Source organism: Sinorhizobium sp. CB7, from assembly GCF_041357635.1.
Taxonomy (GTDB): domain Bacteria; phylum Pseudomonadota; class Alphaproteobacteria; order Rhizobiales; family Rhizobiaceae; genus Rhizobium.
Genome location: NZ_JAULLL010000010.1, coordinates 112,635 through 165,132, shown reverse-complemented (window position 1 = coordinate 165,132; position 52,498 = coordinate 112,635). Strand labels below are relative to the sequence as shown.

73 protein-coding genes (2 of these 73 only partly in view) are annotated in these 52,498 nt (G+C 57.0%); 66 read left to right on the top strand and 7 right to left on the bottom strand.

Going from position 1 to position 52,498, the window contains the following annotated elements; translation table 11 throughout:
- From AAE029_RS20040 to AAE029_RS19945, 20 genes are all read left to right on the top strand, one after another.
- A protein-coding gene (locus AAE029_RS20040) for an HNH endonuclease (protein ID WP_371074638.1) crosses the window boundary here: on the top strand, positions 1-328 show its 3' portion. 32 nt of this gene lie to the left of the window's left edge; 328 of the gene's 360 nt are visible here — the last part of the coding sequence; its start codon lies off the left edge, out of view; its stop codon occupies positions 326-328.
- Positions 329-566: 238 nt separating this feature from the next.
- Positions 567-785, top strand: coding sequence for a hypothetical protein (locus tag AAE029_RS20035; protein ID WP_371074637.1), 219 nt, complete (start codon positions 567-569; stop codon positions 783-785).
- Positions 785-2,473 (top strand): terminase large subunit, encoded by a 1,689-nt coding sequence (locus AAE029_RS20030; protein ID WP_371074636.1) that lies wholly within the window; start codon positions 785-787, stop codon positions 2,471-2,473. Before AAE029_RS20035 ends, AAE029_RS20030 begins: the two co-directional genes overlap by 1 nt.
- Before the next feature lie 10 nt (positions 2,474-2,483).
- Positions 2,484-3,743 (top strand): phage portal protein, encoded by a 1,260-nt coding sequence (locus AAE029_RS20025; protein ID WP_371074635.1) that lies wholly within the window; start codon positions 2,484-2,486, stop codon positions 3,741-3,743.
- Between the two features lie 9 nt (positions 3,744-3,752).
- Entirely contained in the window at positions 3,753-4,868 is a 1,116-nt protein-coding gene (locus tag AAE029_RS20020) for a S49 family peptidase (protein ID WP_371074634.1), read from the top strand.
- Positions 4,869-4,895: 27 nt separating this feature from the next.
- Positions 4,896-6,110 carry a phage major capsid protein gene (locus AAE029_RS20015; RefSeq protein WP_371074633.1) on the top strand — a complete coding sequence of 405 codons (1,215 nt, stop codon included), beginning with the start codon at positions 4,896-4,898 and terminating at the stop codon, positions 6,108-6,110.
- Between the two features lie 46 nt (positions 6,111-6,156).
- On the top strand, positions 6,157-6,336 hold the full coding sequence (locus tag AAE029_RS20010) for a hypothetical protein (protein ID WP_371074632.1): 180 nt from the start codon (positions 6,157-6,159) through the stop codon (positions 6,334-6,336).
- Positions 6,329-6,670: a hypothetical protein gene (locus AAE029_RS20005; protein ID WP_371074631.1), complete on the top strand. Its 342-nt coding sequence runs from the start codon at positions 6,329-6,331 to the stop codon at positions 6,668-6,670. The genes AAE029_RS20010 and AAE029_RS20005 overlap by 8 nt, the downstream gene beginning before the upstream one ends.
- Before the next feature lies 1 nt (position 6,671).
- Positions 6,672-7,022, top strand: a complete 351-nt coding sequence (locus AAE029_RS20000; protein ID WP_371074630.1) for a head-tail connector protein — start codon at positions 6,672-6,674, stop codon at positions 7,020-7,022.
- Between the two features lie 51 nt (positions 7,023-7,073).
- On the top strand, positions 7,074-7,484 hold the full coding sequence (locus AAE029_RS19995; protein ID WP_371074629.1) for a hypothetical protein: 411 nt from the start codon (positions 7,074-7,076) through the stop codon (positions 7,482-7,484).
- A gap of 153 nt (positions 7,485-7,637) precedes the next feature.
- Positions 7,638-7,988, top strand: a complete 351-nt coding sequence (locus tag AAE029_RS19990; protein ID WP_371074628.1) for a head-tail adaptor protein — start codon at positions 7,638-7,640, stop codon at positions 7,986-7,988.
- Positions 7,988-8,455 (top strand): HK97-gp10 family putative phage morphogenesis protein, encoded by a 468-nt coding sequence (locus AAE029_RS19985; protein WP_371074627.1) that lies wholly within the window; start codon positions 7,988-7,990, stop codon positions 8,453-8,455. The genes AAE029_RS19990 and AAE029_RS19985 overlap by 1 nt, the downstream gene beginning before the upstream one ends.
- Positions 8,455-8,871 carry a DUF3168 domain-containing protein gene (locus tag AAE029_RS19980; protein ID WP_371074626.1) on the top strand — a complete coding sequence of 139 codons (417 nt, stop codon included), beginning with the start codon at positions 8,455-8,457 and terminating at the stop codon, positions 8,869-8,871. The genes AAE029_RS19985 and AAE029_RS19980 overlap by 1 nt, the downstream gene beginning before the upstream one ends.
- Positions 8,872-8,926: 55 nt before the next feature.
- Positions 8,927-9,364: a phage tail tube protein gene (locus AAE029_RS19975; protein ID WP_371074625.1), complete on the top strand. Its 438-nt coding sequence runs from the start codon at positions 8,927-8,929 to the stop codon at positions 9,362-9,364.
- Positions 9,364-9,564 (top strand): hypothetical protein, encoded by a 201-nt coding sequence (locus AAE029_RS19970; protein WP_371074624.1) that lies wholly within the window; start codon positions 9,364-9,366, stop codon positions 9,562-9,564. The genes AAE029_RS19975 and AAE029_RS19970 overlap by 1 nt, the downstream gene beginning before the upstream one ends.
- A complete protein-coding gene (locus AAE029_RS19965) occupies positions 9,561-9,917 on the top strand; it encodes a gene transfer agent family protein (protein ID WP_371074623.1) in 357 nt (118 codons plus the stop codon). Before AAE029_RS19970 ends, AAE029_RS19965 begins: the two co-directional genes overlap by 4 nt.
- A gap of 56 nt (positions 9,918-9,973) precedes the next feature.
- The gene (locus tag AAE029_RS19960) at positions 9,974-10,123 is read left to right on the top strand and encodes a hypothetical protein (protein WP_371074622.1); all 150 of its coding nucleotides are present in this window, start codon (positions 9,974-9,976) and stop codon (positions 10,121-10,123) included.
- A gap of 263 nt (positions 10,124-10,386) precedes the next feature.
- Positions 10,387-12,537: a tape measure protein gene (locus tag AAE029_RS19955; protein ID WP_371074621.1), complete on the top strand. Its 2,151-nt coding sequence runs from the start codon at positions 10,387-10,389 to the stop codon at positions 12,535-12,537.
- 9 nt (positions 12,538-12,546) lie between these two features.
- Positions 12,547-13,269, top strand: coding sequence for a hypothetical protein (locus AAE029_RS19950; protein WP_371074620.1), 723 nt, complete (start codon positions 12,547-12,549; stop codon positions 13,267-13,269).
- Between the two features lie 41 nt (positions 13,270-13,310).
- The gene (locus tag AAE029_RS19945) at positions 13,311-13,877 is read left to right on the top strand and encodes a hypothetical protein (protein WP_371074619.1); all 567 of its coding nucleotides are present in this window, start codon (positions 13,311-13,313) and stop codon (positions 13,875-13,877) included.
- A 30-nt stretch (positions 13,878-13,907) separates the two neighbouring features.
- On the opposite strand, the gene AAE029_RS19940 is transcribed toward AAE029_RS19945, so the two are convergent.
- Positions 13,908-14,162 carry a hypothetical protein gene (locus tag AAE029_RS19940; protein ID WP_371074618.1) on the bottom strand — a complete coding sequence of 85 codons (255 nt, stop codon included), beginning with the start codon at positions 14,160-14,162 and terminating at the stop codon, positions 13,908-13,910.
- Here AAE029_RS19940 and AAE029_RS19935 point away from each other — a divergent pair.
- The 14 genes from AAE029_RS19935 to AAE029_RS19870 all read left to right on the top strand — a co-directional run bounded on the left by AAE029_RS19935 (position 14,161) and on the right by AAE029_RS19870 (position 25,359).
- Complete coding sequence (locus AAE029_RS19935) at positions 14,161-14,613, top strand: hypothetical protein (protein WP_371074617.1); 453 nt, start codon at positions 14,161-14,163, stop codon at positions 14,611-14,613. The genes AAE029_RS19940 and AAE029_RS19935 overlap by 2 nt on opposite strands.
- A gap of 4 nt (positions 14,614-14,617) precedes the next feature.
- Positions 14,618-16,669 carry a hypothetical protein gene (locus tag AAE029_RS19930; protein ID WP_371074616.1) on the top strand — a complete coding sequence of 684 codons (2,052 nt, stop codon included), beginning with the start codon at positions 14,618-14,620 and terminating at the stop codon, positions 16,667-16,669.
- Positions 16,670-16,748: 79 nt separating this feature from the next.
- Positions 16,749-18,248: a hypothetical protein gene (locus AAE029_RS19925; protein ID WP_371074615.1), complete on the top strand. Its 1,500-nt coding sequence runs from the start codon at positions 16,749-16,751 to the stop codon at positions 18,246-18,248.
- 2 nt (positions 18,249-18,250) lie between these two features.
- A complete protein-coding gene (locus AAE029_RS19920) occupies positions 18,251-19,048 on the top strand; it encodes a hypothetical protein (RefSeq protein WP_371074614.1) in 798 nt (265 codons plus the stop codon).
- Positions 19,048-19,641, top strand: a complete 594-nt coding sequence (locus AAE029_RS19915; protein ID WP_371074613.1) for an SGNH/GDSL hydrolase family protein — start codon at positions 19,048-19,050, stop codon at positions 19,639-19,641. The genes AAE029_RS19920 and AAE029_RS19915 overlap by 1 nt, the downstream gene beginning before the upstream one ends.
- 30 nt (positions 19,642-19,671) lie before the next feature.
- A complete protein-coding gene (locus tag AAE029_RS19910; protein WP_371074612.1) occupies positions 19,672-20,772 on the top strand; it encodes an SGNH/GDSL hydrolase family protein in 1,101 nt (366 codons plus the stop codon).
- A 66-nt stretch (positions 20,773-20,838) separates the two neighbouring features.
- Complete coding sequence (locus AAE029_RS19905; protein ID WP_371074611.1) at positions 20,839-21,111, top strand: hypothetical protein; 273 nt, start codon at positions 20,839-20,841, stop codon at positions 21,109-21,111.
- Between the two features lie 66 nt (positions 21,112-21,177).
- Positions 21,178-21,468, top strand: coding sequence for a hypothetical protein (locus AAE029_RS19900; protein WP_371074610.1), 291 nt, complete (start codon positions 21,178-21,180; stop codon positions 21,466-21,468).
- Complete coding sequence (locus tag AAE029_RS19895) at positions 21,455-22,042, top strand: lysozyme (protein ID WP_371074609.1); 588 nt, start codon at positions 21,455-21,457, stop codon at positions 22,040-22,042. Before AAE029_RS19900 ends, AAE029_RS19895 begins: the two co-directional genes overlap by 14 nt.
- Positions 22,043-22,086: 44 nt before the next feature.
- Positions 22,087-22,410 (top strand): hypothetical protein, encoded by a 324-nt coding sequence (locus AAE029_RS19890; protein ID WP_371074608.1) that lies wholly within the window; start codon positions 22,087-22,089, stop codon positions 22,408-22,410.
- A 234-nt stretch (positions 22,411-22,644) separates the two neighbouring features.
- Positions 22,645-22,980, top strand: a complete 336-nt coding sequence (locus tag AAE029_RS19885; RefSeq protein WP_371074607.1) for a hypothetical protein — start codon at positions 22,645-22,647, stop codon at positions 22,978-22,980.
- Between the two features lie 54 nt (positions 22,981-23,034).
- Positions 23,035-23,292 (top strand): hypothetical protein, encoded by a 258-nt coding sequence (locus AAE029_RS19880; protein ID WP_371074606.1) that lies wholly within the window; start codon positions 23,035-23,037, stop codon positions 23,290-23,292.
- A 16-nt stretch (positions 23,293-23,308) separates the two neighbouring features.
- A complete protein-coding gene (locus AAE029_RS19875; protein WP_371074605.1) occupies positions 23,309-24,193 on the top strand; it encodes a hypothetical protein in 885 nt (294 codons plus the stop codon).
- Positions 24,190-25,359, top strand: coding sequence for a hypothetical protein (locus AAE029_RS19870; RefSeq protein WP_371074604.1), 1,170 nt, complete (start codon positions 24,190-24,192; stop codon positions 25,357-25,359). The genes AAE029_RS19875 and AAE029_RS19870 overlap by 4 nt, the downstream gene beginning before the upstream one ends.
- A gap of 48 nt (positions 25,360-25,407) precedes the next feature.
- On the opposite strand, the gene AAE029_RS19865 is transcribed toward AAE029_RS19870, so the two are convergent.
- Positions 25,408-25,644 carry a hypothetical protein gene (locus AAE029_RS19865; protein WP_371074603.1) on the bottom strand — a complete coding sequence of 79 codons (237 nt, stop codon included), beginning with the start codon at positions 25,642-25,644 and terminating at the stop codon, positions 25,408-25,410.
- 163 nt (positions 25,645-25,807) lie between these two features.
- Between AAE029_RS19865 and AAE029_RS19860 the strand changes: the two genes are divergently transcribed.
- The 13 genes from AAE029_RS19860 (at position 25,808) to AAE029_RS19800 (ending at position 33,548) form a co-directional block, all read left to right on the top strand.
- Entirely contained in the window at positions 25,808-26,452 is a 645-nt protein-coding gene (locus tag AAE029_RS19860) for a S1C family serine protease (protein WP_371074602.1), read from the top strand.
- Positions 26,449-26,697: a hypothetical protein gene (locus AAE029_RS19855; RefSeq protein ID WP_371074601.1), complete on the top strand. Its 249-nt coding sequence runs from the start codon at positions 26,449-26,451 to the stop codon at positions 26,695-26,697. The genes AAE029_RS19860 and AAE029_RS19855 overlap by 4 nt, the downstream gene beginning before the upstream one ends.
- On the top strand, positions 26,694-27,971 hold the full coding sequence (locus AAE029_RS19850) for an oxidoreductase (RefSeq protein WP_371074600.1): 1,278 nt from the start codon (positions 26,694-26,696) through the stop codon (positions 27,969-27,971). Before AAE029_RS19855 ends, AAE029_RS19850 begins: the two co-directional genes overlap by 4 nt.
- A gap of 177 nt (positions 27,972-28,148) precedes the next feature.
- Entirely contained in the window at positions 28,149-28,379 is a 231-nt protein-coding gene (locus tag AAE029_RS19845; protein WP_371074599.1) for a hypothetical protein, read from the top strand.
- Positions 28,379-29,203 (top strand): hypothetical protein, encoded by an 825-nt coding sequence (locus AAE029_RS19840; RefSeq protein ID WP_371074598.1) that lies wholly within the window; start codon positions 28,379-28,381, stop codon positions 29,201-29,203. The genes AAE029_RS19845 and AAE029_RS19840 overlap by 1 nt, the downstream gene beginning before the upstream one ends.
- A 223-nt stretch (positions 29,204-29,426) precedes the next feature.
- Positions 29,427-29,792, top strand: a complete 366-nt coding sequence (locus AAE029_RS19835; RefSeq protein WP_371074597.1) for a hypothetical protein — start codon at positions 29,427-29,429, stop codon at positions 29,790-29,792.
- Complete coding sequence (locus AAE029_RS19830; protein ID WP_371074596.1) at positions 29,789-30,028, top strand: hypothetical protein; 240 nt, start codon at positions 29,789-29,791, stop codon at positions 30,026-30,028. The genes AAE029_RS19835 and AAE029_RS19830 overlap by 4 nt, the downstream gene beginning before the upstream one ends.
- Positions 30,025-30,261, top strand: coding sequence for a hypothetical protein (locus AAE029_RS19825; RefSeq protein WP_371074595.1), 237 nt, complete (start codon positions 30,025-30,027; stop codon positions 30,259-30,261). The genes AAE029_RS19830 and AAE029_RS19825 overlap by 4 nt, the downstream gene beginning before the upstream one ends.
- On the top strand, positions 30,258-30,446 hold the full coding sequence (locus tag AAE029_RS19820; protein WP_371074594.1) for a hypothetical protein: 189 nt from the start codon (positions 30,258-30,260) through the stop codon (positions 30,444-30,446). Before AAE029_RS19825 ends, AAE029_RS19820 begins: the two co-directional genes overlap by 4 nt.
- Positions 30,447-31,040, top strand: a complete 594-nt coding sequence (locus AAE029_RS19815) for a deoxynucleotide monophosphate kinase (protein ID WP_371074593.1) — start codon at positions 30,447-30,449, stop codon at positions 31,038-31,040.
- A complete protein-coding gene (locus tag AAE029_RS19810; protein WP_371074592.1) occupies positions 31,033-31,272 on the top strand; it encodes a hypothetical protein in 240 nt (79 codons plus the stop codon). Before AAE029_RS19815 ends, AAE029_RS19810 begins: the two co-directional genes overlap by 8 nt.
- Before the next feature lie 1,149 nt (positions 31,273-32,421).
- The gene (gene chpT, locus AAE029_RS19805; RefSeq protein ID WP_371074591.1) at positions 32,422-33,069 is read left to right on the top strand and encodes a histidine phosphotransferase ChpT; all 648 of its coding nucleotides are present in this window, start codon (positions 32,422-32,424) and stop codon (positions 33,067-33,069) included.
- 116 nt (positions 33,070-33,185) lie between these two features.
- A complete protein-coding gene (locus AAE029_RS19800) occupies positions 33,186-33,548 on the top strand; it encodes a PleD family two-component system response regulator (RefSeq protein WP_371074590.1) in 363 nt (120 codons plus the stop codon).
- A gap of 227 nt (positions 33,549-33,775) precedes the next feature.
- Here AAE029_RS19800 and ctrA read toward each other — a convergent pair whose 3' ends face one another.
- Positions 33,776-34,477, bottom strand: a complete 702-nt coding sequence (gene ctrA, locus AAE029_RS19795) for a response regulator transcription factor CtrA (RefSeq protein WP_371074589.1) — start codon at positions 34,475-34,477, stop codon at positions 33,776-33,778.
- Between the two features lie 432 nt (positions 34,478-34,909).
- On the opposite strand from ctrA, the gene AAE029_RS19790 reads away from it, so the two are divergent.
- Positions 34,910-35,260, top strand: a complete 351-nt coding sequence (locus tag AAE029_RS19790; RefSeq protein ID WP_371074588.1) for a flagellar export protein FliJ — start codon at positions 34,910-34,912, stop codon at positions 35,258-35,260.
- Between the two features lie 139 nt (positions 35,261-35,399).
- On the opposite strand, the gene AAE029_RS19785 is transcribed toward AAE029_RS19790, so the two are convergent.
- Positions 35,400-35,681 carry a GNAT family N-acetyltransferase gene (locus AAE029_RS19785; protein WP_371074587.1) on the bottom strand — a complete coding sequence of 94 codons (282 nt, stop codon included), beginning with the start codon at positions 35,679-35,681 and terminating at the stop codon, positions 35,400-35,402.
- Positions 35,682-35,871: 190 nt separating this feature from the next.
- Here AAE029_RS19785 and AAE029_RS19780 point away from each other — a divergent pair, with 190 nt between their 5' ends.
- On the top strand, positions 35,872-36,339 hold the full coding sequence (locus AAE029_RS19780) for a paraquat-inducible protein A (protein ID WP_371074586.1): 468 nt from the start codon (positions 35,872-35,874) through the stop codon (positions 36,337-36,339).
- Positions 36,340-36,373: 34 nt separating this feature from the next.
- Here AAE029_RS19780 and AAE029_RS19775 read toward each other — a convergent pair whose 3' ends face one another.
- Positions 36,374-36,649 (bottom strand): DUF1153 domain-containing protein, encoded by a 276-nt coding sequence (locus AAE029_RS19775; protein ID WP_371074585.1) that lies wholly within the window; start codon positions 36,647-36,649, stop codon positions 36,374-36,376.
- Positions 36,650-37,044: 395 nt separating this feature from the next.
- On the opposite strand from AAE029_RS19775, the gene AAE029_RS19770 reads away from it, so the two are divergent.
- Together AAE029_RS19770 and AAE029_RS19765 are read left to right on the top strand one after the other, a co-directional pair.
- A complete protein-coding gene (locus AAE029_RS19770) occupies positions 37,045-37,464 on the top strand; it encodes a hypothetical protein (protein ID WP_371074584.1) in 420 nt (139 codons plus the stop codon).
- A 62-nt stretch (positions 37,465-37,526) separates the two neighbouring features.
- Entirely contained in the window at positions 37,527-37,787 is a 261-nt protein-coding gene (locus tag AAE029_RS19765; RefSeq protein WP_371074583.1) for a helix-turn-helix transcriptional regulator, read from the top strand.
- A 36-nt stretch (positions 37,788-37,823) separates the two neighbouring features.
- Here the strand turns inward: AAE029_RS19765 and AAE029_RS19760 are convergent, their stop codons facing one another.
- A complete protein-coding gene (locus AAE029_RS19760) occupies positions 37,824-38,456 on the bottom strand; it encodes a sugar transferase (RefSeq protein ID WP_371074789.1) in 633 nt (210 codons plus the stop codon).
- 468 nt (positions 38,457-38,924) lie between these two features.
- The gene (gene cysQ / locus AAE029_RS19755) at positions 38,925-39,716 is read right to left on the bottom strand and encodes a 3'(2'),5'-bisphosphate nucleotidase CysQ (protein WP_371074582.1); all 792 of its coding nucleotides are present in this window, start codon (positions 39,714-39,716) and stop codon (positions 38,925-38,927) included.
- A gap of 393 nt (positions 39,717-40,109) precedes the next feature.
- Between cysQ and AAE029_RS19750 the strand changes: the two genes are divergently transcribed.
- From AAE029_RS19750 to ureC, 15 genes are all read left to right on the top strand, one after another.
- The gene (locus AAE029_RS19750) at positions 40,110-42,536 is read left to right on the top strand and encodes an FAD-dependent oxidoreductase (RefSeq protein WP_371074581.1); all 2,427 of its coding nucleotides are present in this window, start codon (positions 40,110-40,112) and stop codon (positions 42,534-42,536) included.
- 286 nt (positions 42,537-42,822) lie between these two features.
- A complete protein-coding gene (locus AAE029_RS19745; protein WP_371074580.1) occupies positions 42,823-43,725 on the top strand; it encodes a branched-chain amino acid ABC transporter permease in 903 nt (300 codons plus the stop codon).
- Positions 43,726-43,729: 4 nt separating this feature from the next.
- Positions 43,730-45,127, top strand: a complete 1,398-nt coding sequence (livM, locus tag AAE029_RS19740) for a high-affinity branched-chain amino acid ABC transporter permease LivM (RefSeq protein WP_371074579.1) — start codon at positions 43,730-43,732, stop codon at positions 45,125-45,127.
- Positions 45,127-46,005, top strand: a complete 879-nt coding sequence (locus tag AAE029_RS19735; protein WP_371074578.1) for an ABC transporter ATP-binding protein — start codon at positions 45,127-45,129, stop codon at positions 46,003-46,005. The genes livM and AAE029_RS19735 overlap by 1 nt, the downstream gene beginning before the upstream one ends.
- Positions 46,002-46,730 (top strand): ABC transporter ATP-binding protein, encoded by a 729-nt coding sequence (locus tag AAE029_RS19730; RefSeq protein WP_371074577.1) that lies wholly within the window; start codon positions 46,002-46,004, stop codon positions 46,728-46,730. Before AAE029_RS19735 ends, AAE029_RS19730 begins: the two co-directional genes overlap by 4 nt.
- Before the next feature lie 23 nt (positions 46,731-46,753).
- Positions 46,754-47,107: a DUF6867 family protein gene (locus AAE029_RS19725; RefSeq protein WP_371074576.1), complete on the top strand. Its 354-nt coding sequence runs from the start codon at positions 46,754-46,756 to the stop codon at positions 47,105-47,107.
- A 118-nt stretch (positions 47,108-47,225) separates the two neighbouring features.
- The gene (locus tag AAE029_RS19720; protein WP_371074575.1) at positions 47,226-48,347 is read left to right on the top strand and encodes a branched-chain amino acid ABC transporter substrate-binding protein; all 1,122 of its coding nucleotides are present in this window, start codon (positions 47,226-47,228) and stop codon (positions 48,345-48,347) included.
- A 172-nt stretch (positions 48,348-48,519) separates the two neighbouring features.
- Positions 48,520-49,491 (top strand): 2-hydroxyacid dehydrogenase, encoded by a 972-nt coding sequence (locus AAE029_RS19715; RefSeq protein ID WP_371074574.1) that lies wholly within the window; start codon positions 48,520-48,522, stop codon positions 49,489-49,491.
- A gap of 79 nt (positions 49,492-49,570) precedes the next feature.
- A complete protein-coding gene (locus tag AAE029_RS19710; RefSeq protein ID WP_371074573.1) occupies positions 49,571-50,392 on the top strand; it encodes an urease accessory protein UreD in 822 nt (273 codons plus the stop codon).
- Between the two features lie 20 nt (positions 50,393-50,412).
- Complete coding sequence (locus AAE029_RS19705) at positions 50,413-50,715, top strand: urease subunit gamma (RefSeq protein ID WP_371074572.1); 303 nt, start codon at positions 50,413-50,415, stop codon at positions 50,713-50,715.
- Between the two features lie 12 nt (positions 50,716-50,727).
- Positions 50,728-50,982 carry a DUF1272 domain-containing protein gene (locus AAE029_RS19700; protein WP_371074571.1) on the top strand — a complete coding sequence of 85 codons (255 nt, stop codon included), beginning with the start codon at positions 50,728-50,730 and terminating at the stop codon, positions 50,980-50,982.
- Positions 50,983-50,992: 10 nt separating this feature from the next.
- Positions 50,993-51,298 carry an urease subunit beta gene (locus AAE029_RS19695; protein WP_371074570.1) on the top strand — a complete coding sequence of 102 codons (306 nt, stop codon included), beginning with the start codon at positions 50,993-50,995 and terminating at the stop codon, positions 51,296-51,298.
- Positions 51,299-51,331: 33 nt separating this feature from the next.
- Entirely contained in the window at positions 51,332-51,751 is a 420-nt protein-coding gene (locus AAE029_RS19690; protein ID WP_371074569.1) for a lysozyme inhibitor LprI family protein, read from the top strand.
- Between the two features lie 24 nt (positions 51,752-51,775).
- Positions 51,776-52,402 (top strand): Urease operon accessory protein, encoded by a 627-nt coding sequence (locus tag AAE029_RS19685; RefSeq protein ID WP_371074568.1) that lies wholly within the window; start codon positions 51,776-51,778, stop codon positions 52,400-52,402.
- Between the two features lies 1 nt (position 52,403).
- Positions 52,404-52,498 carry the beginning of an urease subunit alpha gene (ureC, locus tag AAE029_RS19680; protein WP_371074567.1) on the top strand. Its footprint extends 1,618 nt past the window's final position, so 95 of the gene's 1,713 nt are visible here — the first part of the coding sequence; its start codon is at positions 52,404-52,406; the stop codon falls past the right edge of the window.

The window sequence follows — 52,498 nt, the reverse complement described above, 5'->3', positions numbered from 1 at the left end:
ATCATCTGCACCATCCACTGTCACCAAAGCGCAGCCAATGACCAGAGACCAGGAGCGCGCGCAACGTGCGCCTTGGCGTAAGTGGTACGGATTGAAGCGATGGCGAGACATGCGATGGGATGTCCTGACCGAAGCAATGTTCACATGCCAGCGGTGCGGTGTCATCGAGCCAGACACATCAAAGCTTGTTGCCGATCATCACATACCGCATCGCGGAGATCCTGAACTATTCTGGGATCGAACCAACCTTACCTGCCTTTGTGAAGCATGCCACTCGACCGAGAAGCAGAAGGAAGAGCAGGCCACGCCTGTGGGCATCTGGTGGTGATGTAGCAATCCCTTATGCACGGGGTATTCCATAAGTCTGGAAGCCTCCGGTCGCCGAACCCGCGTCCCACTCATGCGCGCAACTTTTTCGGAATCTTTGATTTTTTATTCAAAATGGAGCCCTCATGGCGAGCGGTGGTTTTCGCCCTGGCGCGGGGCGCCCTAAAGGGGCAAAGGCGCCGAAAGCAAAGCCTGTAAAGGTTGCTCCCGACATTAAGACGGCGGCTCGAAAATCCCGCATGTCGCCCCTCGACTATATGCTGACCGTCATGAACGACGACAAGTCGGATTCAGAGAGACGTGACCGCATGGCGATCGCGGCTGCCCCGTACGTGCACGCCCGCGCAAGCGACGCATCCGGCGGAAAGAAAGAGCAGCAGCAGGAGGAGGCCGAGCGGCTGTCTCGCGAGGGCAAGTTCGCAACCCCTCCGCCTCCGCCTACCGCATCTGGTGATTGATGGATTGGACTACATCGTGCGTCGATTGGGAAGATCGTATCGTCGCCAAGAAATCACTGGTTCCATGCGAACCACTGTTTCCGTCTGAGGCCGAAGCGGCGCTTGCGGTTTTCAAGGCGCTTAGAATCGTTGACGCACCAGGATCGCCAACATTTGGCGAGGCGTGCGGCCAGTGGGTCTTTGATTTCGTAGCTGCTATATTTGGCGCGTACGACCCCGCAACTGGGCGGCGCCTAATCCGCGAATTCTTTCTGCTGATAAGCAAGAAAAATTCCAAGAGCACAATCGCGGCCGGCATTATGGTAACGGCGCTCATCAGGAACTGGCGCAATTCAGCCGAGCTCCTCATCCTGGCACCGACCAAGGAAGTCGCCGACAACGCTTTCAAGCCTGCCGCCGATATGGTTCGCGCGGATCCAGTCCTATCTCGCCAGCTTCATGTGCAGGATCATCGGAAGACGATCACGCACAAGACTACCAAGGCGACGCTGAAGGTTGTTGCGGCAGACAACGACACGGTTTCCGGCAAGAAGGCTGCTTTTGTTCTCGTCGATGAGCTGTGGCTGTTCGGCAAGAAGGAAACAGCTGACGCCATGCTGCGGGAAGCGACTGGCGGCCTGATTTCGAAGCCGGAAGGCTTCACCATTTTCTTGTCGACGCAATCAGATGCGCCTCCTGCTGGGGTCTTCAAGGCGAAGCTAGACTACTACCGCAGCCTCCGAGATGGCGAGATTGAGGACAAGAAAAGCCTCGGCGTCATTTATGAGTACCCGCGGCACCTACGGGAGCGCGAGGCATACCTAGAGCCTGAAAATTTCTACATCACCAATCCGAATATCGGGAGATCGGTGAGCAAAGAATGGCTCGAGGACGAACTCAAGAAGGAAATGGCTGGCGACGGGGACACGCGCCGCACGTTTCTTTCCAAGCACCTCAACGTCGAGATCGGCCTCAACCTTCGTTCTGATCGATGGCCAGGCGCAGACTACTGGGAGGGCGGGGCAACCGCGTTGACGCTCGACAGCCTGCTTGAACGATCTGAAGTCGTTACCATCGGCATAGACGGAGGCGGCCTAGATGACTTGTTCGGACTTGCCGTCATTGGCCGGGATAGGGACACGCGTGATTGGCTCTGCTGGACTAAGGCTTGGGCGCACGACGATGTTCTGGAAAGACGCAAGGACATTGCGTCTGTTCTTCGCGATTTCGAAGAGGACAAGGATCTCGTCATCTGCGAAGACGCCCTGCAGCCGATCAGGGAAGCCGCTGAGATCGTTGAAATGGTGCAGGCATCAGGATTGCTTCCTGACGAGAACGGCGTCGGACTTGACCCGTTTGGCATCGGCGCGCTCGTTGATGAGCTTTCCTCGCGCGGCATCGAGGGCAATGTTCTTACCGCCATTCGGCAGGGTTCTGCACTTTCTCCGGCCTCGTGGGGCATTGAGATCAAACTCAAGAACAAGACGTTCTGGCATGCGGGCTCGCGTCTGATGAACTGGTGCGTGGGCAACGCCAAGACAGAAGTCCGCGGCGGCGCCGTGCTCATCACGAAGCAGACAGCCGGAAGGGCGAAGATAGACCCGCTCGTTGCGGTGTTTAACGCCGTCATGCTGATGAGCCGAAACCCAGAGTCGCGACAGCACAACCTCGACGACTTCGTAAACAACATGATCACCGTTACCTGGTGAAGGAGAGGCCATGGGGCTCTTAAGTTGGGTTGGCAAGCCGTTTGGCTTGGTGACCGGCCCTTGGCGGGCATACTTCGGCACTGGAACAACCAGCGGCGAGACGGTCACCTATGACAAGGCAATGCAGCTTGATGCTGTGTGGGCGTGTGTCAACCTGATTGCCAATTCGGTTAAGACGCTGCCTTGCCTTGTCTACAAGGAAGACGGAGTGACTATCGATCGTGATAGTCAGCTTTATGAGCTCTTGCATGACATGCCGAATATCGATGACACGGCAGCCGATTTCTGGGCAATGGTTGCCATGTGCCTATGCCTTGATGGAAACTTCTTCGCTGAGAAGAAGATGCGGTCTGACGCCGTATCATCGCTGATACCATTAGATCCGCTTTGCGTTGATGTTTGCCGCGACGACCGCAATCGCCGCTATTACAACGTAACGGAGCAACTTGCTAACGGCAACAAAGGTGGCGTACGCAAGGTTTCGGCAGAGAATATGCTGCATATCCGTGGCGCGCTCCTGCCAGGATGCGACCGCGGCCTGTCGCCGATCAGCGTCGAGCGTAATGTTATAGGAAATGCACTTTCCGGCGAGAAGACTGCCGGCAAGATGTTCAAGAACGGTCTGCTCTCGTCACTTCTGGTCAGCTCGGACCAGATTTTGAAGCCGGAGCAGCGTAAGCAGATCTCAGACACGCTGACGCAATTCGCCGGCGCAGATAAGGCCGGCGGCGTGACGGTGCTCGAGGCGGGCTTCAAGCCCTATCCATTGAGCATCAATCCGCGCGACGCGCAGATGCTGGAGAGCAGGCAGTACAGTGTCGAGCAGATTTGTCGAATATTCGGCGTGCCGCCGGTCATGATCGGCCACGCGGCCAACGGAACGACGACCTGGGGCAGTGGCATTGAGCAGTTGATACTGCAATTCACCAAAACTTGCCTTGTTCCGATGCTTCGGAGCATTGAATCTTCCATCTACCGGGACTTGCTGACGCCTCAGACGCGCAAAACTACCGTAGTAAAGTTCTCGATTGAAGGACTCCTTCGTGGCGATAGCCAGGCGAGGGCGGATTTCCTGTCGAAGATGGTCACGAACGGCATCTATCACGTCGATGAGGCTCGAGCCTACGAAAACAAGGCGCCAACGAAGGGCGGGGATCGCTCTATCGTGAACGGCACGATGACGCCGCTAGATAAGTTGGGCGAAATGCCAGCGGCGCCAGTGGCTGCAAACAATAATGCGCCTGTCGCGCCAGAAAAACGCGCTGCATAAGGAAAAATCATGAAATTTGAGCACGTTCTAACGGCCTTTCTGGCCGAACCGTGGGCGATTCAGCGCGAAAAACTGGCTGTTTTGGCGGATGTTCTGGTTGCTAGGGCCGAGGGCGAGAAACTGTTTTCGACCGAGTTTGCGGCTGCAGTGTCAGACGCCAGAGCCAAGGAAATCGCCGAAACAGATGGCAAGGTCGCGGTAATCCCGGTTTATGGCGTCCTGGCCAACAAAATGGACGCCTTTTCGGCCATGTCTGGTGGCACATCGTATGCAGGCATTCGTCGATCGCTGCATTCGGCGCTGTCCAATGAAGATGTCAAGGCTGTCGTTCTCGATGTCGACAGCCCCGGCGGATCGGTTCCCGGCACAGAGGAGCTTGCCACCGAGATTCGGCGGATCCGCGGTGGCGACAAGCCAATAATTGCGCAGGTGAACAGCCTTGCGGCAAGCGCGGCATACTGGATCGCCACGTCGGCAGACGAAATCGTTGTCACGCCATCAGGTCGCGCTGGATCCATCGGAGTTTATACGGCGCATGATGATGTTTCCGCAGCGCTGGAGAAACGCGGCGTCAAGCGCACGTACATTTCGGCTGGCAAGTACAAGGTCGAAGGCAATGAGACCGAGCCGCTTGGCAAGGACACGCTAGCGCACATCCAGGACGGCGTCGATCGGTCATATAGCCGGTTCGTTGCTGCTGTAGCGGAGGGGCGTGGCACGACGGCAGGCAAAGTCGAGGATGGTTTCGGGCAGGGTCGCGTGTTCTACGCTGAACAACTCCTTGACCGCGGCATGGTCGACCGCATCGCCACGCTTGATGAGACACTGGAGCGCTTCGGTGCTGAAACGCAGCCTGCATATGTGCGGCGCGTTAAGGCACAGAACCAGGCGCGAGCAGAGGCGGCAGAGACGCTTGTCGCCAAAATGCGTGAAGGCACACCAGTCACAAAACGGGAGTTTGAAAACGGCCTCAAGGGACTTGCGGGCCTTTCTAACTCCGAGGCGGAGCGGGCCGCTCGGCTCTACCTCAAGGCAGATCAGGGGGATCCTGATGTCGATGCGGATGCTGCCGCTTTGGCAGCGGTCGAAAGGCTTCTGACCGAAGCGCGTTCATTCAAAATCTAACATCACCCCAAATTTCAGGAGGACTTTATGTCCGATAATGCACTTGCCGATAAGATCGGCGAGCTTGGCCAGTCTTTGGCCTCTATCAAGGAACAGGTCGGCAATCTCGGTTCCGATTTCACCGCAAAGCTTGCCGCAACAGGCGAAGTTTCCGCAGAACTGAAGGGCAAGGTCGACAAGGCTCTGTCCGAACTCGGCGAGACAGTTACCCGCGTTCGCGAACTTGAAAAGGCTGCCGACAGCGCGAAAGAGGCTGCAAACGACAACGAGCCGCGTGACATCGGCGATATCGTCGTTGCATCCGACAAATTCAAGGCAGCCGACGTTTCTGGCGGCTGGCGTGGTTCTATCCGTGTAGGCATGGAACGTGCTGACATCACCTCTGCCAATACTACCGTCGGTGCGGGTCGGTCTGCCGGCACGTCGCTGGTTCCTGGCGCTCGTGTTCCGGGTATCATCGCACCTCCGAACCGTCATCTGACGATCCGTGACCTCTTGGCTCCAGGCCGCACCTCTTCGTCCAGCGTAGAGTACGTCAAGGAGACAGGCTTTACCAATTCTGCTGCTCCTGTGGCAGAGACGACGACTAAGCCGAAGTCCGATCTGACGTTCAACCTGTTCACAACGCCTGTCCGCACCATTGCGCACATCTTCAAGGCGTCGCGACAGATCCTTGATGATGCGCCGGCCCTGGCTTCTTACATCAATGCTCGCGGCTCTTACGGCCTCAAGTTCGTGGAAGAGACCCAACTTCTGAACGGCGATGGCACAGGGCAGAACCTGAACGGCATCCTGCCGCAGGCTACTGCGTTCGCCCCTGCATTCACGCCTGCCGAAGAAACCGCTATCGACCGTTTGCGCCTTGCTATTCTGCAGGTAATCCTGGCTGAATATCCGGCCAGCGGCTTTGTTCTGCACCCGACTGACTGGGCGAAGATCGAGCTGACCAAGGATCTCGGCGGCAACTACATCGTGGGCAACGCCCAGTCGCCGATGGGTCCGAGCCTCTGGGGTCTCCCGGTTGTACAGACGCAGGCGATTGCCGCTGGCGATTTCTTGACCGGCGCGTTCAATCTTGGCGCTCAGATCTTCGACCGCATGGATATTGAAGTTCTGATGTCGAGCGAGAACGTCGACGACTTCGAGAAAAATATGTTCACCATCCGTATCGAAGAGCGATTGGCTCTGGCCGTTTATCGTCCTGAAGCCTTCGTCACTGGCGACGTGAACCCGACTCCGTAAGGTAGTTGAGGGGCGGCCTAAGCCGCCCCTATCCCTCGGAGGGACCATGAAAATCAAAGCAATCAAGGCGCTTGTTGGCGACTATGGCCGCCTGAACAAGGGCGACATCATCGACCTGCCGAACTACGTCGCGAACCAGCTCCTTGCATATGGCTATGTTGAGCTCGTGCGCGATGAGCCGGAGGTAAAGCCGACACCACGCGGAAAGGGTAAGAAGAATGGTTAATGCATCTCTCCGTAAGCGGCGTTTCGCCAGCTACCTCGGCGCAGGTGTTGTGAACGGCATAGGAGCGCCGGCCAACTCTGTCGCGCCAGCCATCACCGGCACAGCACAAGTAGGCCAGACGCTGACTTCTACGACCGGTACGTGGTCTGGGTCGCCAACCTTCACCAGGCAGTGGAAAGCTAATGGCATCGCCATCAGCGGCGCAACTGGCGCAACTTATGTCCCTGTCGTTGGCGATGTCGGCAAGACGATCACCGTAACCGTTACCGCCACCAATGACTCCGGTTCAGTTTCGGTGACAAGTGCTGCTACCGCGGCAGTCATCGCGGCATAACATGGCGCTCGTTGATCTTTCTGTCGCAAAGCGTCATTTGCGAGTGCTGCACAATGATGATGACGCCGACATTGAGCTCTATACTTCTGCGGCCGAGAACATCATCGTCGAATATCTTGACAGGGTGGTTGTGGCCACTGACGCAGAACTGCCGCCAGGCGACGAGACGGCGATAGTGGTTACTCCTGCAATAGTAGCATCCATACTTCTCATGGTCGGCGAGCTTTACGAGAACCGCGAGGCTGGCAAAACGGATGCAGGCGACGCCATTTTGCCGCGACCAGTCCGCTCACTCTTGGCGCCTTGGCGTATTTGGCGACTGGTTCCCGAGACAGAAGAAAACTGCGCTTGACGCGCTTCTTTCCAACCATAGGCGCGGCGCGTAAGCCGCAGGGAAAAATAGATGGCTGATTTGACGATTACGCCCAGCGCAGTGATTGCTGGCGCTAACAGTGCCCAAGAACACGGCACGGCTGGCGAAACCATTACGGCAGGCAAGGCCGTTTACAAGAGCCCCACCACGAAGAAGTGGATGCTGGCTGACGCGAATTCAGCTACTGCTGCCGCTCGCCAGGCGCAGGGCATTGCGCTTAACGGCGCAAGCGATGGCCAGCCGATCACCGTCCATAAGAGTGGCGACTTGACGCTCGGTGCAGTTATGACGGCAGGACAGGCAATCTACCTATCCGATACCGCAGGTGGGCTGTGTCCCCTCGCTGATGTCGGCGCGGGCGAATACGTTTGCCTTATCGGTTTGGCAAAGTCCACTTCGGTATTGGCCGTCGACGTGCAATTCCCTGGCGTCGCGCTTTAATGCCGTGGGTCCGCTTCGCCGCGGACTTTGATTTCAAACCGCGCCCCCAAGTTACCATCGCCTACAAGGCCGGAAGCGTGCGTTTCGTTACGCGCGCCTGCGCCGCAGCGGCGCTAGCGGCTGGAAAGGCGAGCCCTACAGAAAGGCCGGCAGATGCCAGCAGGCAAGCTTCGATCGCGGCTGCTATTTCAGCAGCGCACAACCGGCGATGACGGGTTCGGGAATCCGGTTACTGGCGACTTCGCCACTGTCTTCGAGGACTCCGCAGAGATAATCCCGCGTATGGGCTCCGAGGCTGTCATGGGCGCAAGACTGCAAGGTCTCCAGCCGGTGACAATACGGGTTCGGTCACACGTCGCGACGCGCGGGCTGGACTCGACATGGAGGGCCGTTGATGCGCGGTCTGGTGCTGTTTACTCGATCGCATCGCCGCCGGTGAATGTGTCGCAGAAAAACGATTACATCGACATGCTGGCGACGATTGGCGCGCAGACGGATGGCTAATGGCAGCGACAATCCAGAATTTGAAGCGGCTGCAAAAGAAGCTCGATAGGTTGCCTCGCGTTGTGAAAGAGCGCATCCGCAAGGCGATGGAGGAAGGCGCTGAAGAGATTGTGTCGCTGTCAAAATCTCTTGTGCCTGTCGATACCGGAGCACTGAGAGACAGCATTGGCTGGACTTTTGGCAGGGCGCCAAAGGGAGCCCTGACGCTTGGGACCGTTCAATCGGTCGGCGGCGACCTGACGATAACTATCTACGCCGGCAATAGCGAGGCGTTCTGGGCTCGATGGGTGGAATTCGGTACTGCTGCTCACACTGCAGGCGGCATGTTTGAAGGCGCCGAGATTCCAAAAATACCTGCGTCGCCGTTCTTCTATGTCTCTTATCGCGCCAGCAGAAGGCGCGTCAAAAGCCGCATCACGCGAGCCGTCAATAAGGCCGCCAAGGAAGTTGCTGCCGGAGGTGGCTGATGGATCCTGTATTTGAACTTAAGGCGGCGATTATCGCTCGCCTGAAGGCCGATCCAGTCGTTGCCAGTTTTGTTGGCAATCGCATTTATGACAGACCGCCGACGGGGACTCTTACCCCTCCGTATATCTCCATGGGGCCTTGGGACATCGTTACAGATGGCGCTGAAGGTATCGACGGCGGGGAGATCACTGGTCAAATTGACTGCTGGTCTTGGGGATCGAATGAGGCATATGGCAGCGCCGAGGCCAGCAAACTATCTGGTGCCGTTCGCGCCAACGTCCACGAAGCAGAGTTCTCCCTTCAAGAGAATGCGCTTGCCACTTTGAACCACCGCATAACGCGTCACCAGCGCGAAAGCGACGGCGCCACAAACCGCGCCATCATCAGCGTGACCGGCTTCGTCGAAATCAACTAGCGGCCACCAACCGCTCCGGCTGTGCCGGTAACACCACTATAATTTGGAGACCATAATGAGTCAGCCGATCACGGCCCGCTTTGGCAAATTCCGCGTGCTACTCGACCTCGCCGGCACCGGCACCTATACCGCACCTTGCGGCTTCACCAGCAAGAGCCTGACGCTCGGCAAGTCCCTTTCGGAAGTCAGCATTCCAGACTGTGACGAGGAAGATGCGCCCATCGTGCTGGGACGCGATGTTGAGAGCATCACGTCGTCCATTTCCGGCGAAGGCGTCCTAGCGGCTTCGGCCGTAGAAACGTGGCTAGATGCCTACGAAAGCGTGAACTCGGTTGCTGTAAAAATCGAGATCGAGTTTTCGACCGGCACGGTAACGTGGACAGGCAAATTCCATGTTGAATCGCTCGAAATCGGCGCCGAGCAGGGCGGCCGAGTGACGCTCAACGTCTCGATGCAGTCCGACGGCGCACTTGTTCGCACGGATACTTTCTAATGGCCTTGGTGACGCGCGAAACAAGCGGCCTTGAAATGCGCGTGGACGGTAAGGGCCGTCTGCGCTTGTTTCACATGGGCAACGCCCTACCGACATCATCGATAGTTGTGGAGGGCGGCCTGCCGCATAGACGAGGCGTCGTCACCATAGAAATTTTGTCGCAGTTGATGACCTTCACCACAGACGAGGCCGACGCATGAGCCGCAGCGCAGCTATTGACCTTACGTGGGCCGATGGAGATTACCGATTTGCCCTACGTTGGGGCGAATTGGCCGAGCTCCAGGAAAAATGCGACGCAGGTCCGTATGTCGTTTTGCATCGTCTGCATTCCCATCAGTGGCGGATCGAAGACATTTCGAACGTCATCAGACTCGGTCTTATAGGCGGCGGCATGTCGCCGGCCGATGCCCTAAAAAAGGTTCGCACCTACGTTGAGGCTCGCCCGCCGCTCGAAAACCATACTTTCGCGCTTGCCATCCTGTCTGCAGGTCTACTTGGCGCGCCGGAAGAACCGGTGGGGGAGCAGGAGGCGCCAACTCCCGAAGCAAAATAGACGATCTGCCAAACGGCAAGATTAGGTTTGCTTCGGTCTATGGGGTTGGCGCCGCTATGGGGTTCACTCCAGCCGACGTCAAGGCAATGTCCATGTGGGAATTCCTGGCTTCGGTTGACGGATATGTCAGGGCGCAGGGCGGCGAAGAAAAGATGTCGAATGCCGAGGCGGAAGACCTTTGGCAGTGGCTGCAGTCTAAGGAGTAGCGCGGTTGGCGAGCTGGCCGCGATATTTTTTCGGCACATAACCAAGCGTGCGGGCTCCGCAACTTGGGCACCGATAAGATCCGCTCCCGAAGATGGCGACTAGCAGCCAAACCGGCAGCCAGAAGCCAGCGGTAATGACGCTCAAAAGCAGATGCAGGATGTGGTTTGGTGTCTGCCTCTCGGCAAGCACCATCCGTACCTCTTCCTCGCAAAACATCCGCTTCTTATTCGTTCCCATGCGCAACATATAGGATAACTCATTTATGGCCGCAACTGATCTCGAACGCCTCGTCGTCCAGCTCTCGGCCGATATAAAAAAGTATGAGAATTCGCTCAACCGAGCACTTGGCGTAACGAACAAACAGGCCCGCGCCATTGAGAATCGTTTTGCCAAAATGAGCAGCACGATCAACTCCGGCGCAGCAAATGCAGCAATAGCAGCCGGGAAAGCATTCGCGCTAATCGGCGGCGCTCAGGGCCTCAAGACGATCACAGACACCGCGACCCGCATTGATAATGCGCTGCGAGTGGCTGGTCTGTCTGGCCAAGAATTGGAAGGTGTCTACCAGCAGCTTTTCGCAGCCGCTACCAAGAATGCGGCGCCGCTTGAAACGCTGGTAACGCTTTATGGCCGACTGTCGTTGGTGCAGAAGGAGCTCGGCGTTTCCCAACAGCAGATCGTCAGTTTCACGAGCAATATTGCCCTCGCACTTAGAGCAGGAGGCACGTCTGCGCAGGAGGCCAGCGGCGCTCTTCTTCAGTTGAGCCAGGCTCTCGGCGGTGGCGTAGTTCGTGCTGAAGAATTCAACTCCATCCTGGAGGGTGCGCCGACTATCGCGCAAGCGGTAGCGGCCGGCTTGAAGGAGGCCGGAGGATCGGTTGCGACGCTTCGCAATCTGATGCTCGACGGAAAAATATCGTCTGAGGTCTTCTTCAAGGCCTTTGAAGCCGGAGCGCCAGTTCTTGAACAAAGGGTTGCCGGATCAGTTCTGACGATCGATCAGCGCCTGACCAACTTAGGCACGTCGCTGGTAAATGCGGCTCGCGAGTTCAATGAATCTGCGAAGGCAGGCGAGACGTTCGGCAATGCGATCGATCAAGTCACGACTTTCGTCAACGGCGTGAATTTCGACAATCTGATTACGCAGATCCAGGGCGTCATCGGAGCCTTGAATGGCGGTATCGCCGCTGTCAACAATTTCGCTAATGCAATCGGCTCTCTAAGCGGCCTGGACAATGTCGGCAAGCTGCTGACAGGCGGAGCTGCACAGAAGAGCTTCCTTGGCGGCGCGCTTACGATTACGTCGACGAAGGCCATCGAGGATCGGATTAACGGTGCCTTTGAGGCTAACGTCGAAAACGTCAGTCAACTGACGGAAGAGGCAATTCGCAACAGCGTTCTCGGTAAGGGCGGGACGGCAACGACACCAAAGGGCGTCAGGTTGCCAGCAGCGCCCGCTGCGACGGCCGTCAAGCCTGTATCCATCAATGATTTTGCTGCGCCTAAGTCCTCTTCTGGCGGTAGTGGCGGTGGCCGAAAAGGTGGTGGCCGCAGCGCTGATGACTATCGGCGGGAGATTGAGCAGATCAAGGAGCGTACTACCGCGTTGCAGGCGGAAACTGCCGCCATGGCGCAGGTGAACCCTTTGATCAATGACTACGGGTTTGCTCTCGAGAAGGCTCGCGCCGAAAGCGATTTGCTTGCCGCTGCACAAAAAGAAGGGATGGCGATAACGCCTGCACTTCGGGCAAACATTGAACAACTGGCGACTGGTTATGCCAACGCAAGTGTTGCAGCTAACAGGCTGTCGGAAAGCCAGGATCGGGCTAGGCAAACGGCCGATGAATTTAAGGACATGTCGAAAGACGTTGCCTCTGGATTCATTTCTGATCTTCGATCTGGCGCATCAGCCGCAGATGCACTTTCGAACGCCCTGAATAAAGTTCTCGACAAGCTAATTGATATTGGCCTCAACTCGATATTCGAAGGCGGCGGTGGTGGCGGCTTCTTAGGCGGACTTTTCAGTTTGTTCGGTTTCGCCAAAGGCGGCATTGCAGCCAATGGCAAGCCTATAAAGACGTTCGCCGGAGGTGGCGTTTCTCGCTCAGCAGCAATCTTCGGCGAGGCCGGACCAGAGGCGGCGGTGCCATTGCCTGATGGCCGCAGCATTCCGGTCAAATTCCAGACGCCGGCAATTCCGAAGCGGCAATCTGGTGGACAGCAAAACGTCAACGTCACCGTTGGCGTAGACGTCGACAGCAACGGCAACCTGATGCCGTTCGTGAAATCTGTGAGCGAGCAAACGGTTGCGCAGGCAAGCCCGCGCATCGTGTCGGCCGCCAATCAGAACGTAGTTCCGACAATGGCCCAATACCAGGCAACCCGCGCAGGCGGCGACTATCGCAACTCGTAAAGGGCGACAATGACTGACATCGTAGTATGGCCTTCGTGCCTGTTGCGACCGCAGCAGGTGCAGGCCAATGTCGTGCCGTTCACCCGATCAGGCGGCAAGTCTCTTGGCGGCGTCGAGCCCGTCACTCGCACAGATCTCGGATATTGGGCGATAGATTACAGCGGCGTCGTGATGCAGAACCGCAAGAATGATCAGTGGCGCACCTGGCAAGCAATTAGGCAGAAGCTGGGTGGCCGTTCTGGTCTGATAGCAGTTCCTGTGAGGGCGTCAATGTCGGCGCCTTACCCATCAGGTGAATATGAGGCGACAAGCAGCATACCGCACAGCGACGGCACGACGCACAGCGACGGCACAGGCTATCTGCAGAATGCGATATCGGTCGTTTCCGACGGAACGACTCCGCTTGGGGCAACGACAATCAGGCTGCGGATAATTAATGCTGCTGCCGATTTGGTCGGTGTGCGGTTCTCATTCAACTATGCGCTCTATGAGACAGGTCCGGCAATATCGATCGACGGCGATGTCTGGACGGTTCCGATATCGCCATCAGTGCGCGAGCTTATCCCGTCGGGATCCGACCTGGAGTTTGATCGGCCGATGTGTCTTTGCCATCTCGCAGACGATCGCGGCATGGATGTGACGCAGGATGCCGTCAGCAAGAATGCGCACCCAAATGTCAGCTTCATCGAGGCGACCGACTACTGGAACCAGAAAGCACTCGGCCTGCTGTAGCGGCTAGGCGGGCATATTCCCAAAAATTATGGAGGCTCTGCATGGCGTCTTTGCGCGTGCTCTGCCAACTCGACTTTCCATCCAAGACGGTTCGTCTGTGGGACGGGTCTGGTGGCCCATTTGTCGATGCCGATGGCAACATCTGGCGTGCCTGCGTTCTTACCGAAGACGCGCTTGACCAAGTCGAGCTGGCAATCAATGCGGAGGCGTTCACGCTTTCCCTGAAGCTTTCCGGCATCGATCAGGACGCATCCAACACAATCTGGTCTGATTACCAAGCAGGCGAGATCATCGGCACGAGGATGAGGATACTCATTCAGGAGCTCGACGACTTCGACCAGCCAGTCGGCGATGCGGAAGTCAAGTTTACCGGCACGATCGATGACTTGATCTTTGATGACGTCGCAACTGCGGACAACATCGTTTCGACTGTCACGGTCGAAGTCACGAACCGCTTTACATTGCGCACGCTGACCAATGGCTCGGTTTTGTCCGACGTCGACCAGAAGGCAATATCAAAGGTCATCAATCCAAGCGGCACGCCGGATCGTTTCTGTGAGCGCATCCCAGGCCTGCTGGACAAGACGATCGCATGGCCGAACTGGTAGGAGGGAAAATGAAGCCCACTAAAGCACAGATCAGAGAACTCCTGAGTGTCCCAGACACCATCCGGCCATCGTCTCCATCATGGTCGCGACGCGTTCTCCAATTCTTGGGTCTGCTCCGTCTTCGGAACCTTCGCGTACCTGGCGAGCAGTCTCTGTGAACACTCTTGCCGCTTCTTGCTGTGTGATCACTCCTTTGTCGATCAAAAGATAAAGCGAATTCAGCATAGCGAATGAGTTAGCGCCGGCCATTGCGCCGAATTCTGTATCCCAAATGTTTGCTGCCATGACCATCTCCTTGTCGCGCGCATCCAAGCATACAGACAACCGAGAGTCGACCGATACGGCAGGCAAACTCACAGCATTTATCGCCACCCACAACACCCGTCCCTGGCAGCCCGGTAATGTCGATTGCTGCCTATTTCTCGCCGACTGGGCGCTGTGGCTCGGCCATCAGGATCCGGCCGCACATCTCCGCGGCACCTATGACACCGAGGACGGATTTCGCGACATCATCACGTCCGCCTGTGGCGTCGTTCCCGTCGTCGATCGCTGCGTCGCCAATATTGGTGGTCAGCGCGTCGATAACCCCACATGCGGCGCCGTTGGTGTCATTGGCTCACCAAACAACATCTATCGTCAATGGGGCGCCATCTTCGATGGACGCCGCTGGCTGGTGCGCTTCCGCGACAACATAGGCCCGATGTCGGCCAAGCCCTTGGCAATCTGGAAAATCTGAAAACATGCCCGAGACTATTGCTCTGCTGCCGATCATCGTGTCATCGGCCGCGACGACCGTTGCTGCGGCGAACGCATTGTATCTTGGCACGGCTGCGTTGCTTTATGGCGGTTTGGCCGCTGGTGCGACGCTTCTGTCACGTGCCTTCATGCCCAAGGCTCCAACCATACCGAAGCCGGAGGACGGGCAATACAATCTAAAACAGAGCGTGCCGTCTCGCACATACGTGCTAGGCACGGTTAAGAAGGCCAGCGATTACGTCTTCCTTGAGGAGAACAACGGCAACGCCTGGCACATCCTGGTTTGGGCATGTCACCAAATACAAGGTTTCCAGCAGCACTACCTTCATGATGAAGCAGTGACTCTCAATGGTAGCGGCGGCGTAGTTACGCCATCGCATTTCGTGCTCGATGGGCAATCGAAGGTCAGCATTCAGGCTCGGCTGGGTGTTGCGAATGAGACGCCATATTTCGACGTTGTGTCAACGTTTCCGACTATCTGGACCGGAAACCACCGCGGCGATGGCCTTGCTTCCGTAAGAATGGCGGTGGCGACTGTTGCATCTGAGGATTATCTGAAGGTATTCCCAAACCAGATGCCGGCGCACTCTGCTGTTGGCGATGGTATGCGTCTCTACGACCCAAGAAACGGGGTGGTAGCTTTTTCCCGAAATCTCGCCTTGATGCGTCTCTGGCACCTAACGCATCCAGTTGGCGGGAAGCTCGGGACCGGCGACATGTATATGCCGGATTGGGCAAACGCCGCGAACGTTTGCGACCAAGTCGTTTTCAATCGCAGCGGGCAAGGAGAACTCCGTTACCGCGGCGGCTTTTGGTTTCGTGCCGATAACGACCCAGTCGAGATCGGGCGCCTTATGGACCAGGCGGCGGAGCTCGTCGTTTACGAACGACCAGACGGCTTGATTGGCGTTCATGCGGGACAGTACGTCGCGCCAGACATCCGCTTGACGGCAACTGACATTATCAGCTGTTCGCATGATGTGAATCAGCGCCGATCTAACACAGTTCTTGCTGTTCGTGGTCGATGGACCAACCCAGATGAGACCTTCAATACCGTCGACGCTGCGATCTATGGCGATCCGTACATCGGTGAGGACACTGAACGCACCAAGACGATCGACAATCAAGCTGTGCAATCGCACAACCACATGCAACGCCTTCAAAAGCTGGCCTACATCAGGGCTAATGCGCAGCGCGTATCAATAACCGCGCACTATAGCGCCGCGAAAAATGTGGCCTATCGTCGTTTCGTTCGGATCCACTTGCCGCCACGCCTCAATGAGGTGGTGGTGGAGATAACATCTTCGCCGAAGATATCGCTGCGCAACATGACGATACAGTTTTCTGGAATCGTCGTTCCTGAGGATCTCTATTCCTTCAACGCTGGCACGGAAGAAGGCGCGCCAGGATCGAACGTTGTTCCGGCTCCTCCAGGCGGCGTACCTCTCCCGGTCAACTTCGACGTCGTCATACAGAACGAAACGCTGGCCGGCGGAGCCACGGCAGCATACGCGCTGGCGACGTGGGATCATGTTTCTGACTCGCTTATCTACGAGCTCGAATGGGAGCCGACATCTGGGACTGAACCGGCCAGGTCGGCAAATTCAAAGGCTCGAGAGGATCAGGTCAGATCAAACTACCTGTCAGACGGCGTGCAGTATCGCTTCCGCCTGCGGGCGTGGTCGAATGGCGCAAGCTCAGATTGGACGTCATACGAAATACGAACGGCGACGGCAGATCCAACCCCGCCTGGCGTTGCAACTGGCGTTTCGGCGACAGGCGGCGCGGGGCAGATCACCTTCAACTGGACCGCCCCGAACAGTGCCAACTACGGCGCCGCACGCATTTACACAAACACAGTGAATTCCTTCACTGGAGCCACCCTGCGCGCCACCGAATACGGACCGCCGAGCCTCGCCGACAGCAACGTCGTCACTGGCCTGGCGGCAGGAACTTACTACGGCTTCGTCGAGGCGATCAACCGATCCGGCGTGCCAGCGGCCGCGGTAGCGACGGGCGCAAAGACGGTCACCTGACGGTCGGCTGCAACACCGCAAAATCACATCACTGAAATTATAGCCCGCGTCTGCGGGCATTTTTATTCCCGGAGAAATCATGGCCGACACTGCAGCCAATATCTGGCGCGACTTCGTCGTGGCAAACGTGCCGTCATCAGGCAAGAACGAGCCAGCAAAGTCGGAAATACGCATTTGGGGAACTTGGGTTGAATCCATCCTCAATGCGATCGGCATCAGTGCTGGTCTTATCTACCAGACACGCGCTCTGCTTTTCGCTGATCTCACCAAAGCCGCAAACACTATGGCGTGGGTCACGAATGATCCGACAGTAGCCTTTAACGGCATCTATCAGAAGGTGGGCGGTACGGGCACGGGGTCCTGGACGCGCGTTGCCGATCTTCCTTATTCGTTCATCACTGCGGTGGACGCTGGGGCAGGCACGCCGAACGCCATTCAGGCTACCAGTACCATTCCGATATCCAGCTCGGCGCTTGTCCTTCTCAATATCTTCGAGACAAACACCGGATCGCCGGTAACGGTCTCATTCAACGGCGGCGCGCCGCTGACGATAAAGACCAACAATGGTAGCGACGTCACCGTGGGCGGCCTTACTGGTGGCATGCAGACGCTCGGCATTGTTGCTGGCTCGACGTTTCGCCTGGTTACGGACCTCGATGTCAGCGCAGCTGTGGCGATCGCTGAGGCGGCTGCGGCGGCTGCAGAAGCAAGCGCCGAAGAGGCCGCAGATTACGCAGCACTTGCGAGAAACGACAAGGTTGTAAAGACATTTACCGGGGACGGCGTCACAGCGACGTTTGATCTGGAAATCGATCCAGGCAGCAAAAACAACGTCGATCTGTTTATTGGCGGCATCTATCAGCCAATTGACACTTTCTCGGTTTCTGGAACGAGCGCCACGCTTTCAGAAGCCCCCCCAGATTCGGTCATTGTCGAAATCAAGATGGGCTATGCGGTCCCGATCGGCACGCCCGGGGACGGATCGGTTACGACAGCGAAAGTCGCGGCACGTGCTGTCACCTTTCCGAAACTTCCAGCGATAGCGAGCGGGTCGCTGCTCGGTCGATCCTCTGCCGGATCCGGGGATATTGAGGAAATACCGAATTCGACACTGTGGAATGCGATTGCGCCTGCCGGAGCTGTGGTTGACAGCAAGTACGCTGAATACGCGCTCAATGCGAATATTACAGCAACTTTCGCCAACTCCGATGCTGTTCCTCAAATCAGTCAAGGAACTGAAATTCTTTCTGTTTCGATCACGCCAAAAAGCGTGACGAACAAGCTACGGATTCGGTTCACTGGCAATGCTGCTCTGTCTGCATCAGGACACATGGTCTTTGCCATCTTTGACGGCGCAGCAAATGCTATCCGAGCCGGGTTGGTGTCCGTAGACCAGATCGACCACGAGTACACGTTGAGCGGGGAAGTTGAATACGTCCCCGGCGTTACGACTACGAAAACCATCTCCGTTCGCGTCGGCCCGAACGGCAATACCATGCGAATGAATGGCACATCATCAGCCCGTCGTCTTGGCGGGGTGCAGGTCGCTACACTCGTCGTTGAAGAAATCAAGGCTTAAATATGGCGCTCAATAAAGTTCCGAGCTCGATGCTTGCCGACCCCAATACCGGTGGCGGCGGCATCCAAGGGCTTATTTTTGGCAATGATCCGACATCTCCCAACACTCATTTTGTCATGTCGAGCGGTTCCATACCGACCGCGGACAGGGATTATGTATTAGAGTTTCCGCTTGGCCTTCGAAAGAACCTCACAGCTGCGTTCTCGGCGGGGAACAATGGGGGCGCACTTGATACGGGAGCTATTGCGGCGAGCACTTGGTATCACGTGTTTGCGATTGGCAATACGACAACAGAGGCGACTGATCTTCTCGCGTCAGTGTCTTTCTCAAATCCCGTTCTGCCAGCTGGCTTCACCAAATTTGAGCGCGTATTCTCGCTATTTTCTGATGGCTCATCAAACATAAAGCAGTTTAATCACAAGATGACTGATAAGGAGGACTTCGTTCGCTGGAAACAGCCGGTCGTTAGTCTTTCGAGTGGGAACGATGGGCAACAGATTGGGCGGAATCGGTCTGTTCTCGTGCCGCCTGGCGCAAAGTTCAAGGCGATTCTTTTACATATTGTTGCTGATGCCGCAACGTCTAGTTTCGCGGCCGGCCTCATGGATCCAGACTTGGGAACTGCCGCGCTCTACAACGCAGTGACAACCTATCATAATGCCAATCTTCCGAATTGGTATGAGGTTGAAGCAAATTCCAACGTTAATTCGCAGGTGGTCAGCTTTAGCAACGTGGCCACCCTCGAAAACAGTGTCATTTCAATCGTGAGCAAGGGCTATCACGAGGTTAGGGGCTCTTAATGGGAAAGCCGATTTGTATAGCAACACTCGGCACGAGCCTGACATATGATGGCGTTTATGAGAGCGGGGGAGAGTGGCAGGGACTTGTACAGGTAGGATTGCGCGCCGGAACATCTCGACCCGTCACTGTCTATAATTTTGGTGTAGCGTCACAGGACAGCAACCAGCGGATTGCTCAGCTGCAGGCTGGGATGTGGCTACCTTATCGGCCTGAGATCATCATTGTCGAATTCTCGATCAACGATGCCTATACGCCACGCTCAATTACCCCGGCGCAGTGCAAGGCCAATGCGCTTACCATCATCAACATGTTCAAGGCGCAGGATCCGAATGTCAAAGCGTTTGTTATGACCATGAATCCGTGCGTTCCTGGTAGCGGGCCGGCGCTTGATCGGCCAAATCTGCCACTCTATACGGCGAAATACCGTGAGATTGCTGCCGAGAACCCGGATATAGGGTTGATCGACAACGAGCCGGATTGGGGAACGCCGACATTTACGCAGCTTACTGATGGCATCCATCCGACTCGGGCGGCGGAGACTCCTATTATTGCGCCTAACATTATCGAGGCGGTGTTGCCCTTTATCAATTGACGGACTTGAGCCTCATGGTAGAAACCGTCAATGATCAAGGGCCTGCTTTTCTTCGTTGCTATGGTTTCGATGGGGATCGGTTCGGTAAAAGCCGATCCTCTATACGGTCGCGAAAATTTGGCCGCGTTTTATGCTGCTGAGGTGCGAGCTATCAAGACAGGGACCCCGATAAAAATTCATATTGTCGGGGACAGTAAGGTCGTGGGCAACGGAACGACAGACGGCTTTAGGCTGGACCAACTATTGCCTATGGCTGCGCGCGGGTATCCTGTTCGGGTCACTTACGAAGGGTTCGGCGGTCAAAACTCATTTTTGTGGGCAAACAGGGAGGCGGCGGACTTCGTGGCGCAGCGTCCTGACGTTGATCTATTGATTATTGACTTTGGCACGAACGAACGCACATCTAACGCTTATGGCGGCCCCCAAACGTCAGAGCAGACGAGGGAAAATCACCTGGCGGCGATAAATACTATACGAAATGCTCGCTCACCGTCACAACTTTCAGTCCTCATCCTCGGCCAGACGCCAGCGAACAACTGGCAGCCCCAATGGAATCAGACAACCGATGTCATGCGGGAGGTCAACTCATCTCTAAAGGGAGTCGCGCAGGAAACAAACTCAGGCTATTTCGACACGCTTGAACTATTTCAGAGGGCGCATTCCGAGGCGGGATGGATGGAGCAACTGCCAACTCCGCAGTTTGGTGGCGGCAATCTTCATCCTGGCAGCCCCATGAATTTGGTTCTTGTGGGTGAGCTTGGCCGCTATCTATTCCCGCTTGATTATAAGTTGGCATCTGGACAGACAGCGACAATCTATCCATCTCTGCCAGATTCGTGGGATTGTTGGGCCGGTCTTAAAGAATATGCACCTCGAGCGCAGTTAGAAGGCAATACGGTACGATTGAGCGGTGTGGTAAGGCCACATGATTCAAAGGTGGCGCCTGGCTCAGTATTGTTCACGTTGCCGATCGGTTATCGCCCGATCACTAACCGTTTCTTTACGGTCTCAACGAGTAATTCTGGGACATTTGCTGAGGTTCAGGTTCTCGACACTGGTCAAGTTAGAATATCTGCAAACTTCACTGGCTCGTATATAGCACTTGATTCGATCAGTTTCAGAATTGATTAAGCTAAAACTAGATTTATCTGCGCCTTTTCCTTATATTTTGGCTGATAACTAGGGAGAGCTTCAGAGATGGAAACTGGCGATTGCACATTCTGTGGAAATTTGTTTTTCAAAAATTACCGCAGCGCTCCTGACGTCTGCCAACCATGCACTATGAAACAGTTTCAATGCGAATACGCTGACGTCGAACGTGTGGCGCGGGCAATGTGCGATGCGGTCAGGGAAGACCCCGAAGGACTGTTTTCAGGATGGAGGAGATACGAAAACGATGCAAGGCGCATGCTCGCCGCAACGTTTGTCGCGCAAGAAATAATGAATGAAAAGCGCAGCAATGCTGCGTAGATAGCGCAATATTCCTGCATACGAAAGGCTCGCTTCGGCGGGCCTTTTCATTTCAAGGACATCGTTATGAAACTCCTCCCTGACTGGCGGCTCGCCTGGTCGCAAGTTCGTGCGCGCCTGCTGCCTGACGTCGAAGACATCCTGAAGCGCGCCTGGTCGCTGCGGCTGATCGAGCTCGCCTTTGCGGCCGACCTCATCCTCAATCTCGTGCCCGTCGTGTCCGACTACCTGCCGTGGTGGTTGACGCTGCTGCTGCTCGTCGGCGCGTATGTGGCGCGATTGCTGGTGCAGCCCGATCCTGCGTCCGAGGCGGCGGGCGTGGACAAAGAAAAGGAAACCACCAATGCCAATCAATAAGATTGTCGCGACGAAGCGCGGCAAAGCCCTCGTCGGGACCATTATTGCCGCTGCTATCAGCGGCATGGTTGCGATCTTCCCTGGCCAGCCCGCCGTTCATGACGACACAGCACTGGCAATAAAGATCCTGCAGCCGTGGGAAGGGCGATCGCTTGTCGCATATCTCGACAAACTGGCGAAACCGCCCGTTGTAACGATCTGTGACGGTGACACGACCGACGTCAAAATTGGCATGGTCGAGACGCACGAAGGCTGCAACAGGCGCACCGCCATGAAGCTTGAGCGCGACTATCGGCCTTACCTCGTCAAGTGCATTGCTGGCTGGGACAAAAAGCCTCTCAGTTGGCGCGGCTCAATGCTGACGCTCTCCTGGAACGTAGGTGTCGATGCAACGTGCAAGTCGACGGCCGCTCGTCTGGCCAGAGAAGGCAGGTATAGGGAAAGCTGCGAGGCTGCCACGGCCTTCAATAAAGCAGGTGGCGTGCGTCTCAAGGGCCTAGTGAACCGCCGCGAGATGGGCGACACCAACCGCGTCGGAGAGGCTGAGGTCTGTGTGTCGGGGCTGCCAGCATGATTGCTTTCCTATTCAGCAAAACCGGCCGCAAGGTCGTCGCTGTCGTGGTCGGCGTTCTGCTTCTCTTGGCTGCTTACACCTACATCGACCATCGCGGTTATGCGCGCGCTGAGGCAAAATACACAGCCGAGATTGCTGAGCTAAAGGGCGCCGCCGCGGAAGCTGACGCCAACGAGCAGCGCCGGCAAACGATCGCCAACAACGCGGCGAAGAGCCGGGAAGCTGAAGCAATCGCCGAAATCGATCGCCTCGAATCCGACAATCTTGAACTGCGAAGGAAGCTGGCCAGTGAAGCTAAGCAAGATCCTGATGCTAGCCGCATTGCCGTTGGCTCTGGCGGCGTGCAGCGTATCAACAAAGTCCGTTAGCGTTGCGCCGGTCAAGCCTCCGCAGATCGCGCGGCCTGACAGCAAGTTGCTGCGTCTGTGCGCTATGCCGCTTGACCTTGGCGACAAGCCTTTGACGCAAGAGCAGGTAGAGGATTTGTGGATTGCCGATCGATCGGCATTGCTTGATTGCTATCGCCGCCACCTGGCTTTGAGAAACTTCGTGATTGATCGCGACGACGCCCTGCGGGGTGGCAAATGACTCCTGAAGAAATCATGAAGGTTGTTCTGTTCTTCCTTACCCTGGCAGGTTCCGGCTGGGGCATCTGGTGGAAGATCGATGGCCGCATCAAAGAAAGCGACAAGGCTGCCGAGGCCCGCATCAAGGCGGCAGAGGATAAGGCCGACAAAGCCTTGGCTGGCCTTTCTGCTCATCAGGTCCACGCCGCCGAAACATTCGCCACCAAGGCCGGCATGCACGACCAGACGGCTCAATTGCTTAGAGCTATCGAAGCCATCGGCACACGCCTCGATAGCCGCCTCGACAGCATGAGCGAACGCCTTGATCGCTTCGTCGAAAACCAGCCGGCGCGGCGTTCTACGCGCGGGTAGCCTCCCCTCGTTGGCGGCCAACAACCAAACACCACCACATTTTAGGAGACCATAATGGCAACCCAACTTCTTGCCGTCGGCACGACCGCTGCCAATTCATCCGATCTCGTCGTCACCGATCCGGTTACCGTCTCCCTAAAGGGGCTGGTAGACGCTAAGGCCGAAGTGCTTATCTCCCTGAAAGACGACGCTGGCGCATATCACGTTGTCGGCACGCTTTCGCCTCCGCGACCGGCGCTCTGCATCACTGCGCCAGGAACGTATCGCTTTAGCCGTGTAGCTGGTTCGGCATGCGGGGTATTCAGTGCTTAATCGTCTGTTTAGCCCGTTGTTCGGGCCGCTGATGACGGCTGACATCAGCGCATTGAGGCGTGGTGGAGGGGGAGGCGGTGGACCGCAAGCCGTTGTTTTGCCGACGCCTCCTTTCGGGTCGACCAATCTGCTTGGCTGGTGGGATGTCTCAAAGACTTTCACCGATAGCGATGGCAGCGAGCAGGCATCAGCATATTATGATGATGTGGCTTTCAACTCCATCAGCGCCATAGAAGATATTAGCGGCAATGGCTTTGGCTTCGTCCAGAACGATAAGAGCCTTCAGCCGATCAAAGGGGCAAGCGGCGGGGCGGTAACAGATGTCGCTGGGCACATTCTCGTCCCGTCGAAGAAATCGCTAATCAATGGCCTGAGCAAGTTGACGGTTGGCTTGCGTGTCAGACCGAGAAGCGATCTTGCGGTCTCTGGATCGGCGCGCACTCTCTTTTATATATCGCGCAGCACAAACTCATCGTTGATGCGCATGGCTCTCGCCATGACCGGCAGCACGACCGGCCGCCGCCTTTTTGTAGACTACGGCATTGCGGACAGCGCTACAGCTGGCGACAGCCGCACCACCACCAATGCTAGCGGGCCGCAGCTTACGAATGACGTTTTCAACACCGTGATTGTTGAGATCGATCTAACTGTCTCGCCGTGCACATGCTCATTCTATCTGAATAGCCTAACGGCAGGTTATGTCGACAACGGGCTTGTTCCCGTTACGGGCTCGGCGCCTTTCGCCTTTGGTTCTTCTGATAGCATATCAATCGTGCTCGGCGACAATTCGCAGGCCGCCCGTCCCGACTTTTCGGAAATCCTCGCCGTTGCAGTCATCAATGATGCCGGCAATGCAACGCTACGCTCCGATCTCAAGACCTATCTGGATGGCCTGTCATGACGCAATATATTCGCCCTGCTCAGGCTTTCGGTGCCGTTGCTGCTGCTGTTGCAAACAACGCCTCGCCAGAGGCGACAAACCAGAATCGCCTTCACAGGCGTATTGCGGCGAGGGTTGGAGCCAAGAAGGGGACTACCCAGTACGGCACGATTCGCTCGCTGAACACCAATGAGCGGCACCTTGCTGTTCCCGACAACGTATATGCCGCAGCCGTAACTGCTGGCGTAGATTTCAGTGACGCGCAGTACAACTCTTCTACTGCCGCCGGCACTTACGCAAACACATCCGAAATTCCACCTCTTCCAAATGACGGACTGCGAAAGCAGGTCGTCATGGGCGTGGGCAACAGCCTTTTGCAGTCGCAGATCGGCGCGTCTGGGGCATTCCCTGATTTTCTCGATCCACGCAACCGCATGTGGTCGCAGGGCATCAGCGATGGCATGTCGTCGTTTATCACGCCGCTATCCTCTTCGCTCTACACGTATGCACCAACAACCGCGCCTCGCGGGCCTGAGTTCATTCGCACAGATCGATGGGCGCACGCCAAAAGCCGCACGATCTTCAACTTCGGCAGAGACTCGGGCCGGCTACGCAATATCGCCGGATACACTTATACGCAGGGGTTCAACTGGTACGACAATTTTGGCCAGATGCAGGGGATGGTGACATACCCCGGTCAGCAAGTCGTTCTGCACCTGTTTATGTCGATGTCCAACGACATCAAATATGCAGACGACAACAGCAATCCTGGCCTTGCGGCGGTCCCTGGCTCATCACCCAACGCAATTGATGATTGCCTCATTCCGTTCTTGGCTCTGTTCAAGGCTGAATACCCCGGCTGCAAGGTAATCTACACGATCGAGGCCGCGCGCACGACAGAGTCGGCGCTCAACGCCAAGTTCAATGCTCTTGCCAATTACATCATTGCGAATAAGGCGTCGCTTGGCATCGACATCGTAATTGACACACGCGAGATCACGGTCGGCGGTGTTAAGATTTTCGATTGCCGCACACCGTCTGTCACGACGAACACCACTTATTATCAAGGCGACGGCATCCACTTTACACCAGCCGTTCCACCTATCTTCGCGCCGATCTTTGCAGCGGCTTTCGATGCGTGCCTCGGATTCGCTATCCCGGCAGAATATGCATCTATAATAGTTTAGTCACACACACCGCCCTCTCCTTAACCGGGGAGGGCGGTTTTTCTTTTTCTACCGTGCCTCATTCCCAGGCACCCACTGCCCAGCCTCACGCCTTATCACTCGCCCACGCTGCCGCAACAGCAGCCAGTCCGATGCCCCACGATGCAAAAGCATCTCGTCAAACGCCTTGTGCGCGACACTTATATTGTTCGCGCCGGCAACCTTTTCCATTAGCTTTCCATCCTCCGTCACAACATCGATTGCGAACGTGAAGGCGTCGTCGTGAATATTCGCGCGGGCTGACATGTTTTTCTCCTTTGTTTGTTCTCTTTGTGTTCTTTTTATTTTAGCAAGTCAATCCATCCTTTCCAGCAAGCCAAAACCTTGACAAATTTGTAAAAGTAATCTAGTCTAAATCATGCGCCCACCAAGCGCAATTCACACACCACCACATAGAGGAGGCCTGCCGATGAGACGATTCTACAGGTATGCAAGCATTTCCGCGCTGGCGACTGCCGCCGTTCTTTTCGGCGGTATCTATTCCGTTGCTGGCGAACCGCAACCGCCCAAGGCAACAGCCGCAGCAGCCGTTCTGATTAAGCTTGAGAGTGGCCACGGTTCTGGTGTCCACATCGGTAACGGCTTTGTGCTGACTGCTTCGCATGTTGCCGATGGCAGCAAGGCATTCAAGCTGCAAACCGTCGACGGCAAGACAAAGGACGCCGAAGTCCTTTGGACAAACAAGCAATATGATATCTCGCTTCTGCGCACTGATCCGGCAGGATTGCCGGCGGCAACACTGAAGTGCGAGTATGCGCATGACGGCGAAGCCATACAGGCGGTTGGCAACCCGCTCTCCCTCGAATTCGTCTCTGCGTTCGGCCGGATTGCCGGCGGCAACCGCTCGCTCGGGCCGTGGAAGTCTGTTCTCGTTACCGACATCACGACAGTGCCAGGACAATCAGGCGGCGGAGTCTTCGACGCTGATGGCAACCTCATCGGCATTACGGTTGGCGTTCTCAATGCTCAGGTTGGCCTTGGCGTTTCGCTTACCGGCTTCGGTGCGATCGTGCCGTCACAGGCGATCTGCGATTTGATGGGGCGGGTAGGGTGATTGACGGACAGCGCGCTTATTACGGAATAGATGAGGCCGCGCCATATGATGATGGGTCGACAAAGACCCTTCGCGATGAGTTCGCCATGGCTGCCATGGCCGCAATAATTTCGGTGCCAGCCGATGCCAACGCTATCGGCGCTGCTGTAGGAGCTATCGGCGGAGACCCGACCTACTTCATCACGGAACTAGCTTATGGCATTGCCGACGCCATGCTGGCCGCACGCAACAAGGACACTGCATGACAATTTCAAAAGAAGAACTTGAGCGCCGCGTCGCTGCATATCGTGAACACGGCACATACAAGAAGGCGGCAGCCGCGCTTGGCATTAAGAAATCGGCGTTCGGCGACAGTATCAAGCGCGCTGCCGAGATTGGATTGCTGGGGACTCGCCCTGTACTCCCTGGCTTTAGGCTGACGAAGACGACGACGGTTACCGACGCCGACGGCAACGTCATGCGGGAGTTCGTGCAGCAAAAGGCCGGGGAGTCTGAAGCGTATGAAATGCCGGAAGGCTTCGTGCTTAAGCGCGATTCGGCATACCTTGACGGCGCTGGCAAGAGGGTAGGCGGCTGGAAAATCAGCGAGCCGTCGAAAGAACACCAACTCGCCGTAATGCGCGCAACCGTCGCAGCCCTTAAAGAGGATCTGCCGCGAGTCACCATCATGCCGCCACCGGCTAGCGTGGAAGACGATCTGCTCAATCAGTTCGTTGTGACAGACAGCCATTTCGGGATGCTGGCATGGCGGGAAGAAACCGGAGCTGATTACGATCTTCGCATTGCCGAGCAACTTCTGCTGGACTGGTTTTCTGCCGCGATCGCCAGCGCTCCGCAGGCGCATACCGCCGTCTTGGCACAGCTCGGCGATCTTATGCACCATGATGCGTTGGAAAGCGTCACGCCAGCACATCGGCACGTATTGGACGCAGATTCGCGCCTGCAAAAGGTCATCCGCGTTGTCATCAGAACCGTTCGCCGCATCATCGACATGCTCCTGCAGAAGCACCAGCATGTGCACGTCGTGATGGCATCAGGCAACCACGATCCCGCGTCGTCGGCGTGGCTGCGTGAAATGCTGGCCGCAATGTACGAAAACGAGCCGCGTATCTCCGTCGACAACTCTCCCATGCTTTACTACGCATACGAGTGGGGGCGGACGGCGCTCTTTTATCATCACGGTCACAAAAGCAACATCAAGACGCTAGACGTGAAGTGCGCCGGCCTGTTCCGCGAGATGTTTGGCCGGTCCAAGTTCGCATATTGCCATCACGGCCACCTGCACAGCGACGAAGGCGTCAAGACAGACCTGATGTATGTCGAGCGCCACGAGACGCTTGCCGCGCAGGATGCATACGCTGCTGGCGGGCCGTGGCTGTCTGGCCGATCGGCGAAGCGCATCACCTACTCAAAGATGTTTGGCGAAGTCGGTCGAGACATCATGCGGCCGGAGATGGTTGCTGGCCGCTATCAGGCCGCCAACGACAATGAGCCGGCGGAGCAGAGGAGGGCGGGGTGATGCGAGCACTGATTCTGATTTGCATGGTCTGGGGTCTGGCGTGGATTGGCGGAAGAATTGAAGAAACCAACGCCAAGCTTGACCGCGTCATAGTTCTGCTCGAACACTCGGAACATTAACCACCACCTGCCGCTGACCACCAACTCGGCGGCAACACCACCAAGAAGAGGAGACTTTATGAACTACGGACAGGCCATCGAGGCCATGAAGGCGGGCGGCTTTGTGTGCCGCCAAGCAGAGCCAAGCCGCATCATGCGGCTGGCCCATAGAGGGACGACGCTTCAATATTTCGAGGCTATCACCGGTAGCGATCGCCAGCCGCACCTGCCAAACACTGACGACCAGCTGGCAGAAGATTGGGGAATAGTCGGCATGTCGGTGATTGGTCTTTCGGGGTGGTACGAGTGATGACCTACGAAGCGATTCTAAAAGCTCGCGAGATTGGAAGACGCGACATGGGAATGGTGCGTGACGCCGTGGCGCTCAGTGCGGCAAGGGAGCCCGTTATACCGAATCCGCGAAAAAGTTATAACGCCGCCACGGACGCCGAACCGCTCATGGTCGAAGGTTACGGCGCGCTGCCTGCGGCGAATGATAATGTTCCCGTTGCCACGCAACCAGCACTGATTGCCAAGGCTGATGAGGGCGGAGCGCTTCCCGTTGCTTGGTCTTGGCACGACGCCGAGCAGCGCCGCGGCGAGTACATCGAAACATACACCGGACGCGCATTCTTTCCGATGGATCCGCGGCCAGAAGAAGTCTTCATCGGGGACATCGCGCACGCACTCAGCCTGCAATGCCGCTTTGCTGGCCACTGCCATCGTTTTTATTCCGTCGCTGAACATTGCGTTCTTCTAGCAAGACATCTTCGCTGGGAAGGCGTAGACGTGGCGCTGTATGCACTTCTTCACGATGCAAGCGAGACCTACCTCGTCGATGTCCCGCGACCAGTAAAGCCCTACCTGCCTGGCTACATTGAAGCGGAGGCGAAGGTGATGGCTGCGGTTGCCGCTAGATTTGGCTTGCCGCCTGAAATGCCGGCCGTTGTCCATGACGCTGACAACCGCATCATTGCGGATGAGCTCGTCAACATGACGCCGATGGAATGGCACGGCAGGTATGACAAGCCGTTGGGCGTGTCGTTGCGGTACTGGTCGCCAGAGACGGCCGAAGAGGAGTTTTTGGAGACTTTCAAGGCGCTGATGGATTGCAGGGCGAGGGGGATGGAGTGATGCTGACACATGGTCAACGCAGGGCGCTTTCCGTCTTGCTCCGCAGACATGACGGTTTTCCTGATAGGGCGAACTTTCCAACCGTGACTCTTGGCACATCTACGGCGGCGACCTTGCGAAAGCTTGCTGAGGCTGGCCTCGTGACCATCACTAAGGGTGGCCGCGGATCTCGACAGTTCTTTGCCATCACAGATGCCGGTCGGAATGCTGCGAAGGATGCCGCATGACCAACGCACACCAATTCTACGTCGGCCAGGATGTCGTCTGCATCTCCGCCAAGCAGCCCGCCAACACAACCCTTCCGTCTGAATTGACGGAAGGGGCCGTCTATCGCATCCGCTGGATCGGCGAGCACACGCATTATCTCGAAGGAACCTACATCGGCCTTCGACTGGTCGGTATCGACCGCGGAACGTGCGAGATATGGGGCGACGTCGATACACCATTCAGGGCTAGCCGCTTCCGACCGCTTGTGAAAGACCGGCTCGGTTCGCTGCGTGCACTACTGGAGCCAAACCAGCCGCTTGCGCCGTCGATCGAAGAGCCTAAGCGGGAAGTGGAACAGAAACGAGAAGAGGAGAGGGTATGAAGAGGTGGCAAGACATCGCAACCGCACCGAAGGACGGCTCTGTCGTTCAGGTGAAGCGTGTCTATGACGGACGTGTTGTTTATGAAGGACCGGCCGTCTGGCGCACTGTGCATTTTCGTGCGCTTCACGATCCTCTGACCGGCAAGGAATACGCCGAAGCCTACGACGGCACCGGCTGGATGTATCACGACAAAGATTTTCGCGTTCCTGAGCCGACGCACTGGAGGCCGGTATGACAACGATGATTGAGCGGGTGGCGCGGGCGATTATGGAAGACAGCGGTGGCGGTAGAGATAGGCCAGATTTCAACTGGCGATACTATGAATCGGCTGCCCGCGCCGCAATCGAGGCAATGCGCGAGCCGACGGAAGATATGCGTATTGCGGGTTGCCAGGAAACATGGCTCGACCCCAGTGTCGATGATATCTACCGAGCCATGATCGACGCGGCACTTCAGGAGGACAAATGACCGCACTACTATTCACCGCCGACGGCTGCCTTACCGCCGTGCCGCATGCGAATGACAGCGTCCCTTCTGAATTGCGCGCGCTCGGCGAGGCTATTGGGAAGTGGGGGATTGAGGATAGCAGGATGGCCTATCAGCGCGATCATGCGCGCGTCAGGCCGATCAGCTATCCTGAGGACTTGCGATAGATGCTGCTGGAAAGCGTGCCGCTTGGCCTAGAGAATGGCGCTGTCCTTCACGTTGCCAACGACAACCTACCGCCTGTCGTGGCCTTCACTGGCGTCGCCGGAAGCGGCAAGTCGACGGCAACGCGCTACCTCGTAGAGCAGCACGGCTACACGCTGGTGAAGCTCGCCGGTCCTTTGAAGGATATGATGCGGCTCATCGGTTTGACAGAGGAAGAGATCGAGGGAGACCTGAAGGAGAAGCCATGCAATCTGCTAAGCGGGAAGACACCGCGGCACGCAATGCAGACCCTTGGCACCCAGTGGGGCAGGGACTGCATTGGTGAAGACTTCTGGGTTCGCTTATGGCGTGAACGCGCCGTTGATGTTCTCTCTCAGGCCGGCCGCGTTGTCTGCGACGACTGCCGATTCCCGAACGAAGCGCAGGCTATCCGTCGGCTAGGCGGAGATATCTTCAAGATCCAGGGCAGGGGAGGTATTGCCGGCCAGCATGTGTCGGAGAAGGGCTGCGGCGACGAGGATCTGGTGATTGATAATACGGGAGGCGTCGACGAGCTCCATGGCAAGATCGAGGAGGCGTTGCGGCGGTATGGGTGAGATTCCGAAGGATGTTATGGAGGTTGCTAAGGCGATAGCCGATGATGCAATCGAACTTTACACCGTCGATCACATAGAGAAATTGGCGAATGAGATCGCCCGCGCCATCCTCGTAGAGCGTCAGCGTTGCGCGGATGTGGCTATGAAATACAAGGATCGCGACCCTGGTGAAGACGGAAGCGGTTATTGGGCTGCTGAAGAAATAGCCAACGCCATCCTCACACCACCCTAAAAACCAAGGCCCGCAAAGCGGGCCTTTTTACTACCTGCCGCATTTTTCGCTGTTAGCTAAAGTCCCTTGTGCAGTTTCCGCCTTTATAAAATCGACACTCGGCGCATTGTGGAGAGTTGAATGGAACCTGTCTTAGTGCCGAACCTCTGATGGTTCTATCTCTCCTTGCATCATTTACGTTCACTACTCTGATGTCGTACTGTTCAAAGCCGACACCTGTCTTGCTTCTCTCAACGATAATAGACGTCATTCCGCCCAACGCATGATCTACGCAGTCACCGATCTCATGCAGCCACATGATATTTTCCCCAACACCCCCATTGTTAGCGTTACCAACGCGTTAAACCTGTCATATTCTGATACATATGCAAGGTACTATTTTTCGCTGCACAAGGTAGTGCTTAAAAAAGTCCGGTAAGGACGGCCATAAGCCTTACCCATCACGAAAACGTGATAAAGCTCAATCCCTCTAGCGCTTTTGCTGCGGTCCAAAACTATCGCTGATAGGTTGCCAGCATATACGGCTTGGCCGATGTGAAATCGCCAATGGACACGGTATCGTTTCCTGCTCGCATTATAAGTGCGTCTCTCCGGCTCCTCGACTTCTGGGCAGGTTATCATCCCCTGCGATTCAATCATCATGATTTGTAGCCCTTTGCGCGGCGATCGGCGCCGAGCCGGGGGTTAGTCACGCATCACGAAGATGCGCCGGAGGTTTTTAGGCAAGCCCTGGACATGACGCACCGCCCCCGGCCCATGCAATGGCCTTGGCGAATGCGCCAGCCGCTAAGCTGCGCATGTGTTCGGTCAGCACGCTTGTGCGAACCTATTCGTGATCAGGGTGACTAAGCCCAATTGCGATTAATACGCGAATTGGGCCGACGTGCAACATCGTGTTTTTTGAGGATGGTGAGCAGTTGCTGAAAAGGTACAGGCTAGCCGGATGGTAGACGAACCAAACGTGAACGATTTTTAGTAACGCCTACCACATAAAAATAACGCTAATTAAACATTTCAATGTCTTAGATTTAACAATCGGTTTACCAAATATGGTGTCATTATGGCGCCGGTCGCGCCGCAATCTTCGAGCAATTTTCGTGCATCACAATGACGCCCATAATGCTCGTTCCCCAGCTTCAGGAGACAATCATGTCGAAAAACCCCAATCTCACCCTGACCGGGCCGGACCTGGCTGCGCTTCTGTGCAGTCGCGTGTGCCACGACGTCATCTCTCCTGTTGGCGCGATCAACAACGGTCTGGAGCTGCTCGACGAAGGTGGTGCGGACGAGGATGCGATGGATCTTATTCGCACCAGCGCACTCAATGCCTCCGTACGGCTGAAATTCGCGCGGCTTGCCTTCGGGGCGTCAGGCTCGGTTGGTGCATCGATCGATACGGGGGAGGCCGAACGCGCGGCCAAGGATTTCGCCGCCGCCGAAAAGAAGACAGAGGTGAGCTGGAATGGCCCGAGGGCGATCGTCGCCAAGAACCGCGTGAAGCTGCTTCTGAACCTGTTCCTGGTGGCGTATGGATCGATCCCCAAGGGCGGCACGCTGGATATCACGCTGGAGAATCCGGAATACGACGCGAAGTTCAAAATTGCTGCAAAAGGCAAATTGATGCGGATTCCTCCCAAATTTGCTGAAATCTGCTCGGGTACGATCGAAGAAGCAATCGATGCGCATTCCATCCAGCCTTATTACGCAGTTCTGCTCGCAGAGGAGAGCGGAATGGCGTTGAAATATGAGGCGACCGGCGAGGAACTGATTTTCACTGCGGAGATGGCCACAGCCTGATTTGGCTCAGTTCTCGAACTACCGCCGCTCCCACGTAAACGATTCGTTAGCCTTGCGTCGCTATCGTTGAGGTTCGAGGAAGGTATCCATGAGTTGAGGATACGAAGGAGCAGTTCATGCAGAGGTTTATGATCACCGACACTTCCGACGTCGTTCGCAAGGTTGGCCGACGCATACTCTCCGAACTCGACTTTCTCGTCAGCGAAGCGTCCAATGCGCGCGAAGCCCTTATCGGTTGCGAAACCGAATTGCCGGACTACCTTCTCGTCGATTCGGGAATGGACGGCGCGCTCGATCTGATTGCCAGCGTGCGAGCCCTGCCGAACGGCAAGGATGTGAAGATCTACTATTGCGTCATCGAGGCCGACCTTAAAAAGCTGATGGCCGGGAAGCGGGCAGGGGCTACGGACTTCCTCCTGAAGCCCTTTGACCGCAAAATTCTGACAGCGGTTTTCGGCAACCGCGCTGTCGCCGCCTGAGATAGTCGTCGCCCCGGCACGACGCGTCGCGACGCTCTGTCATCTCAACGCGCAGTATCCTTTCCGAATCGATCTCGATTTTTGGGACTATGTTCCAGCCTGGTTCGTCAGGAGGTGGTTAAAGCTGCCTCTCCAGAGGGCTTTCCGTATAGACACACCGCAAACGAAAAATCCCGCCTCAAAGAGACGGGATCTGACGATTCGCGGCGATAGATCGGGCTTTAAGCTTAGGCGCTTTCGGCGTAGTCGCTACCGTCCGGCTCGCGCAGCACGTAACCGCGCCCCCAAACGGTCTCGATATAATTCGCACCGCCGGCAGCGTTGGCGAGCTTCTTGCGCAGCTTGCAGATGAAGACGTCGATGATCTTCAGTTCCGGCTCGTCCATTCCGCCGTAGAGATGGTTCAGGAACATTTCCTTCGTCAGCGTGGTGCCCTTGCGCAGCGAAAGCAGCTCGAGCATCTGATATTCCTTGCCCGTCAGGTGCACACGCTGTCCGCCGACTTCGACCGTCTTGGCGTCGAGATTGACGATCAGCTCGCCGGTGACGATGACCGACTGGGCGTGGCCCTTGGAGCGGCGCACGATTGCGTGGATGCGGGCGACGAGTTCGTCCTTGTGGAAGGGCTTCGTCATATAGTCATCGGCGCCAAAGCCGAGGCCGCGAACCTTGTCCTCGATCCCGGCCATGCCAGAGAGGATCAGGATCGGCGTCTTCACCTTGGAAAGGCGCAAGGTGCGGAGCACTTCATATCCCGACATGTCGGGAAGATTCAAATCCAGCAAAATAATGTCATAATCATAAAGCTTGCCGAGATCGACGCCTTCTTCGCCCAGATCGGTCGTGTAGACGTTGAAACTCTCCGATTTGAGCATCAACTCAATACTCTGCGCTGTCGCGCTGTCATCTTCAATAAGTAGAACCCGCATATTAATCCCCTTTACCGCCGCCGAGAGGTTGACTGGCTCCCAACGCGATACCCGATCCAGTTACTACCTGAGTTGGAAGCTGCCACGGAATGGTTAACAAATTCTAATTCCCCATGGCAAGGTGTTCCAGGTTTATTAAATAGTAATCCCATTTCCCTGTTTTCCAAAAAGAATCCAGTGGCGGTATTCCTCAACTCTTAGATTAAGAAAATGCTCCAACCGATTCATCTGACTCAGCAATACCGCATTTGAAATCTCTGCCGCGGCATTTACTGACCCTTAAATCATCGGCACTATCATTAACGATGCCCGTAAACGAAAGGTTACCAGCGGTAGGTTTTTATTAACACCGCAGGAATTTTTTTGGACAGGCCGTGTCAAAGCGGTGCGGCGGGTGTGTTGTAGCCGGGATCTCGCACTGGAGTAATGCGTATGAAGTCGCGTGAGAGCCTAGTTCGCCTGAAGGAATTCCAGGTGAACGAAAAACGCCGTCAACTGCAGCAATTGCAGATGATGATGTCGGAGTTTGAGAGAATGACGAAGGATCTGGAGAGCCAGATCGTCCTCGAAGAGAAGAAGTCCGGCATTTCCGATCCGAATCACTTCGCCTATCCCACCTTCGCGAAAGCCGCACGTCAGCGTGCGGACAATCTACAGGTTTCCATGAGGGAACTCCGGGTACAGGAAGAGGCGCTCGAGCTGGCTTTGGAGGAAATGCAGGCGGAATATGCCAAAGCCGCAGCTCTGGAGGAGCGGGATGGCGCAATAAGAGCGCGCGCCTGACGGTAGGGGAGGATGGCGCGCGGGTTTGTCCGTACCGGAGCGCCGGTCCTTAAAAGGCCATGTATGGTAGGCAGTCATGTCTATCATACGTGGCTTTTAGCCCTTCTCCGAGCGAGCCGAATCGCGTTCAACCGCACTATCACGTGCTGATGACATCCTGCCACTCGGGATGGCGTTGCGATTGCGCCTTGAAGAAGGGGCAAAGCGGGAAGATCTTCCAACCGTTGCGGCGGGCCTCCTCCACCGCATGCGCGGCGATCGCCTGACCAACGCCCTTGCCGCGCAGGGCATCGGGAACGCCCGTATGATCGATGATGATCAACTTCGGCGATGTGCGTGAATAGGTCATCTCCGCCTCATTCCCGTCGAGCGTTGCCACGTAGCGGCCGCCGGCAGCGGTCTCTTCATTTCTGATTTCCATTTCCATCCATCCAGAAGCAATTGATCACAAGCGAAGGGTCGCACGCCGTCACCTGCCTGCCAAGCTGTGTTGCGGGTGACGCTGTGTTTTTGGATGGAATGCTTGTCGGGCCGTTGCGGGCAGGGCGCGGGTGAAATAGTGGTTCTGGCGCCATCGGTCATATGGCAGACCAATAGCCAGGATTGCGCCTATGATGATCATAGACCTGAGACCCGTACTGCTCGTTACCGCGCCGCTTCTGCTTGGCTTCGGTCTCGTTCTGCCCCTGGTTCGATTCGAGACACTTTACTTTTTCACCGAGACACCGTCGCTTCTGGGAATCGTATCTTCACTCTGGCAAACGGGGAACAACCTGCTTTGCCTGATCGTGATTCTCGTATCCATCATACTGCCGGTCATGAAGATGATCGGACTTGCCGCCGAGGCGTCGGGTGCCGGCAAAGGGAGGGCCGGCAGCCTTTTTTATCATCACGTGATACCGCATCTGTCCAAGTGGTCCATGATGGACGTTCTGCTGGTCGCAATCGTAATTGTGGCGGCAAAGGGGACCGGCCTTGCAAGCGCGTTCACTCAGCCCGGACTCTGGTGCTACGCGGGGTCGGCAATAATTTCGGGCTTTCTTCATTCCCTCAATGGGAAAGTATCCGGCCCGAAATGAAACGATTTCTAAGATTTAAGCGGCAGCCCGCGGCTCAATGGCGGTACTGCTGTATCCGGGTCGTCCGAAGGCCAGCAAGGCCATGATTGTTGATGGACGACTGCCAGGAGAGGAATTCTTCGACGGTAAGCGTATAGCGTTCGCACGCTTCTTCCAGGCTCAGCAAGCCGCCGCGAACTGCCGCGACAACCTCTGCCTTGCGGCGGATCACCCATCTACGCGTATTGGGCGGCGGGAGATCTGCAATCGTCAGCGGGCTGCCATCGGGGCCGATGACATACTTCACTCGGGGACGTATCATTTCGGTCATTGGACTCTCTACACTACTCAAGACCACAACCGGCACTCTAACTTGCCACATTTAAAAATTGCCTAAGCGCGCGGTAACACTTTGATAAGATTTTTAGGCAACTGCTTCGCCGTGCCGTTTTTGGAATAAATCGTCACGTTACGTAAATTTGTGCCTTGCGCATGGGAGCCATGCGTAATGGGTATTATAACGTGAGGGAGAAGAGAATTATAAACGCCTTAAATTAACCGTGGGCGCTGGATTTATCTCCGCTGTTCTCGCCTTACCCGGAAGATCCATGCCTCGACGCTCCGTTCATAAGAACTGAACGGAGCAATACTGCGTTTGTCTGGTCCAGAGTCATCTTCCAAGAGCGTGAAGCGTGATCGATTGGCGGTGCAAGCCAAGGAACGCCAATGAGCAAGAGTGAAGGCGCGGTTCGTCACCGCGTTGAAAACAACGGACTATTGCCTGCGCTCTCCGAGGGTGCGACTGCGAGGGATAATTGCCGACAGAAGATTGCGGAACTCGGGCAGTCGGCCGGCTTTGGATATTTTCTGTTTGCGGTATTTCCGCGAGGAGACCGCACGGCGTTTCTCGGCAACTGCATCGCAAGCAACTGGCCGAGGGAACTTCTTAATTACTACGAAGGTTGCGATGTCTTTCACCACAGCAATCTCGTGGCGCGGCTCAAGCGAACCGTCATGCCTGTCTTCTGCCCGAGGGAGCCTTTGCGAGCAGTGCCGCCAACCGGGAGAACAGGCGGCTCAATGCTCTATTCTCTCAGCACGGGCTCGAGAACACCTTTGCCTTTGCGCTTCATGATGCCGACCTAAGGCAATATATCTTCGCCTATTCCGGTCGCAGCGCCATGCTGCCGCGCGCTCAGGAGATGGAGGTGTTCTATCGTTCGATGGAGATCCTTGACGGTCTTGCGCAGCAGAGCGGCGAAAAAGACGGGCCGTCCGAAAGTCTCAGTCGAAGAGAGATCGAATGTCTTCGCTGGTCGGCCGCCGGCAAAAGCAGCGAGGAGATCGCCATCATCCTCGACCTCTCGGCTCACACGGTAGCAGGCTATCTCAAAAGCGCGATGCGCAAGCTCGATTCGGTCAATCGCATGCAGGCTGTCGCGCGTGCCTACCGCTTCAGGCTCCTGTGAGACCTCTTCTGAAATAAGGATCGGAGAGGCGAGGACTCAGAATCCCTTGCCGTCCCTGAGTTCGGAAATCACCGTGCCTATGATGATCTTCAGGTCAAGGAAGATCGAGAAATTCTCGATATAGTAAAGATCGCTTGCGATGCGCGCTCTCGCCTTCGCCGCCCTGTCGGTCGGCCCGCGCAAGCCCCGCATCTGAGCGAGACCGGTTATCCCCGGGCGCATGGCATGGCGCTGATGATATTCCGGCACGAGCTCCTGATAGAGCATTCCGGCGGCGAGCATATTGATCGCGTGGCAGCGGGGGCCAACGAGCGACATGTCGCCTTTCAGCACGTTCAGAAGCTGCGGCAACTCATCGATATTGGTGCGACGCAGGATGGCACCGATGCGTGTGACGCGGGGATCGTTCTGGACGGTTTGAGCAACACCGGAAGCATCGCACATGTCCGTCCGCATGGAGCGAAACTTGTAAACTCGGATTTTCCTGCAATTCTTTCCCCAGCGGATCTGCGTGAAAAGCACAGGGCCGGGGCTATCGAGCTTTATCAATACAGCAACGCCCAGCAAAAAGGGGCAGAGGATAAGCAGGGCGATTGAAGAGCCGGCAATATCCAATGCCCTCTTCAAAAAAAGATGAACAACCTTTCCTCGAGCCGACGCATAAGTCAAACTCGAGCGTGTCTGGTGCTCAAGCAACTTTCTCTGCTCGATTTCAAAGACATTTCTTACAACAGCGCTGTCCATGTCCGTGATGCTCAAAAGGTTTGCTCTTAAATACTGTATCGAACGGGGCGATATTTCAGACGCGTCCAACGGAAAGATATTCGTTAACGTTTGCGCGGTAATTTTAACGCCTAATTAAGAATAATTTTGCGACAATTGTATTAATCTGTCCAATGAAATTTGCGGCAGTGCAGCAAATACTTCAGGAATCAGGCAACTGATTGATTTACAACATGCTTTCTGAAAATCTTCGCCTTTTCCGTGCCTTGGGCGTCGGCATTTCGCGTGCGTTTTTTGCATAGCGGGATCAAAAGGCGGAACCTGCGCTTGATCTGAATCGGACACACTTGCGCATTAGGACGCGATTCAAAAAACTGCGATTTAATCAAAGGTTGATCTGGAATTGCCCTGAATTCACGCCTGCCCGGGGTGCCTTCCGCCCCAGGAGATGAAATCGGGATTGGCGAAGTCCAGACGGGCGGTTGCGCCGGTCTTGCCGTAGGAAAGCGGAATGCCGTCGAGGGTTTCCGTCGTGCCGCCGGCAGCGCGCAGAACGGCGTCGCCGGCTGCCGTGTCCCACTCCATCGTGCGCGTAAAGCGCGGATAGACATCGGCCTTTCCCTCGGCAAGCAGACAGAACTTCAGGGACGAGCCGATATTCGTGCATTCGTTGATCGCGTTCCTGGCCAGGAAGATCCCGGTCTTCGGGCTGTCATGCGAACGGCTGGCGACCGCCAGCGCATGTGCCGGCCGGGCGCGGACGGCAATATCGATCCTCTCGGTAACCGTGAAATCTTCGCCGATGACAAGTCTCTGCGCCTTGCAGGCCTCGCCGGTAAAGGCAACACCGAGTGCCGGTGCGTAAACGATGCCCGCAAGCGGAGCGCCGTCCTTTACGAATGCGATGTTGACCGTGAATTCCTTGCGTCGGTCGATGAATTCCTTGGTTCCATCCAGCGGGTCGACGAGGAAAAAGGCTTTGCCGCTGATATCGGGGATCCGGCCGGCCGCCACGGATTCTTCGGCGATCACCGGTATGTCCGGAAAGTCCGTCTTCAGATGCGCGAGGATGATCTGCTCGGCGCGTGCGTCAGCGATCGTCACCGGGCTGGCATCTTCCTTGAATGAAACTGGGCAGCCGACACGAAAGACGTCGATGATTGCCTCTCCCGCATCAAGTGCGGCCCGTTCGAACGTCTTGAGCATTAGGCTTTCTGCCATTGAAGAATTGCCGGAAGCATGATCCGCCCGCCACAGTTCGCGCCACGCTTCTTCACATCCAATATCAAAACTACGGTATATATAGTGGCTCCAACGTGCAATTGCATCACACGTGATCGTTTCGCAATTCGTTCGGCTCCCGGACACCATCCGGCGATGGCGCGATTCGGACAATCGTGATGGCGCAAATAAGAATACAGGCTTCGCAGTTCGGGCTATTTGGCTGAGAAAATAGTCACTACGCTGGCCCAATAAAGCCGAGCACAAGCTATTTTTTTCGGCTGAAATCAAAGGCATGGGAAGTTTGCCGCGCGACGGCACGTCATTTTATTCACGGATCGTCGGCGCCCGAGATGCGCCAGTAACTGGAGAATGCACATGAAAAGCCATGCCAGGGTCGTCGTCATCGGCGGCGGTGTCGTCGGGTGTTCGGTTCTCTATCATCTGACGAAGTTCGGCTGGAGCGACGTGGTCCTGCTGGAGCGTTCGGAGCTGACCTCCGGCTCAACCTGGCACGCGGCCGGCGGCATGCATACGATCAACGGCGATCCGAATGTAGCAAAGCTGCAGAAATACACGGTCGAACTCTACAGGGAGATCCAGGACTATTCCGGCCAGGATGTCGGCCTGCACATGACCTCCGGCCTGATGCTGGCGGCGACGCCGCAACGCTTCGACTGGCTTAAGTCGATTCTCGCGAAAGGCCGTTACAACGGGCTGGAGGCGACCCTGCTGACGCCGAGGGAAGCGCATGAAATGATGCCGCTCCTCGACCCGGGCCAGTTCGTCGGCGCACTCTACGATCCGGTCGAGGGGCATCTCGATCCTTATGGCACGACCCATGCCTATGCCCGCTCGGCCAGGAAGAATGGTGCCGAAATCCATCTTCACACCAAGGTCGAAGAGTTGGTGCAGCGCCCGGACGGCCTGTGGCGGGTCATCACCAATCAGGGCGAAATTATCGCGGAGCACGTCGTCAATGCTGCCGGTCTCTGGGCGCGGGAGGTTGGGCGCATGGTCGGTCTTGAACTGCCCGTTCTAGCCATGGAGCACATGTATCTCATCACCGAAGACATGCCGGAGGTGATCGACTTCAACAGGTCGACCGGCAAGGAACTGATGCATTGCGTCGACTTCGACGGCGAGATTTATCTGCGTCAGGAGCGTCAGGGCATGCTGATGGGGACTTACGAGAAGGCCTGCCGCCCCTGGTCTCCGCTCACCACGCCCTGGGACTTCGGTCATGAGCTGCTGGCGGAGGACCTGGAGCGCATCGCGCCCGAACTGGAAGTCGGCTTCCGACATTTCCCGGCTTTCAACAATGTCGGCATCAGGAAGATCGTCAACGGCCCCTTCACCTTCTCGCCCGACGGCAATCCGCTGGTCGGTCCGGTGCGAGGCCTGACGAACTACTGGTCGGCCTGCGCAGTCATGGCCGGCTTCAGCCAGGGCGGCGGAGTCGGTCTGGCGCTTGCCAACTGGATGATCCATGGTGATCCCGGCTTCGACGTCTTCGCGATGGATGTTTCGCGCTACGGGGACTATGCGACACTCGCCTATACCAATGCCAAGGTTCGCGAGAACTACACACGGCGTTTCTCGATTCGCTATCCGAACGAGGAATTGCCGGCCGCGCGACCGCTGATGACGACGCCGATCTATGACAAGCTCAAGGAAGCGGGAGCCGTGTTCGGCGCCTCCTATGGTGTCGAACAGGCGCTCTGGTTTTCTCCATCGGGCGAGGTGGACAGGTTTTCATGGCGTCGCTCCAACGATTTCGATGCGGTCGGGGCCGAGGCAAGAGCCGTGCGCAGCAGTGTCGGCATGATGGAGACCTCGGCTTATGCGAAATATGCCGTCAGGGGACCGGGGGCCGAATCCTGGCTCGACCGGATGCTCGCCTGCAGGATTCCCGCCGCCGGCCGCATGACGCTGGCGCCGATGCTGAAGCATGACGGCAAGCTGATCGGCGATTTCACGCTGGCCAAGCTCGGGGAGGGGGATTTCCTCGTTATCGGCTCCGGGATCGCCGAATCCTACCACATGCGCTGGTTCGAGAATCATTTGCCAGCGGATGGGTCGGTCGATGTTCAGGCACTTGGCCTTTCGCTGGTCGGTCTCTCCGTTGCCGGAGCGAACGCGCGCAACGTCATAGAGAAGTTGACGCATCGGGATCTCTCCGATTCGGCCTTCTCCTTCATGAGCATCAGTCGGATGGATCTCGGAATGGCGCCGGCGATCGTCGGGCGTGTGTCCTATACCGGAGATCTCGGTTATGAGATCTGGATGAAGCCGGAATATCAGCGCTACATTTTCGATCTTATCATGGACGCCGGTCGAGAATACGACATCTCGCTCTTTGGTCTGCGTGCGCTCAACGCGCTTCGTCTCGACAAGTCCTATGGCAGCTGGGCGCGTGAATACCGCCCGCTTTATGGGCCCTATGAGGCGGGACTTGGCCGGTTCATCGCTCTTTCGAAATCCGCTGACTTCATCGGCAAGGAGGCGGCCGGAAGAGAAAAGGCGGAAGGCGGTGCACTAAGACTGCGGACATTCATTCTGGAGGCGAAGGATGCCGATGTGATCGGCGACGAGCCGATCTATCACAAGGGCGCCGTTCGCGGCTGGGTAACCTCCGGCGGCTACGCCCATGCGTCCGGCGTCTCGGTGGCGATCGGCTATGTGCCGCGGGAGATTGCCGACGAGGCCGATGGCTGGTCGATCGAGCTCCTGGGCACCATGCTGCCGGCGCGGTTGCAGCCGCAGCCGTTGTTCGATGCCAGTGGTTCCAGGATGCGCTCCTGACTTGCGACCAAAGTTCAAGCTCGCTTTCTGGAAGTAACTTGGCCGCTCGCCAAGTCTTAGGCATCGCTTGGCTATTTTTTTGCCAGCGGATGCCGCTTTTGTATGGGTTTTGATTTTAATTGCGCCATTTATGCTTGTTTTGACAGGAATCTGTGTTGGTAACCCCTTTTTGTCTTCACATTTTCCCGGAAAGCGCTATGGATTGCGCCAATGAAGCCCCAAAAAGGGGATATAAAATGAAACGAGATGCGGCAGATTTCAGGCCGCATCCTGGGGAAATGAGGGAATGGAGTATTTCGTTCAGCAGCTCCTTAACGGGCTGACTCTTGGTTCCATCTATGGTCTTGTGGCTATTGGCTATACGATGGTTTACGGCATTATCGGCATGATCAATTTCGCGCATGGCGATATTTTCATGCTTGGCGGTTTCGCCGCTCTCATCGTCTTCCTGGTCCTTACATCCGTCTTCGTAGGTCTTCCGGTGGCACTCTTGCTGCTGGTGATGCTCGTCGTGGCGATGCTGATGACGAGTCTGTGGAACTGGACGATCGAGCGTGTCGCCTACCGGCCGCTACGCGGTTCGTTCCGGCTGGCGCCGCTGATCACTGCTATCGGCATGTCGATCGTCCTGTCCAACTTCATTCAGGTGACGCAGGGCCCGCGCAACAAGCCCATCCCGCCGCTCGTCGGCACGGTCTACAACATCGGCGGCATCTCTATCTCGCTAAAACAGATCATCATCATCATTGTCACGTCGGTTCTGCTGACGGTGTTCTGGTACATCGTCAACCATACCTCGCTGGGGCGTGCGCAGCGCGCGACCGAGCAGGACCGCAAGATGGCGGCCCTCCTTGGCGTCAATGTCGACCGCACGATCTCCATTACCTTCGTCATGGGCGCTGCCCTTGCGGCCGTCGCCGGAACGATGTTCCTGATGTACTATGGGGTGGCTTCGTTCACGGATGGCTTTATCCCGGGTGTGAAGGCGTTTACGGCGGCGGTTCTGGGCGGCATTGGCTCTCTTCCGGGCGCAGTTCTTGGCGGTTTGCTGATCGGGCTTATCGAGTCGCTTTGGTCTGCCTACTTCACGATCGCCTACAAGGATGTTGCGACCTTCGCCATCCTCGCTTTCGTCCTGATCTTCAAGCCGACGGGTATCCTGGGACGGCCGGAAGTCGAGAAGGTATAAAGTCATGGCAAATCCAAGTTTTGTCGCAGGCAAGTCCGCGTCCGGTCTTGTCCAGAAAGGGCTTACGGAAGCCTTCTTCACGGCTCTGATCACGTTCGGGATGTTCGTTCTTTATGTGGGGCTGAAGACCGAGCAGAACATCAACAATGAACTGGTCATTGTTCAGCGCTGGGGCCTGCTTGCGATCTTCGTTGCGATCGCGGCCGTCGGTCGCTTCCTGATGGTGGTGGTCATCAAGCCGCGCATCGATATGCGCAAGGTCCGCAAGGCGCGGGCGGGTGAACTTGCCATCTCGACGGAAAAGGGTTTCCTGCGCCAGCATTTTCTGAAGATCGCGCTTGTCGCTCTGGTGCTCTATCCCATGGTCTTCGTCGCCTTCCTTGGCCCGCAGGGATCGCTGAAATGGGTCGATAATTTCGGCATTCAGATCCTCATCTACGTGATGCTCGCATGGGGTCTCAATATCGTCGTCGGTCTCGCCGGTCTCCTCGACCTTGGCTATGTCGCCTTCTATGCGGTTGGCGCCTATTCCTATGCGCTGCTGTCAACGCATTTCGGCCTGTCCTTCTGGCTGCTTCTGCCGATGGCGGGCCTTCTTGCCGCGCTCTGGGGTGTTATTCTCGGCTTCCCGGTCCTGCGTCTCAGAGGTGATTATCTGGCAATCGTGACGCTCGCTTTCGGCGAAATCATCCGTCTCGTCATCATCAACTGGACTGACCTCACCAGGGGCACGTTTGGTATCTCCGGAATTGCCAAGGCTTCCGTCTTCGGCATCTGGACGTTCGACGTCGGCAAGGCCAACAATTTCGCAAAGGCCTTTGGTCTGCCGATGTCTTCGGCCTATTACAAGATCTTCCTCTTCTACGTCATCTTGGCGCTCTGTATGCTGACGGCCTATGTCACGATGCGGCTGCGCCGGATGCCGATCGGCCGCGCATGGGAAGCGCTTCGCGAGGACGAGATCGCCTGCCGCTCGCTCGGCATTAATACGGTGACGACGAAACTGACGGCCTTTGCCACGGGCGCGATGTTCGGCGGGTTTGCGGGCTCCTTCTTCGCCGCGCGCCAGGGCTTCGTATCGCCTGAGTCGTTCGTCTTCCTGGAATCGGCAGTAATTCTGGCTATCGTCGTCCTTGGCGGCATGGGATCTCTCACCGGCATCGCCATCGCTGCGATCGTCATGGTCGGCGGCACGGAAGCGCTTCGCGAGATGGACTTCCTGAAAGCGATCTTCGGCCCCGATTTCACGCCCGAGCTCTATCGCATGCTGCTCTTCGGCCTGGCTATGGTGGTCGTCATGCTGTTCAAGCCGCGCGGCTTCGTCGGCTCACGCGAGCCGACCGCCTTCCTGAAGGAACGCAAGGCCGTGTCCGGAAGTTTCACCAAGGAGGGGCACGGCTGATGGCCCCCACACAGGAAACGATGACAAGCGATATCTTGCTCAAGGTCGAGCACCTGTCGATGAAGTTTGGCGGTCTGATGGCCATCAACGATCTGTCCTTCGAGGCCAAGCGCGGCGATATCACCGCGTTGATCGGCCCGAACGGTGCCGGGAAGACCACCGTCTTCAACTGCATTACCGGGTTTTACCGGCCGACGATGGGCATGATCACGCTGCGGCAGAAGAGCGGCAAGGAATATCTGCTGGAGCGGCTGCCTGACTTTCGGATCACGAAGGAAGCCAAGGTCGCCCGTACCTTTCAGAACATCCGGCTGTTCTCGGGCCTGACGGTCCTGGAGAACCTGCTCGTGGCCCAGCACAATAAGCTGATGAAGGCATCCGGCTTTACCGTTCTCGGCCTGATCGGAATCGGTCCGTATCGCAGGGAGGCGGGCAATGCGATCGAGCTTGCGCGCTATTGGCTGGAAAAGGCCGATCTCATCGACCGCGCCGACGACCCGGCCGGCGACCTGCCTTACGGCGCGCAGCGACGTCTGGAGATTGCGCGCGCGATGTGCACCGAGCCGGAAATGCTCTGCCTCGATGAGCCAGCCGCTGGCCTCAATCCGCGCGAATCGGCAGCACTCAACGAGTTACTGCGGGAGATCCGCACCGAGACCGGCACATCGATCCTGCTGATCGAGCACGACATGTCGGTCGTCATGGGAATTTCCGACCATGTCATCGTGCTCGAATACGGCCGGAAAATTTCCGACGGCACGCCTGATGACGTCAAGAACGATCCAAGTGTGATTGCGGCCTATCTCGGCGTCGAGGACGAAGAAGTCGAGGAGGTTATCGCCACCGTCGAGCAGCTCGAAGGGAGCGCCAAACAATGACGCTTCAATCTCTTCTCAAGGTGCAGGGAGTCGAGACCTATTACGGCAACATTCGCGCTTTGGCCGGTATCGATGTCGAGGTGAACAAGGGCGAGATCGTGAGCCTCATCGGCGCCAACGGCGCAGGCAAGTCGACTTTGATGATGACGATCTGCGGCAGTCCGCAGGCGCGCAACGGCTCGGTGATTTTCGAGGGGCGCGACATCACGCGTATGCCGACGCATGAGATCGCACGGCTGCGTATCGCGCAGTCACCGGAAGGTCGTCGTATCTTTCCGCGCATGACCGTTCTTGAAAATCTGCAGATGGGCGCCGGTCTCGACAACCTCAAACATTTTAACGAGGACATCGAAAAGATATTCACCCTGTTCCCGCGTCTCAAGGAGCGTCAGACGCAGCGCGGCGGCACGCTTTCGGGCGGCGAACAGCAGATGCTGTCAATCGGACGCGCATTGATGGCGCGCCCGAAGCTCCTGCTGCTCGACGAACCGTCGCTCGGCCTTGCGCCCCTGATCGTCAAGGGCATCTTCGAGGCGATCAGGAAGCTCAACAAGGAGGAGGGACTGACCGTCTTTCTGGTGGAGCAGAACGCCTTTGCGGCACTGAGGCTTTCAGACCGCGCCTATGTGATGGTGAACGGCAAGGTGACCATGAGCGGCACGGGCCGCGAACTGCTCGCAAATCCGGAAGTGCGCGCCGCCTATCTCGAGGGCGGACGACACTGAGATGGCGGCCGGAGGACTTTGATATGCAGGGACTTTTCTTCGAAAGCGATATGGGTGTTCGGACTGTCATTCGTGCCCTGGTCGTATTGATCGGCTTTTGGACCGCCTGGCGCACGGGCAAGGCGGTTGCCGACGGCTGGGGCACCTACGGCCTGGCTGTCGTCTACACATTCCTGCTGACCTGGGTGATGCAGTTCCTGCATCATGCGCTCTTCAACGGGCCGATGCTGAGTGCCTTTTATTTCATCATCGACTTCGTGCTTTTGCTGATCTTTTCGACAGCTGGATACCGCTTCCGTCGAACCAATCAGATGGTGAATAGCTATTACTGGCTGTACGAAAAAACCTCTCCGTTCTCATGGAAGGACAAACATTGACAGCCAATTACAACTAGGCACAAATGCCTTCAGAGTGGAACAGCTTCCGGGCGCAGGAATGGCGGGTGATGCGTCGGATTATCAAACGGAAACCCGCCCAAAAATCGGGAGTAACAATATGAAGAAATCTCTTCTGTCGGCGGTGGCTCTGACGGCGATGGTCGCCTTCAGCAGCAACGCATCGGCCGACGTTCTCATTGCCGTGGGCGCCCCACTGACTGGTCCGAACGCAGCGTTCGGCGCTCAGCTTCAGAAGGGTGCCGAACAGGCTGTCGCCGATATCAATGCGGCGGGCGGCATCAACGGCGAAAAGATCAAGCTCGAGCTTGGCGACGACGTTTCGGATCCGAAGCAGGGCATCTCGGTTGCCAACAAGTTCGTTGCTGACGGCGTCAAGTTCGTGGTCGGCCACTTCAACTCGGGTGTTTCCATCCCGGCTTCCGAAGTCTATGCCGAAAACGGCATCCTCGAAATCACGCCGGCTGCGACGAACCCCGTGTTCACTGAGCGCGGTCTCTGGAACACGTTCCGTACCTGCGGCCGTGACGACCAGCAGGGCATCATTGCCGGCGCTTATCTGGCTGACAAGTTCAAGGACGCCAAGATCGCCGTCATCCATGACAAGACGCCTTACGGCCAGGGCCTTGCCGACGAAACCAAGAAGGCTATGAATGCCAAGGGCTTGACGGAAGTCATGTATGAAGGCGTCAATGTCGGCGACAAGGACTTCTCGGCTCTCGTCGCCAAGATGAAGGAAGCCGGTGTCACGATCATCTACTGGGGTGGTCTGCACACCGAGGCTGGCCTCATCATTCGTCAGGCAGCCGATCAGGGCCTCAAGGCAACGCTGGTTTCCGGTGACGGCATCGTCTCCAACGAACTGGCCTCGATCGCCGGTGACGCCGTTGCCGGCACGCTGAACACCTTTGGCCCGGACCCGACGATCAACCCGGCCAACAAGGAACTCGTAGAGAAGTTCAAGGCTGCCGGCTTCAACCCGGAAGCTTACACGCTCTACTCCTACGCCGCGATGCAGACGATTGCCGCCGCCGCCAAGGCTGCCGGCTCGCTGGAGCCGGAGGAAGTCGCAAAGGCAATGAAGGAAAAGGGTCCGTTCCCGACCGTTCTCGGCGATATCTCGTTCGATGAAAAGGGTGATCCGAAGCTTCCCGGCTACGTCATGTACGAGTGGAAGAAGGGACCGGACGGCAAGTACAGCTACTTCCAGCAGGAGAAGTAAGGCTCTGCCGTTTGTTGCGTGCGGCAAAGCCGCCGCTCTGTTAAGCCCGGTGTCACGCCGGGCTTTTTCTTTGGCGACTTGTCATCTCCAAAGTGTCATCGAAGAAATGCTGGCTGGAGGCATGACTTTCGCTTAAGCCTTTGAGTGACCCGAAACAATTAGTGGAAATCCGATGTCCAGACCCAGCATACTCGTGACCCGCCGCTGGCCCGCTGCTGTCGAAGCTGTCCTTGCCGACCGTTTCGACGTAGCCTTCAATTCTGACGATGTCCCCCTCGATACCGAGGAATTGCGAAAGGCACTGACGGACTATGATGCGGTGCTGCCGACGGTCTCGGACAAGCTGCCGGCCTCGATCTTCGATGGGGATGGATTGCGCACAAGAATCCTCGGCAATTTTGGCGTCGGTTTCAATCATATCGATGTTGCCGCCGCCAAGGCCCGTGGCATCGTTGTGACCAATACGCCCGGCGTCTTGACCGATTGTACTGCCGACATCGCCATGCTCCTGCTGCTTTCCGTCGCCCGGCGCGGCGGGGAGGCGGAACGCCAGTTGCGCACCGGGCAATGGAAGGGCTGGTCTCCGACACACATGATCGGCACGAAAGTCAGCGGTAAGACGGTAGGTATCATCGGTTTCGGCCGCATCGGCCGGGCCTTCGCCCAGCGCTGCCATTTCGGTTTCGGCATGGATGTCGTCTTCTACAATCGTTCGCCGATCGATCCTTCGGAAGCGATGCGTTACGGCGCCACACAGCTCGCGACGGTGGAAGACGTATTGGCGATTTCCGATTTCGTTTCCCTGCATTGCCCCGGCGGCGCGGAAAACCGCCATCTGATGAATGCGGCGCGACTGTCGGCAATGAAACCCTCCGCATTCCTGATCAACACCGCGCGTGGCGATGTCGTCGACGAGGCGGCGCTGATTTCGGCTCTCGAGACCGCTACGATCCGCGGCGCCGGTCTCGATGTCTACGAGGCAGAACCGAACGTGCCTGAGAAGCTGATCGCCATGGAGAATGTCATCCTGTTTCCGCATCTGGGCAGCGCGACGGAGGAGACACGCACTGCCATGGGCATGAAAGTGGTCGATAATATCACCGCCTTTTTCGAGGGTCGCGAGCCGCCGGACCGCGTGGTCTGACCCTCAGTCGTTCCTGTTCGGCCTTTCAGGCGGCACAAGAATTGCTTGGGAAAAATCGGCGGTCGAGCAAGGGATTGGAATGACGGGTATGATGGCAGGCATGAGGCCACAAAGAGCGGAGGGGCGAGGGCACCTTGCCGCGCGCTCGCTGGGTGGTCGCACGCGTCTGCGCGATCTCTACCAGGAGGGGGCAGCAAAAATCAGGCTGCCCGAAACCTTCAATGATTCCATGGAAGCGGTGATCATCAATACCGCCGGGGGCTTGACGGGGGGCGACCGGATGGGATGGAGCTTTGTCGCTGGTCCCGGGACACGCCTCGATATCACGACGCAAGCCTGCGAAAAAATATACAAGGCCTCGGCCGGCACCGCCGAGGTCGTGACGAAGATCGACGCCGGCTCGGGAGCGCGGGTCCACTGGCTGCCGCAGGAAACCATTCTCTTTAACCGTGCTTCGCTCGTTCGGACGCTCGAAGTCGAGCTCGATGCGACCGCGGAATTTCTGGCTGTCGAAGCGATCCTGCTTGGTCGCAGGGCGATGGGCGAGAGGATGGAGACGGGCCTTTTTCGCGATCGCTGGCGCATCCGTCGTGCAGGACGGCTGATCCATGCGGAGGAATTGCGCTTGGAAGGTGCCGTCGCAGAATTGGCTGAACGGCAGGCGGTGTTGGGTGGCCAGGCGGCTTTCGCGACGGTGCTTTATACCGGTGCATCGGCGGAGATTTTCCTGAAGCGGTTGCGACCGTTGCTCGCCGAGCATGCGGGTGGCGCCAGTCATTGGAACGGAAAGCTGATCGCGCGGATTGCGGCCGCCGATGGCTTCACCCTAAGAAAAATCCTGATCCCGGTGATTTCGGTCTTGCGCGACGGGGCGCCGGTACCGAAAGTCTGGAATCTCTAGTTCAAGCATATGGGCAAACGATGAACCTCACTCCGAGAGAAAAAGACAAGCTGTTGATTTCCATGGCAGCGATCGTGGCACGGCGGCGGCTCGAAAGGGGTGTCAAGCTGAACCATCCCGAGGCGATAGCGCTGATCACCGATTTCGTCGTCGAAGGCGCCCGAGATGGTCGTCCGGTGGCGGAACTGATGGAGGCGGGTGCCCATGTCATCAGTCGTGAGCAGGTGATGGAAGGCGTGGCGGAGATGATCCACGACGTGCAGGTCGAGGCGACCTTTCCGGACGGAACGAAGCTTGTGACCGTGCATGAGCCCATACGGTAATGGATGGCAGAGATGCTGGAGCTCAGACCCAATTGTGAATGCTGCGACAGGGATCTCTCTCCGGAAAGCCCGGAGGCGATGATCTGCACGTTCGAGTGCACATTCTGCGCGGGTTGCGCCGGCAATGTGCTTGGCGGCATCTGCCCGAACTGTGGCGGCGAACTGGTGCGGCGGCCGGTGCGTCCAGCCGCGATGCTTGCCAGATATCCGGCATCGGCGAAACGCGTCCTGAAGGCTGAAGGTTGCAGGGCCGGCAAGGCGGCATGAGGAGAAGAAGATGATTCCAGGGGAAATTATTGCCGCAAACGGCGAGATCGAGTTGAACGCCGGCGCGCCTACGGTGACGATCGAAGTTTCGAATACCGGCGACCGGCCGGTGCAGGTCGGAAGCCATTATCATTTCGCGGAAACAAATGCCGGTCTTTCCTTCGACCGCGAAAGGGCCCAGGGGATGCGCCTCGACATCCCGGCGGGAACGGCTGTGCGGTTCGAGCCGGGGCAGACCCGGTCGGTCACGCTCATTCCTCTTTCCGGCAAGCGGGAAGTTTATGGATTCCGTCAATTGGTTATGGGCAAGCTTTGAGATTTGAGATGAAGCTCGGGAGGGCGTGACAAAATGCGATTTTCATGGGTTGGCAGCGGTATCTGCGGTGCAATATTTCTGGGCGCCGGCGCCGTCACTGCTCAGGAACCGGCCGTGGATTGCAAGAACGCGGTAACGCAGGCGGATATGAACATATGCGCTGCCCGCGACCACGCGGATGCCGATAAGGAACTGAACGCGCAATACAAGAAGACCCGTGCCGCCATGCTCGCCCGGGACGCAGAGCTTGAAGGTGACCAGAAGGGCGCGGAGAAGGCACTGCTTAAATCGCAGCGCGCATGGATCGACTATCGCGATGGCGAGTGTGAGGCCGAGGGATTTCAGGCGCGCGGTGGAAGTTTGGAACCCATGCTGATTTCCGAATGCATGGCGAAGTTGACGCGCCAACGCACCAAGGAGCTTGCGGATTTGGCTGACGGCCAGGAGCAGTAGACTGTGAGTGCGAAAGAGATAATCATGATCGTTGGAAACGGCGAGATCGCGGCCGAAGCGGCCGACATCATCGACGCTTCCGATCTGGTCGTCCGCTTCAATGATTGCAGATCCTTCGGAAATGGCGGCAGCCGCACCGATGTCGTTGCCGTCTGCAATACCGGGCGCCCCGCCAAGGCAATGCTTGGATCCCCGCAATGGCGCAGTCATCCGGCCGTCGCGGAGGCGTCTGCCATCTGGAGCGTGCGCGATCCGCGGAAGTTTGCCGTGCTGAAGGCGGAGCTTGCGATTTCGCATCCCGAACTCGATGACCTTTGCGACGATTACACCGATGGTTTCGCTTCCCTCTGCGCCGATCTCGGCATGGAGCATCGGGTCATCGACCAGTCGATCCATGAGGCGGTGGACAAGGCACTCGCCGCCTACGATCCCGCGCCTTATGTCGTCCCGAGCAGCGGAATGATCGTCATTGCCGAACTGCTTGCCAGATATCCCGATGCCGATATCAGGCTCGCTGGATTTGGCCATGCCGGCTGGGAGTGGCATCCCTTCGCCGCGGAACGGCGCCTGGTCGATTCCCACATGGCAGCCGGTCGCCTGAAGCGAATTGCCGACTATCCTTTCATCTCTCCTTCTCAAGGAACCCGGTGACATGCCCTATAAGATTTCCCGTGCCGCCTATGCGAGCATGTTCGGTCCGACCGTCGGCGACAAGGTGCGCCTTGCTGATACCGAACTTTTCATCGA

Bases quoted from the DNA above. Each gene is read 5' to 3' on its own strand.
- AAE029_RS19940 (WP_371074618.1), bottom strand. From the start codon at position 14,162: ATGGCAGCAAACATTTGGGATACAGAATTCGGCGCAATGGCCGGCGCT.
- AAE029_RS19720 (WP_371074575.1), top strand. From the start codon at position 47,226: ATGAAGAAATCTCTTCTGTCGGCGGTGGCTCTGACGGCGATGGTCGCC.
- AAE029_RS19780 (WP_371074586.1), top strand. From the start codon at position 35,872: ATGATGATCATAGACCTGAGACCCGTACTGCTCGTTACCGCGCCGCTT.
- AAE029_RS19920 (WP_371074614.1), top strand. From the start codon at position 18,251: ATGGCGCTCAATAAAGTTCCGAGCTCGATGCTTGCCGACCCCAATACC.
- chpT (WP_371074591.1), top strand. From the start codon at position 32,422: ATGTCGAAAAACCCCAATCTCACCCTGACCGGGCCGGACCTGGCTGCG.
- AAE029_RS19925 (WP_371074615.1), top strand. From the start codon at position 16,749: ATGGCCGACACTGCAGCCAATATCTGGCGCGACTTCGTCGTGGCAAAC.
- AAE029_RS19915 (WP_371074613.1), top strand. From the start codon at position 19,048: ATGGGAAAGCCGATTTGTATAGCAACACTCGGCACGAGCCTGACATAT.
- AAE029_RS19695 (WP_371074570.1), top strand. From the start codon at position 50,993: ATGATTCCAGGGGAAATTATTGCCGCAAACGGCGAGATCGAGTTGAAC.
- AAE029_RS20020 (WP_371074634.1), top strand. From the start codon at position 3,753: ATGAAATTTGAGCACGTTCTAACGGCCTTTCTGGCCGAACCGTGGGCG.
- ctrA (WP_371074589.1), bottom strand. From the start codon at position 34,477: ATGCGGGTTCTACTTATTGAAGATGACAGCGCGACAGCGCAGAGTATT.
- AAE029_RS19830 (WP_371074596.1), top strand. From the start codon at position 29,789: ATGAAGAGGTGGCAAGACATCGCAACCGCACCGAAGGACGGCTCTGTC.
- AAE029_RS19730 (WP_371074577.1), top strand. From the start codon at position 46,002: ATGACGCTTCAATCTCTTCTCAAGGTGCAGGGAGTCGAGACCTATTAC.
- AAE029_RS19835 (WP_371074597.1), top strand. From the start codon at position 29,427: ATGACCAACGCACACCAATTCTACGTCGGCCAGGATGTCGTCTGCATC.
- AAE029_RS19700 (WP_371074571.1), top strand. From the start codon at position 50,728: ATGCTGGAGCTCAGACCCAATTGTGAATGCTGCGACAGGGATCTCTCT.
- AAE029_RS19895 (WP_371074609.1), top strand. From the start codon at position 21,455: ATGCCAATCAATAAGATTGTCGCGACGAAGCGCGGCAAAGCCCTCGTC.
- livM (WP_371074579.1), top strand. From the start codon at position 43,730: ATGGCAAATCCAAGTTTTGTCGCAGGCAAGTCCGCGTCCGGTCTTGTC.
- AAE029_RS19950 (WP_371074620.1), top strand. From the start codon at position 12,547: ATGACTGACATCGTAGTATGGCCTTCGTGCCTGTTGCGACCGCAGCAG.
- AAE029_RS19945 (WP_371074619.1), top strand. From the start codon at position 13,311: ATGGCGTCTTTGCGCGTGCTCTGCCAACTCGACTTTCCATCCAAGACG.
- AAE029_RS19825 (WP_371074595.1), top strand. From the start codon at position 30,025: ATGACAACGATGATTGAGCGGGTGGCGCGGGCGATTATGGAAGACAGC.
- AAE029_RS19800 (WP_371074590.1), top strand. From the start codon at position 33,186: ATGCAGAGGTTTATGATCACCGACACTTCCGACGTCGTTCGCAAGGTT.
- AAE029_RS19790 (WP_371074588.1), top strand. From the start codon at position 34,910: ATGAAGTCGCGTGAGAGCCTAGTTCGCCTGAAGGAATTCCAGGTGAAC.
- AAE029_RS19820 (WP_371074594.1), top strand. From the start codon at position 30,258: ATGACCGCACTACTATTCACCGCCGACGGCTGCCTTACCGCCGTGCCG.
- AAE029_RS19995 (WP_371074629.1), top strand. From the start codon at position 7,074: ATGGCTGATTTGACGATTACGCCCAGCGCAGTGATTGCTGGCGCTAAC.
- AAE029_RS19685 (WP_371074568.1), top strand. From the start codon at position 51,776: ATGATCGTTGGAAACGGCGAGATCGCGGCCGAAGCGGCCGACATCATC.
- AAE029_RS19960 (WP_371074622.1), top strand. From the start codon at position 9,974: ATGGGGTTCACTCCAGCCGACGTCAAGGCAATGTCCATGTGGGAATTC.
- AAE029_RS19885 (WP_371074607.1), top strand. From the start codon at position 22,645: ATGAAGGTTGTTCTGTTCTTCCTTACCCTGGCAGGTTCCGGCTGGGGC.
- AAE029_RS19850 (WP_371074600.1), top strand. From the start codon at position 26,694: ATGACAATTTCAAAAGAAGAACTTGAGCGCCGCGTCGCTGCATATCGT.
- AAE029_RS19745 (WP_371074580.1), top strand. From the start codon at position 42,823: ATGGAGTATTTCGTTCAGCAGCTCCTTAACGGGCTGACTCTTGGTTCC.
- AAE029_RS19965 (WP_371074623.1), top strand. From the start codon at position 9,561: ATGAGCCGCAGCGCAGCTATTGACCTTACGTGGGCCGATGGAGATTAC.
- AAE029_RS19840 (WP_371074598.1), top strand. From the start codon at position 28,379: ATGACCTACGAAGCGATTCTAAAAGCTCGCGAGATTGGAAGACGCGAC.
- AAE029_RS20035 (WP_371074637.1), top strand. From the start codon at position 567: ATGTCGCCCCTCGACTATATGCTGACCGTCATGAACGACGACAAGTCG.
- AAE029_RS19735 (WP_371074578.1), top strand. From the start codon at position 45,127: ATGGCCCCCACACAGGAAACGATGACAAGCGATATCTTGCTCAAGGTC.
- AAE029_RS19715 (WP_371074574.1), top strand. From the start codon at position 48,520: ATGTCCAGACCCAGCATACTCGTGACCCGCCGCTGGCCCGCTGCTGTC.
- AAE029_RS19905 (WP_371074611.1), top strand. From the start codon at position 20,839: ATGGAAACTGGCGATTGCACATTCTGTGGAAATTTGTTTTTCAAAAAT.
- AAE029_RS19750 (WP_371074581.1), top strand. From the start codon at position 40,110: ATGAAAAGCCATGCCAGGGTCGTCGTCATCGGCGGCGGTGTCGTCGGG.
- AAE029_RS20030 (WP_371074636.1), top strand. From the start codon at position 785: ATGGATTGGACTACATCGTGCGTCGATTGGGAAGATCGTATCGTCGCC.
- AAE029_RS19910 (WP_371074612.1), top strand. From the start codon at position 19,672: ATGATCAAGGGCCTGCTTTTCTTCGTTGCTATGGTTTCGATGGGGATC.
- AAE029_RS19970 (WP_371074624.1), top strand. From the start codon at position 9,364: ATGGCCTTGGTGACGCGCGAAACAAGCGGCCTTGAAATGCGCGTGGAC.
- AAE029_RS20015 (WP_371074633.1), top strand. From the start codon at position 4,896: ATGTCCGATAATGCACTTGCCGATAAGATCGGCGAGCTTGGCCAGTCT.
- AAE029_RS19690 (WP_371074569.1), top strand. From the start codon at position 51,332: ATGCGATTTTCATGGGTTGGCAGCGGTATCTGCGGTGCAATATTTCTG.
- AAE029_RS19770 (WP_371074584.1), top strand. From the start codon at position 37,045: ATGAGCAAGAGTGAAGGCGCGGTTCGTCACCGCGTTGAAAACAACGGA.
- AAE029_RS20005 (WP_371074631.1), top strand. From the start codon at position 6,329: ATGGTTAATGCATCTCTCCGTAAGCGGCGTTTCGCCAGCTACCTCGGC.
- AAE029_RS20000 (WP_371074630.1), top strand. From the start codon at position 6,672: ATGGCGCTCGTTGATCTTTCTGTCGCAAAGCGTCATTTGCGAGTGCTG.
- AAE029_RS19930 (WP_371074616.1), top strand. From the start codon at position 14,618: ATGCCCGAGACTATTGCTCTGCTGCCGATCATCGTGTCATCGGCCGCG.
- AAE029_RS19955 (WP_371074621.1), top strand. From the start codon at position 10,387: ATGGCCGCAACTGATCTCGAACGCCTCGTCGTCCAGCTCTCGGCCGAT.
- AAE029_RS19900 (WP_371074610.1), top strand. From the start codon at position 21,178: ATGAAACTCCTCCCTGACTGGCGGCTCGCCTGGTCGCAAGTTCGTGCG.
- AAE029_RS19870 (WP_371074604.1), top strand. From the start codon at position 24,190: ATGACGCAATATATTCGCCCTGCTCAGGCTTTCGGTGCCGTTGCTGCT.
- AAE029_RS19705 (WP_371074572.1), top strand. From the start codon at position 50,413: ATGAACCTCACTCCGAGAGAAAAAGACAAGCTGTTGATTTCCATGGCA.
- AAE029_RS19880 (WP_371074606.1), top strand. From the start codon at position 23,035: ATGGCAACCCAACTTCTTGCCGTCGGCACGACCGCTGCCAATTCATCC.
- AAE029_RS19975 (WP_371074625.1), top strand. From the start codon at position 8,927: ATGAGTCAGCCGATCACGGCCCGCTTTGGCAAATTCCGCGTGCTACTC.
- AAE029_RS19860 (WP_371074602.1), top strand. From the start codon at position 25,808: ATGAGACGATTCTACAGGTATGCAAGCATTTCCGCGCTGGCGACTGCC.
- AAE029_RS19775 (WP_371074585.1), bottom strand. From the start codon at position 36,649: ATGACCGAAATGATACGTCCCCGAGTGAAGTATGTCATCGGCCCCGAT.
- AAE029_RS19785 (WP_371074587.1), bottom strand. From the start codon at position 35,681: ATGGAAATCAGAAATGAAGAGACCGCTGCCGGCGGCCGCTACGTGGCA.
- AAE029_RS19985 (WP_371074627.1), top strand. From the start codon at position 7,988: ATGGCAGCGACAATCCAGAATTTGAAGCGGCTGCAAAAGAAGCTCGAT.
- AAE029_RS19845 (WP_371074599.1), top strand. From the start codon at position 28,149: ATGAACTACGGACAGGCCATCGAGGCCATGAAGGCGGGCGGCTTTGTG.
- AAE029_RS19815 (WP_371074593.1), top strand. From the start codon at position 30,447: ATGCTGCTGGAAAGCGTGCCGCTTGGCCTAGAGAATGGCGCTGTCCTT.
- AAE029_RS20010 (WP_371074632.1), top strand. From the start codon at position 6,157: ATGAAAATCAAAGCAATCAAGGCGCTTGTTGGCGACTATGGCCGCCTG.
- AAE029_RS19935 (WP_371074617.1), top strand. From the start codon at position 14,161: ATGACCATCTCCTTGTCGCGCGCATCCAAGCATACAGACAACCGAGAG.
- AAE029_RS19710 (WP_371074573.1), top strand. From the start codon at position 49,571: ATGACGGGTATGATGGCAGGCATGAGGCCACAAAGAGCGGAGGGGCGA.
- AAE029_RS19990 (WP_371074628.1), top strand. From the start codon at position 7,638: ATGCCAGCAGGCAAGCTTCGATCGCGGCTGCTATTTCAGCAGCGCACA.
- AAE029_RS19865 (WP_371074603.1), bottom strand. From the start codon at position 25,644: ATGTCAGCCCGCGCGAATATTCACGACGACGCCTTCACGTTCGCAATC.
- AAE029_RS19980 (WP_371074626.1), top strand. From the start codon at position 8,455: ATGGATCCTGTATTTGAACTTAAGGCGGCGATTATCGCTCGCCTGAAG.
- AAE029_RS19725 (WP_371074576.1), top strand. From the start codon at position 46,754: ATGCAGGGACTTTTCTTCGAAAGCGATATGGGTGTTCGGACTGTCATT.
- cysQ (WP_371074582.1), bottom strand. From the start codon at position 39,716: ATGCTCAAGACGTTCGAACGGGCCGCACTTGATGCGGGAGAGGCAATC.
- AAE029_RS19810 (WP_371074592.1), top strand. From the start codon at position 31,033: ATGGGTGAGATTCCGAAGGATGTTATGGAGGTTGCTAAGGCGATAGCC.
- AAE029_RS20025 (WP_371074635.1), top strand. From the start codon at position 2,484: ATGGGGCTCTTAAGTTGGGTTGGCAAGCCGTTTGGCTTGGTGACCGGC.